A 57,671-nucleotide genomic window follows, 5' to 3' on the forward strand; every position below is an offset into this window, starting at 1 on the left:
ACCGCCTCCTTTCCCGCGATGGCGGCGGGCAGGAACAGAAACGCGACCGCCCACAGGACAAGGAGGCGCAGCACGGCGCTTCTTACCCACCCGCCCCGCCCATCTCCTTGCGGCCGCGGGCCGCCGGCCTCCCTGGCTCGATTCTGTTGCCGGCCAAAGTAGGCTATATTCGATTTGAACCCGATCTGTTTCTCCATTGCTCTCCGAAACCTCCTCGTTGGACGCTTTCGCCTCCGCCCAGACGGCGGCGGACAACTGGTTGCAGGCCGTGGCCGAGTGCGTCGCCCAGCTCTCCCCGCTCCCGCGGGGCGCGAACCTGGGCTTCGTCTACGCCACCGATGCGTTTTCCCCGGAACTGCGCAGCATCGTCCGCTATCTCAGGGACGCCCTGGGGGTTGGCCAGTGGGTGGGCTCCGTCGGGGTGGGCATCTGCGCGGTGGGCCGGGAATATTACGAGACCCCCGCCCTCTCCGTCATGGTAGGCGCCTTTCCCCCCGACTCGTTTCGGGTGTTCAACACGGTGAGCGAAGGCCTGGACCGGTTCATCGCCGAGAACGGGGAGTGGTTCATGGCCAAGCAGACCCGCTTCGGCGTGGTGCACGGCGACCCCCGCAACCGCCGGCTGCCTCAGCTCATCACGCGGCTCGCCGCCGCTGTGAACGACGGTTTCCTGGTGGGAGGGCTCACCTCCACCCGCTCCATCTACACCCAGGTCTCCGGAGACGTGACGGAGGGGGGGCTGTCGGGGGTGCTGTTCGCCCCGGAGGTGCCCGTGGCCACCACCCTCACCCAGAGCTGTGCCCCGTTCGGTGCCCCCCACGAGATCACCCAGTGCCAGGACAACATCATCATGACCCTGGACGGCCGCCCCGCCCTGGACGTCTTCTACGACGAGATCGGCGACATCCTGTCCCGGGACCTGAACAAGGCGGCCCGCTACATCGCCGCCGCGCTGCTGGTGCCGGGTTCCGACACCCGGGACTACCTGGTGCGCAATCTGGTGGGGGTCGATCCCCGGGCCAGGCTGCTGGCCATCGGCGAGATGGTGCAGCCAGGCCAGGTGCTGCAGTTTTGCCGCCGCGACCCGGCCAACGCGATGAAGGACATGCAGCGCATGCTGCGGGAGCTCAAGGAGCGCATTCCCAATGCGCCCCGGGGCGCCATCTACTACTCCTGCCTGGGTCGCGGGCGCTACATGTTTGGAGAAGACTCGGAGGAGCTCAAGGCGATCCAGCGGGAGTTCGGCGACGTACCGCTCACCGGCTTTTTCTGCAACGGCGAGATCTGCCATAACCGGCTCTACGGCTATACCGGCGTCCTCACCCTGTTCCTGTAGAGGGGAGTCAGAACAGCTCCCGCTGCTGCCCTTCCGAGCGCAGTCGAGGTGAACGCTCCGTCCGTTGCAGGAACTCCTCCGCCAGCGCCTTGTACAGGGGTTTGGGGCAGACCACCCGGGAGGCGCCGGTCCCGATCAGGGAGGCGGCCATCAGGGGCAGAACCATGGCGCTGTTGCCGGTCATTTCCAGGACGATTACGAACGCGGTGATGGGCGCCTGTACCACGCCGGCGAAATAGGCCACCATGCCCAGGAGCACCACCGCGCCCGGCGGCGCGTAGGGCATCAGTTCCGAGAGATTGAGCCCGATCCCCGCCCCCACTGCCAGGGACGGGGCGAAGATGCCCCCCGGAATGCCGCTCACGTACGACACCAGGGTGGCAAGGATCTTCAGCACGCCGTAGACGGCGGGCAGGTTCTCCGTGCCCTCCAGGATGCGCTTCGCCTCCTCGTACCCCGTGCCGTAGGTGGTCGCCCCCGACACGATGCCGATCGCCGCCAGCGCCAGTCCGCAGCCCGCGGCGAAGAGCACAGGCCTCGCCTTGCGCAACACCCCCAGGCGTCCCGGCAGCCCGCGGCTCGCGGCGATGAGCAGCCGGCTGAAGGCGCCGCCGAGCACTCCCCCGACCGCCCCGCACACCAACACCGCGATCCATCCTTGGCCCAGATCCAGATAGGCGGTGGTGCGGCCAAAATAGGTGTAATCCCCCAGCACCGCCAGAGACAGGAGGCCGGCGACGATCACTGCGGTGAGCACCGTGCCGCTGGTGCGGCTTTCGAAGGAACGGCTCATCTCCTCGATGGCGAACACCACCCCCGCCAGGGGCGTGTTGAACGCCGCCGCCACGCCGGCGGCGCCTCCCGCGAGGATCAGCCCCTGCTGCAGCTCGCGCCGGGGAAAGCGCACCATGCGCCCCAGGCTGTGCATGATGGAGGCGCCGATCTGCACCGTGGGCCCTTCGCGTCCCACTGACGCGCCGCCGAACAGGGCCAGGATGGTGAGCAAGATTTTGCCCGCGGCGATCCGCAAGGAGAGCACCTGGTCCCGCTCCGCCGCGTCCTCCATGCGCAGCGCGGCGATGGTCTGGGGAATGCCGCTGCCCTGGGACCCGGCGAAAAAGCGCCGGGTGAGCCAGGCGCACAAGGCCAGCGCCGCCGGGCACACCAGGAACGGCAGATAGGGCGAAACCTGGATCAGCCGGTGAAAAAAGCCGTTGGCCTGGTTGGCCCCCAAGGCGAAGAGGATGGCGGCGGCGCCCACCGCCAGGGCTCCCATCCAGAACAGCACCCGGCGCATCCACAGGCGGGGAGACAGCCAGGCATGGCGGGAGCGTCGCAGCAGGGCAGAGTTGACGAGTCTTTGCACGGGTCAGGCGCGTACCATCACCCCGTCGATTGTAAGGCACGCCGCCTCGGGGCCGAAGCGAAAGGACCTTTGCCGGCGAAGGGCGGCACCCCTTCGGGCAGTGAGAGGCAGCGAGAGGAAAGCCGCCAGGTGTTCTCGGGTCAAGCCTTTTCTGCCAAAATCCCGCCCAATCCGCCACGACGGCGGCCGGCTTTCCCCGCGGTAGCGCGGGGGCTCAAGCCCCTCCTCCTGGCGCAGCCCTGCACTCCCGAGAGCTCTGGCGATGGCCTTCATCGACTGGAAGCCCGAGTACGCCCTCGGCGTCGCCCTCCTCGACGAGCAGCACGCCCGGCTCGCGGACCGGGTGAACGGCGTGGCCGACGCCATAGAGCGGGGAGAGAACGCAGCGAAGATCGCCGCCTTGCTGGCGGAGCTGCTCGACGACACGGAACAGCATTTCCAGCTCGAGGAGCAGCTCATGTACCAGCACTTCTACGTCTCCCGGCTTCCCCACAAGGAGACCCACTTAAGCCTGCTCCTTCAGTTGAAAAAGCTGAAGGACGATTTCGCCGCCGCCAAGCCTTACGCGGCCTCGGGGACGCGGGAGCTACTGCGGCGCTGGCTCCTGGACCATCTCTTCCACGCCGACCGGGCCCTGGCCGCCCATCTGCGCGGCCGCGGCGTGCGATGAGCCGCCAAGATCAGGCGAGGGCGAACCGCGCCAGGGTGGCAATCCCGAGGCCGGCGAAGATCGCTCCCGCGACGTAGCGCACCGCCTGGAGCGGGATGCGGTGGGCGGCGGCGCTTCCCAGCCATACAGCGGGCGCGTTGGCGAGAAGCATGCCCAGGGTGGTGCCCGCCACCACCAGCGCCGTTTGCGGATACTTGAGCGCCAGGGCCACGGTCGCCACCTGGGTTTTGTCCCCGATCTCCACCAGGAAGAACGCGACCAGGGTGGTCAGAAACGCCCCGTACCGACCCTTCGGCCCGGCGCCCTCCTCTAGACGGTCCGGCACCAGAGTCCAGGCGGCGATGGCCAGGAAGGAGCCGCCGACGATCCAGCCCAGCATCTCGGGCGAGAGCCAGCCCGAGAGCCAGGCCCCGATCCAAGCGGCGGCGGTATGGTTGGCGAGGGTGGCGAACAGGATTCCCGCCGCGATGGGCCATGGCCTGCGAAAGCGGGCCGCGAGCACCAAGGCGAGGAGCTGGGTCTTGTCGCCGATCTCCGCCAAGGCGACGGCGACGGTGGAAACGAGGAAGGCTTCCAACGGGGTTCTCCGGGTCGGGCGCTCAACCGATGGCGCGAAGCGCCGGCCCGACCGGAAGCGGCGCTCCGAGCCAAAGGTCTCGCCAGGAAAGGGCGGTGCTCTCGGCGCCCGTGTCACCGTCTTTGGACGGCGAGAGGCACCCAGGTCGCCGAATTTCCCTCGTACCGGCCGCGCCATGGCCACGGAAAAGTCCCCAGGCCAAGCCTGTTGACGCGGCCCTCCGCCGGGGAGGCGGAGCGGCTACTCCCCAATGACAGGAGGCGAAGCTTACCGGAAAGCCGCACCCGGCGCAAAAGCAACGCCGCCCGCACGGCTTCATGCGCCCATGCGGGCCACGGGCTCGGGCCGCTGGCGGGTTGCCACCGCGTGGGGCATAGCTCGGGTCAGGTGGCCCACGCCCAGGTGGCCGTTGCGGTCCACGGCGATGAAGCCCGCGTCCGTGCCCAGGCAGGCGGACATTTCCTCCAGCACCTCCGTCACCGCTTCCGCGGCGCCGCGGCCCGCCCGCACCGCGTCGCACACCCCCTTGGCCGCGCACAGGCGCAGCATCAACTCCCCCCATCCAGTCGCCGACACCGCCGCGTAGGAGGTGGCGTAATTGCCCGCGCCGGGGATCGGGCTGTCGCCGATCCGTCCTGGGGACTTGAGGAAGGTCCCTCCCGTGGAAGTGGCCGCCGCCAGCTCCCCTGCGGCGTCAAGGGCGACGGCCCCCACGGTGCCGGGTGCCTCTCTTCCGGACCGGGCCCCGCCGCGAGCCCACCGCTCCCGCTGCTCGGGCGTGACCGGGTCGTAATCGGGAAACCCGCACCGGCGGGCGAAGGCGAGCGCCCCCTCCCCCGCCAGCAGCACGTGGCGGCCCTCCTCCAGCACCCGGCGGGCAACCAGCACAGGATTGCGCACCCGCCGGATGCAGGCCACGCCCCCGCAAGCGAGGCGGCTGCCCGTCATGACGGCTGCATCCATCTCCGCCTCCCCGGCCGCCGTGAGGGCGGAGCCCGTACCCGCGTTGAAAAGGGGGTTGTCTTCCAGGAGGCGCACCGCTTCCACCACCGCGTCCAGGGCCGAGCCGCCCCGGGCGAGGATGGCGGCACCGGCGCGGGCTGCCTCCTCCACGCCCGCCAGCACGGGCCCTTCCGACCCCCTGTCCCAGTCACCCGCGCCCCCGTGAACCGCGATGGCAAACATGGCCTTTAACTCCCGATTGACCCCAATTGCGCGCCCCGGGAGTATGGAGGGAGCGGGCACCGGCGACAAGCGGCTCGGCGCGCCGCTAGAGAGACGGGTCCGGCACGGGCGCGAGGGGTTTCTATGACAGAGCGGGGCAAATTCTCCGCCGGGGCGGTAGTGGTGCGGCGGTGGGACGATGGGTGGCGCTTCCTGGTGCTCCGGGCTTACCGCAACTGGGATTTTCCGAAGGGCTTGCCCCGGCCCGGGGAAGGACCGTTGCAGGCTGCGCTGCGCGAGGTGGAGGAAGAGACCTCCTTGAACGATCTGCGCTTTCCCTGGGGGGAGGACTACCGGGAAACCGAGCCCTACGCCGGGGGCAAGATCGCCCGCTTCTACCTGGCCGAGTCGCCGGGCGCTCCCGTGGCCCTTCCCGTCTCGCCGGAGCTGGGGCGCCCGGAGCACCACGAGTACCGCTGGACGCGCTTCGAGGAAGCCAGAAAGCTACTGCCTCCGCGGCTGCACCCGATCCTGGATTGGGCCCGGCAACGCATCGCCTCCGCTCCGATCCCCGAGGGGCGGCGGTCCTGAGGGCTGTAAAAAGCGGACGAGCCTCCGTGACCGACCAGGAGTGCGTCCAGTTCCTCCAGTGGGCCCTGCCCCAGTTGGGCTATCGCTGGGCCGGCTTCCGCAAGGTGCGCCGACAAGTGTGCCGGCGCCTGCGCGGCCGCATGGGCGAGTTGGGACTATCCGGCGCGGCTGCCTACATTCAGTATCTTGCCTCCCACCCTTCGGAGTGGGGGGTCCTGGACGGCTTCTGCCGCATCACCATCTCCCGGCTCTTCCGCAACCGGGCCGTGTTCAAGCTGCTCGCCGAGGTGGGTCTGCCACGGCTCGGCGAAGCCGTCTCCCGGGCGGGCCGAACCGAACTGCGGGCCTGGAGCGCAGGATGCGCGAGCGGAGAAGAGCCCTATTCCCTGGCGCTTCTCTGGCGCCTCCAAGTGCAGCCGCGCTTTCCGGACCTGGATCTTTCCATCCTCGCCACGGACGCAGACGAAGCGCTGCTGCAGCGCGCCGCCCAGGCCTGCTACGGCAGGAGTAGCCTCAGGGAGCTTCCTCCCGAATGGCTGGACTTGGGCTTCGAGCCCGCCGGAGCCCGCTATTGCCTGCGAGAGGAATACCGGCGGGGCGTCCGCTTCCAGCGCCAAGACATCCGCCGTGAGTGGCTGGAAGGGCCCTTCGATCTCATCCTCTGCCGCAATTTGGTCTTTACTTACTTCGACACCGCCCTTTGCGCCGCGGTGGGCCGGCAGATCGCAGAGCGCTTGAACGAGGGAGGGTTGCTCCTCGTCGGCTACCACGAGCAGCTTCCCCCCGGGATGCCGGAGCTGCGCCCTTGGCCGGGTCGGTACGGGCTCTACCAGAAGTGCGCCAACGGGACGCCCCTCGCCCGTTAAGGCCGATGCCGACTCTCCCCGCCGGCAATCCCGCTGGCGATGAGATGGGCGACCCGCAAGGGCTCGGGGAGCGTCCCGTGAATCGCGAGCCGGCGCAGCGCGCGTCCCGCCGCGTCCGCGTCGATGCCCGCCCGCTGCACGTACAGTCCCTCGATCCGCTCGACGGGGCCGGCCGCTTCGACGAGCGTCCACTTGCGCCGCCCTCCAGGAACGCGCTCGAGGAGCGCTCGGCGAACCCCATCGATATCGGGCCGGCGCCGGACCACGGCGATCACCGGAAGACCCAGGCGCCGATGCAGCGCGGGAAGATCGACCACGTTGAATCCGGCCACCGCGATGCCTTGCAGCAGCACGAGCTGGAGTTAGGGAAAGAACCGGGATCTGCGCACCAGATCGGCAATCACCCGCGTGGCGTTCGTCCCGTCCCGGCGCACCTTGGCGGAGAGCACGCCCACGAGCCTGGGCCCGTCGTAGACCGCCCCCACCAGCAACACATCGCCCCGGTGGCCCGGTTCGAAAGGCCCGTCGTCGAACCCCACCACATGGGAGTAGCCGTCGGCCATGGGCGCCTGCCCGGAGAATCCAAGAATGCGTGATAAAGTAAAAACGTAACTTCCAAACGATCAAGCCTCCCAGTGTCCTCCCTGCACGTGCAGCTTTCCCATCCCTGGGACCTAGCACCCCGGGACGCCATGCGCCTGCAGGAAGCCCTGCGGGAGCGGGTGGAACTGGGCGACCGGCTGGCGGAAGTGAGCGCGGTGGGCGGCGTCGACGTGGGCTTCGAGGACCAGGGCCGCACGGCGCGGGGCGCGGTGGTGGTCCTGGGCTACCCCGGCCTGGCGCCCCTAGACTACGCCGTGGCTCGGGCACCGGTCACCTTTCCCTACGTCCCGGGGCTCCTTTCTTTCCGGGAAATTCCCGTCGTGCTCCAGGCGCTCGAAAGGCTGGGGCGAACTCCCCAGCTCCTGCTGTGCGACGGCCAGGGTTACGCCCATCCCCGCCGCCTGGGCATCGCTTCCCACCTGGGAATCATCTGCGACCTGCCCACCATCGGGGTGGCGAAAACCCTCTTGATCGGCGAGCACGAGCCGGTGCCGGACGTGCGGGGTGCGTGGCGCCCGCTGATGGATCGGGGAGAAGTGGTGGGCGCGGCGCTGCGCACCCGCGCGGGCGTGGCGCCGATCTACGTGTCGGCGGGCCATCGAGTGAGCCTGGAGACGGCCCTGCGCTACGTGATGGGCTGCGTCACCCGCTATCGCCTGCCAGAGACCACCCGTTGGGCCCATCGGCTGGCCTCCCATCCCGAAAGGGGAGCGGGCGAGACCGCCTGGAAGCTCAGTTGAGCGCGCGTTCGATCGCTTCGGTGAGCCGGGGCGAGACGGGCTCGACCTGGCTTGGAAACGCCGCCAGCAAGCGGCCGTCCCGGCCGATGAGCAGCTTGTGGAAATTCCATCTGGGCACCGCTTCGGGATGGGCCCGGGCCGCCCAGCGATACAGGGAATGGGCGTCCGGTCCCCGCACCCGTTGCTTGGTGGTCATGGGGAAGGTGACACCGAAATTCACCTCGCAGAATTCCTTGATCTTAGCCTCGCTGCCCGGCTCCTGGTTGCCAAAATCGTTGGAGGGCACGCCCAGCACCACCAGGCCGCGGCTGCGATAGCGCTCCCAGAGCGCCTGCAACCCCTTGTATTGCGGGGTGTAGCCGCAGAAAGAGGCGGTGTTGACCAGCAGCACCACTTTGTCGGTGAAGGTCCCCTTCGGGAAAGGTTTTCCGTCGATGGCCACAAGCCCCAAGGCGTCCCAGTCCACGGGCTCTGCCGCCGCAGGCCCCACCGCTGACAACATCAAGGCAAACGCCGCAACCAGACAAGCGGAACGCACCGGTCCCCTCCCTTTTCCGTTCAATTCCCGTGCCGACAAGAGGTCACCATGACGAGATACAGCGCATTCATGCCCATCATCGCCAGCGGATCCTCGACGCCCGCTTCCTTCAACCAGGCAATCTGGGCGGAATAGGCCGGCTGCTCGAGATCGCGCCCAGGGCAGACGCCCGGCACGCCCATATGCAACCCGTCCTCGGCCTGCATATGGTGGACCAGCTCGTGCAGCAGCATGCTCACGTGGTAGACGTTGTCCTGAGACCAGTTGCGCGGCAGGTAAATGGTGCGGCTTCTGTGGTCGTAAGCGGCAACGGCGCCCTCCGTCTCGCTGCACTGCCTTTTTCCCGCGAACGCGAGCCTCTGGATCTCGCAGTGGGTGGCGAACGCCACCTCAGGAAGACGATCAGGTACGGGCAAACCGGTGTACGCCGCAATCCACGCCATCAACGCCAGGATCAATTCGCGCATCGAACGAAAGCGGACGCGGGGAAAAGAAACGCGGCAGATACCGCTGGATAAAAACGATATCCACCCTCCTCGCCGAGCCAGACGGCTCACGCTTCCATTTTAGACAAGCGTCAGGCGGACGTTCTCCCGCGAAGATTCGAGATTTCCGGACTTTCTTTTGCGCGAAAGCTCCGAGCCAAAAACAAGAGGCCGCGCACAGCGGCCCCCAAGTGCTTGATTCTTTGGCGCGCCCGGCAGGATTTGAACCCACGACCCCCTGGTTCGTAGCCAGGTACTCTATCCAACTGAGCTACGGGCGCGAGGCGTTGATTATAGCAAAGGGTGCTCGGCCGACGCATCCATCCACGCCCGCCAGAGCGGCAGGCTCCCCGAACTCTCCTGCCAGTGCCACGCCATGCCAAGGAAAACGCCTCGCGCAGGGGTTTTTCGATTTGCCAATCTGGCGGAGAGAGAGGGATTCGAACCCTCGATACGGGTTTAAGCCCGTATAACGCCTTAGCAGGGCGCCCCCTTCGGCCTCTCGGGCATCTCTCCGTGCAATCCAAAACTCGGCTGGTCTGCCTGCCCGATGCCCTCGCGGCCTCGGGGGCGCCTTGGCGCCCCGCCATCCACGAACGCCTTGCGGCGTTGGCCTCTCGGGCATCTCTCCGTGCAATCCAAAACTCGGCTGGTCTGCCTGCCCGATGCCCTCGCGGCCTCGGGGGCGCCTTGGCGCCCCGCCATCCACGAACGCCTTGCGGCGTTGGCCTCTCGGGCATCTCTCCGTGCAATCCAAAACTCGGCTGGTCTGCCTGCCCGATGCCCTCGCGGCCTCGGGGGCGCCTTGGCGCCCCGCCATCCACGAACGCCTTGCGGCGTTGGCCTCTCGGACATCTCCGCGAACCGGCATGCGTAGCATAGCGGTCCCGCGCCTTGCCGGTCAAACCGCGTTACTGGGGCTGGTCCAGATCGAACGCCTTGTGCAGCGCGCGCACCGCCAGCTCCATGTATTTGTCTTCCACCACCACCGAAATCTTGATCTCCGAGGTGGAAATCATCTGGATGTTGATTCCTTCCTCGGCCAGGGTGCGGAACATCTTGCTGGCGATGCCCACGTGGGAACGCATCCCGACCCCCACCACAGAGACCTTGGCGATCTTGTCGTCGCCGGTCACGCCGGCCGCGCCGATGTGGGGAGCCACTTGATCTCGCAGGATCTTCAGCGCCTTCTGGTATTCGTTGCGATGGACGGTGAAGGAAAGGTCCGTCATGCCGTCGTGCCCCACGTTCTGGACGATCATGTCCACGTCGATGTTGGCGTCGGCGATGGGCCCTAGGATCTGGTAGGCGATGCCCGGCCGGTCGGGAACGTTGAGCACGGTGATTTTGGCCTCGTCGCGGTTGAACGCGATGCCGGAAATGATTGCCTGTTCCATTTTCTCGTCTTCCTCGAACGTGATCAGCGTGCCTTCCCCGTCCTCTTCGAAGCTGGACAGCACGCGCAGCCGCACTTTGTACTTGCCGGCGAATTCGACCGAGCGGATCTGGAGCACCTTCGATCCGAGGCTCGCCATCTCCAGCATTTCTTCGAACGTGATGCATTTCAAGCGCCGGGCTTCCGGCACGATGCGCGGATCGGTGGTGTAGACCCCGTCCACGTCGGTGTAGATCTGGCACTCTTCCGCTTTCAGCGCCGCCGCCAGGGCGACGGCGGTAGTGTCCGAGCCGCCGCGGCCCAGGGTGGTGATGTTTCCCTCTTCGTCCACCCCTTGGAAGCCGGCCACCACGACGATCGCACCCGAGGCCAAATCGCGGCGGATCTTGTCCTCGTCGATTTTCACGATGCGCGCCTTGGTGAAGGCGCTGTCGGTGAGGATGCGCACCTGGGCGCCTGTGTAACTGCGGGCTTTGAGCCCCAGGTCCATGAGCGCCATGGAAAGTAGCGCGATGGTCACCTGCTCGCCGGTGGACACCATGACGTCCAGCTCCCGGGGATCGGGATGGGCCTGGACCTCCCGCGCCAGGGCGATGAGGCGGTTGGTCTCCCCCGCCATGGCGGACACCACCACCACGAGCTGATGCCCCTGGGCGTGGTACCTGGCAACCCGGCGGGCCACGTTTTTGATGCGTTCGGTGGTCCCGACGGAGGTCCCACCGTATTTCTGCACGATCAGAGCCACGGCTGCTATAGATGAAAAAGATGAAATTTTAATGGCTTTTGTCGCCGCTGAGGAGGATCAGCGTAATCCGATCGAAGACCTCCGCGCCTGTGCCGCCAGGCACCTTGATGTGTCGTCCGGAAACATTCCTCAAAAACCGAGAACTAATCGGAAACAAGCTTAGGATTATGTAAAACCAAGGCGGCGCACAAAGTCGAAACCAATGGCATAGGGAACAAAAAGCGCTCCCATCCTTTCTTTCCTAGTGCAATGGGCCGCGTAACCGGTTACACTATGCGAATGCGATAGCCCTTCCACTCGCACACAGGATTTGCATATGCCAGCGACAACCCGGCTCGACAATCCACGCCTCATCCGCCAGCGCCTCGGGATGAGCCAAACGGAGTTCTGGGGCAAGATCGGCGTCACCCAGAGCGGCGGATCCCGCTACGAAAGCGGGCGGCCCATGCCCCGGCCCGTGCGGGAGCTATTGCGGCTCGTGCACGTCGAGGGCCTCGATCTGGCCTCGGTGAACCGCCGCGACATGGAGATTATCCACTACCTGAAAAAAGCCCGTCCGGCGCTCTACCGCTCGCTGCTGAAGGCGGCCCGGGAACGGCCCCGCCGCTGAGCTCTCGGGACGCAGTCGGACTTTTTCCAAGGGCTCCAAGGCTCGAGAGCCGTTTCAGGGAGTCCACTCCACCGGCAACCCCAGGCGCCGGATGTCGTCCGCCAGGGCCCTTCCCCAGGCGTCGTCCACCGGGGCAAGCCGGGGCGCCTCGGGCTGCATGGACGGCCGGGCCAGGCTGTAGAGCAGCACCCCCTTGAGTGGCACACCGTCCCGCAAGGCGTCCGCCAGGAACGCCAGGTACGCCGCCCGTTCCCCATCGCTGGGGGACATGCCGTCTTCCAGGAACACGCAGGTCTGAATCCAAGTGGGGCATAGCCCCGCGGCGATCTCCAGATTCGCCCGCACTCGCTCGGGCCCCAAGCCCGCGTGGTTCACCCTGGCCAGTCCTTCCCGCGTCGCCCGATCCAGCTTGAACCACACCTCCCCGTTCAGCTCCCCCATCCGGGCGAGGCCCCGCTGGACCGCGGCGCGGTGCATGAGACTCCCGTTGGTGATCAGGATGAGCTTGGTTTGCGGCGGCACCGGGATTTCCTGCATGACCCGCCCTATCCGCTCCACCACCCGGTCGAACCCCCGGGCGCTGGTGGGCTCCCCGTTGCCCGAAAGGGCCACGTCGTTGAGTCGGCGCATCTCCGGAGGAGCAGCCTGTTCCAGGTAATTGCCGTGAATCACCTGGCTAAGGAACGCCCGCAGCTCCCGCTCCAGCCGCTCCAGGTCCACCGGGGGGGCGCTTCCGCGGATCAACCCGGGCACCTGGCAATAGATGCAGCGCCAGTTGCAGGCGTTGTTGGTATTGAGGTTCACCCCCACCGAAAGCCCCCGAGCGCGCCGGGACAACACCGGGTACACGTAGCGCAGCCCCGCCGCGTCCCGATCGTGGTCGGTGGTGGATAGCCGCTTGCCGCCGCGCTCTAGGGTCAAAAACGCCGTGCCTGCGCCCGGATCGCTGCGCGCTTCGATGCTATAATTTTGATTTTTCTCGTCTCTTTGCCCCATGCTGATCACTCGCCGCCTGGAATTCGACGCCGGTCACCGCATCCCCAGCCACGGCAGCCAATGCCGCCACCTGCACGGGCATCGCTACGCCTTGGAAGTGACCCTCTCCGGAGACATTATCACCAGGGAGGGGGCCCCGGAACAGGGGATGGTGATGGACTTCGCCGAAGTGCGGGCGATCGCCTGGCGCCACCTGGTGCAGGCCTGGGACCACGCCTTCCTCGTCTACGAAAAGGACGCGGCGGTGGTGAAGTTCCTTAATTCCCTGCCCGGTCACAAGACCGTGGTCCTCAGCGCCCCGCCCACGGCGGAGAACCTGGCGCTGGAAGCCTTTCGCATCCTGGACGCCGCCTACCGGGACACCTACGGCAACCACCTGCGGCTGGAGCGGGTGCGCCTTTATGAGACGCCCAACTGCTGGGCGGACGCGGTGCGCGAGCGGTTTTAGGCGCCATCCCCCTTTACCAAGGCTTCACAAGCTTTTACATTCTTCCCGCGGGCGATTGTCACGCCCGCGATACAATTTTCTTGCCATCGGAACGTCAACGTTCCAGGGAGGCCGCTCCATGATCATCCCGCCGCTTCGCCCCGTCCTCTTACCCATCGCGCTTTTGCTTCCCATGGTGTTGGCGGCCTGCGGCGGGGGCGGCGGAAGTTCTTCGGGGCTTGCCCCGAACTCCCCCACGTATAACGAGATCCTGTTCAGCTCTCCCGCCACCATCGACGGGACACTGCAGAACTACCGTCTGAACAGCAGCGCCATCACGCCCGCGAGCGGATCTGGCAACGACAACAAGATCGAAGGCACGGTAAGGGGTAGTAGCGGTACCCTCACCTCGATCGACATCACGGTAACGTTCGAAGGAAGCCAGCTGTTCACCGAGACTTTCGATAACTTCACCACAACGACCGAGACAGATAGTGAATTCGGGGTCGCCTACAAGTTTCAAAGTATCAACAGAGGAGCTGGCGGTGTTCGTAGAATGACCTTCTTCGAGCCTCAAGCCCTTGGCTTGAGGTATTCCGCGCTTGGTATCTGGGAATATGAAACCTTCCCCGGCGCGAATCCGTCCCAGGGGGGGTACTTCTCTATGGGTGCCATCACCCGCGGGAGTGATATTCCGATCTCGGGCAGCGCTACGTACAGCGGCAAGCTTATCGGGACTTACACCGACGGCACCGCGGTGTACGCAGTGGGTGCGAATGCCAGCGCGACAGCCGACTTCACCTTCACCTCGCCGAGCGTTTCCCTAAATACGACCAATACTGTAATCGTTAAAGAAGGAACGACCGTTCAAATTCCCGCCAATGAATTGAATCTCTCCGGGACATTAACCTATCCAGGCGGCACGAACAACCTCACCGGCATGCTGACAACCACTAACAATCTGACCGGCCCTGCTTCCGCCCGTTTCTATGGTCCCCAGGCCGCCGAGCTGGGCGGCACGTTCTTCGTGAAGAACGCCAGCAATACAGAGCAAATGGTCGGCGGCTTCGCTTTGAAGAAACAATGAAAAGCCACCGCCCGGCCGCCCTCTTCCCCCTTCTTACCACCCGCTGAATCCCCGTTTCCCCTCTCCATGCCCTGGCCCCGCTGGCTCTTGATCGCCTGGCTGTGGGCCGCGACGGGGAGCTGGGCCGCGAACATCACGCTAGAACTCTCCCATGAAGAGGCGAGCGCGCTGGCGGCCCAGTGGCTCGCGGAAGGCCGCACCGAGGACGCGGGGCGGCTGATCGAGCGCCTCGCGGCAACCCTTCCCGGCGATCCTCAGATCGTTTTCCTCCAGGGGCTCCACGCCCTCCAGACCGGCCGATACCGGCAGGCGGTGGAGCGCTTTCGTTCCCTCCTCACCCGGGACCCCCGCCTGATCCGCGTCCGCCTGGAGCTCGCCCGGGCCCTGTACTTCGCCGGGGATTTCGAAGCGGCCCGCTACCACTTCGAAGCGGCGCTGGGGGAAGACCTGCCGCCCGCGGCGCGGGAGAACGTGCTTCGCTTCCTGCGGGCGATCGAAGCCCAGACCACCTGGATCCGCTTCACCGCCACCCTGATCCGGGACACCAACCCCGCCAACGCCACCCGGGCGGAGAGAATCACCCTGTTCGGCCTGGAATTCGTCGTCGATCCGCAGTCCCGCCCCCGGGATTCCCTGGGCGTGGGGTTCAACGCCGACGCTCGCTACGCCTTCGGCTCGGAGAACCGCAGTTTCGTCCGGGGCGCGGTGGCCGCCCGGGAATACCCCGGGCGCTTCGCCGACTTCTACTACGCCCAGGCAACCCTCGGCCGCAACGCCTTTCTCGGCGACTCCGTCGTTAGCGCCGAGGCGGGTCCCGTCTACGCCCGGTATCAGGGCCGCGGGCTCTATGCCGGCGGCATCGCCCAGGCGAGCCACAGCCATCCCCTCGGCAGGCGGGTGTTGGCCCAGGAGAGCTTGACCTGGCGCCTGCTCGACTACGACCGCTTCGAAGACCTCTCCGGCCACCAGCCCTGGGCCGGCCTGCACCTTCGCTACGCCCTGGACGGCACCTCCGCCCTCGGCGCAAGCGTCCAGGTCGGGCGCCATTACGCCCGGGAAGAGGCGTTCAGCTACAAGGCGATGGAAGGGGTGTTGCGCTACAGCAAGGAGCTTCCCGCCCGGCTCAATTTCGAGGCGCGGCTCACCGCCAATCGCTTTCGCTATCTCGGCGAGCAGCCTTTGTTCGGGATCCTGCGCAAAGACCGGCTGTGGCGGCTCGACTTCGAGTTCCTGATCCGGGACTGGGCGGTGGCGGGCTTTGCCCCTTACGTGGCGGTGAGCTTCGAGCGCAACGATTCCACCATCCCGATCCACGAATACCGGCGCAACTTCGTGGCGGTGGGGGTTTCGCGGGCATTCTGAGCGCCTCGTCAAGCGGGGTGCACAGAAGTGGCAGCGAAACGCACCGTCATTCCCACGTCCTGCACACGGCTTATGATACTGGGGTGCTGGAGTCCGCCCGGCGCGCCCGCGGGGTGGCGGCGCCGGCCATGCCGGAGAACGTGGTGCCGCTCCACAAGGCGGGCTGACTCGCCACCCAGTGAGCGCTCCGCCGTCGTGGTCTGATTCCAGCCGTGCCCGCTCCTTGGGGGTGGGTGCATCTCCTCCCCCGGCCTTTGGGGGCCTTCCCCCGCTTGTCTTATGGTGCGTCATTGACGTATCATAAAACATCCCGTGGAAACAACAACCTTCACGAAGCTGCTGCCGCGCTACCTATCGGATGACGACTACCGCGGGTTGCAAGCCTACTTGATGGAGCACCCGGACGCCGATGCGGTGATGAAGGGCACGGGCGGGGTGCGGAAGGTACGCTGGAGCATCGAAGGCAAGGGCAAGTCGGGCGGCATGCGTGTGATCTACTTCTGGCGAAGGACGCACGAGCAAATTTTCATGCTGACCATCTATGGCAAGGGCGAGCGGGCCAATCTGAGCCAGGCCCAACGCAACGCCATCGCCCAATGGGTGAAACGGCTGACATGAACAAGCGAAACATCGGACGGGAGATCATCGAAGGGCTTGAGGAGCTGGCCGCCTGGACCCGGGGCAAGGCCGAGCTTGCCACGCATGAAGTGACGCTGCCCACGGCCGAGGACGTGCCGCACATCCGAAAGGAACTCAAGCTGTCGCAGGACGCCTTCGCCGGCCTGTTGGGCGTGAGCGTGGGAACGCTGCGCAACTGGGAGCAGCGGCGCCGCGAGCCCCAGGGGCCTGCGAGAAGCCTGCTCTACATCGTGTCGAAGGAGCCGGATGCGGTTCTTCGGGCCTTTCGGGACCCCAGCCCGGACCCCCGCGCAGGGATCGAGCACCTCGTCGCCGCGCAGCAAGCCAAGGCGGCGGCGTCAAGGAAAGCCGTCCCCGTGGTCAAGCGGGCGGCGGCAAAGAAATGCGCCCTGCGGAAAGGTCCATTGAAACGAGGGCGGCGATGACGAGATTCGCCACGCTCAAGTGAAGGTGGCTGAAGGACGCTGCCTTTCCGGCAGGAGTACGAGGCGCTGGAAGAGGAGTTTGCCGCGGAATTCCTGCGCGCGCACGGCCGCCGAGCTCGCCCAGGCTGTGCCCGAACGCGCCGGGTCTTGAGAGGCGGCGCGGGAAGTAGCTCTGCGCGTTGAAAGCGCCCCGCGCCATGCCCCGGTCGCCTGGGTCGACGCGGGTTCACTCGAGGACGCGTGCTAGGCGGCGGGGGGTATCGGCTTCGTCAGGGCGGGGCAAGGGCTCCCATACCGTCTATGCTCGAAGGGGGGAGCCGGTGATCTTGCACTTCCAGAAAGAACTGCAACGGCTGCTTTCCCCGTACCAAGCCCGCCAGTTGACCGAAATGCTCGACAATTACGAGGGCTGACCATGGCGCGTTGCCTCCGCGAAAGCCTCGGCCCTCGCTGCGCTCGTGACGTCCCAGCCAAGCGGTGCTCGGGTGGTCGAACCCTGCGGTTCGTCCACACACCCGCCCCTCTAGAACCAAAATGGCTACATTGAGGGGCCATTTTGATTCTGGCGGAAGGGGTGGGATTCGAACCCACGGCACCCTCGCGGGTGCGCCTGATTTCAAGTCAGGTGCATTCAACCGCTCTGCCACCCTTCCGCGGCGCAACTGCCGCACCGGAACGAAAGTTTACTCGGCGGCCCTTTGCCCGTCCAAGCCGCTCGGAGCCCGGCTAAGCCACGGCGTTCAAGACCTTGAGCGGCGGCTGCTCGGCGACCCGGCGCGTTCCCAGCCATCCGGCCAGCGTCACGCCCGCGGTGCCCGCCAGGATGCCGGCGATCCAGAGGGTCTTGTTCATCTGGAAGGGGACGTTCAGCACCCGGGTGGACACGGCCCAGCCTACGGCGGTGGCGCCGAACGCCGCCACCACGCCCGCGATCAGGCCGATCAGCGCGAATTCCACCAGGTGGATCGCCCGCAACTGGGCCGCCTGGGCGCCGAGGGTGCGCAGGATGGCCGCATCCGCCAGCCGTTCGTCCCGGGTCGCCGCGATGGCGGCGTAGAGCACCAGCACCCCCGCGGCCAGGGTGAACAGGAAAACGAACTCGATGGCCCGGATCACCTGATCCATGAGGGCCTGCACCTGGGCAAGGACCGCCGCCACGTCGATGACCAGCAGGTTGGGAAAGCGCTTGACCAGGGCGTCCATGACCTCGCTCCGTGCCCGGGGCAGATGAAAGCTCGCGACATCGCTCGTCGGGTAGCCGTCCAGGACGCCCGGCGGCATCACCACGAAGAAATTGACCCGGAAGGAATCCCAATCCACGCTGCGCAGGCTCGTGACCGGACCGGACAAGGTAGCCCCCGCGATGTCATAGGTGAGCGTATCCCCCAGCCGGATGCCCAGGGTCTCGGCGATCCCCTGCTCCACGGAGAAGGCGGCGTGTCCCCGGTCTTCGGGGGTCCACCAGCGTCCCGCCACGATGCGGTTATCCGTCTGCAGCGTCTCCGCCCAGGACAGGTTGAATTCCCGGTCGATGAGACGCTTGGCCCGCTCGTCGGCGTAATCGGCCGAGGAGACGGGCCGGCCGTTGATCGCCGCGAGCCGCGCCCGCACCATGGGATAGGTCTTGGGAGGGGGGATACCCTGCGCCTCGAAGAAGCGCCCCAAGGTTTGCCGCTGGTCCGGCTGGATGTTCACCAGGAACCGGTTAGGCGCATCCGGGGGCAAGCTGGATCGCCAGCTCTGGAGGAGATCGCCCCGCACCAGGGTGAGCAGGAGCATGGCCATCAGCCCCATCGCCACGGCGGCAGCCTGGACGGCGGTGGAAAACGGGCGGCGTCGGAGATTGGCAAGCCCCATGCGCCAGGCGCCCGTGCCGTTTCCGCTCAGGGCGGCGAGCCCCCGGACCAGGAGCCACGACAGGGCGCCCGCCGCGGCGAGCCCCGCCGCCGTGCCCAGGAGCACGACGCGCCCCAACTGCCAATCCCCCGCTTGCCGGAGGATGAGGGCGGCGATCGCCGCGATGCCAAAGGCATAACCCAGAATCCCGGCGCTCCTGGGCACTCCCAATTCCCGGCGCAGCACCCGCAAGGTCGGCACCCGGGCTAGCGCCGCCAGGGGCGGCATGGCGAAGCCGAACAGAAGCACGAATCCGGCAGCGTAACCTTCGAGAAGAGGCGCTAGCCCCGGCGGCGGCAGCCCGCCGCCCACCACCGGGGCGAGCAGCACGAGAAGGCCCCCATGGCCCGCCCAGCCCAGGAGCGCTCCCGCCGCACCCGCGGTCAATCCCAGGAACAGAAATTCCCCGCCGTAGATCCTCAGGATAGACCCCTGGCTCGCCCCCAGGCAGCGCAGCATGGCGCAGGCGTCGAAATGCCGCTGCAAGTACCGACGGGCGGCGAGGGCCACCGCCACCGCCGCCAGGATCACCGCGGCGAGGGAAGACAACGCCAGGAACCGCTCCGCCCGCTCGAGCCCCGAGCGGATCTCGGGCCGGGCGTCCCTGATGCTGTCCACCTTCTGGCCGGGTCCGGCGGCGCGAGCGGCGAAGCCGTGGAACCGCTCCACCGCCGACGGGGGGCCCGCCACCAGCAGGTGATAGCGAATGCGGCTGCCGGGCTGGATGAGCCCTGTGCCGGGCAGGTCTTCCAGGTTGAGGATCACTCGGGCCCCCAGGTTGAAAAAGCCCGCCACGCTCTCGGGTTCCTGCTCGATCACGCCCCCGATGGCGAAGGAGCGCTCCCCCAGCCAGAGCCGGTCACCCACCGTGACGCCCAGGCGAGAGAGCACCCGCGGGTCCGCCCACACGGTCCCGGGCGCCGGCGCGCTGCGCCGCGCCGGGCGCATCCCCACCGCGTCCGCTACCCGCAGCTCGCCCCGCAGGGGATAGCCCTGCTCCACGGCCCGCACATCCACCAGGAGGCTGCGCTCGTCGGCAAAGGCCATGCTGGGAAACTTGATGAGCGCCGCGGTGGCAAGCCCCAGGGCCTGGGCCTCTTTCCGGAAGCGCTCGGGAAGGGGTCGGTTCCCGGCCACCACCAGGTCGGCCCCCAACAGGCGGTTGGCCTGGGACACCAGAGCCGCGCGAACCCGGTCGTTGAAAAATCCCACCGTGGTCACGGCGGCCACCCCGATCGCGAGCGCCAGCGCGAGCACCCGCAGCTCCCCCGCCCGCAGGTCGCGTCCCAGGAAACGAAACGCGAGGAAGAGCTCCTGCGCCAGAGTCACGGACGATCCTCCCCGTTCAGAAGCCGCCCCCCGTGGAGCCGCAACTGGCGATGGCAGCGCTGCGAAACCGCCGGATCATGGGTGACCAGGACCAGGGTGGTGCCCCGCTCCCGATTCAGGTCGAACATGAGGGCGATGATCTCCTCGCCGGTCGCCGGGTCCAGGTTGCCTGTCGGCTCGTCGGCGAGGAGCAGCCGGGGCGTGGAAGCGAAGGCGCGGGCTAGGGCCACCCGTTGCTGCTCGCCCCCCGAAAGCTGCCGGGGATAGTGATGGAGGCGCTCCTCCAGGCCCACCCGCTCGAGCAGCCCCAGCGCCGCCCGGCGCGCGTCGCGCCTTCCCGCCAGCTCCAGGGGCAGCATCACGTTCTCCAGCGCCGTCATGGCCGGCAAGAGCTGGAACGACTGGAACACGAAGCCGATGGCGTCGCGCCGAAGCCGCGCCCGGGCATCCTCGTCCAGGGAAAACAGGTCGATCCCATCCAGGTACACCCGCCCCTCGGTGGGAACGTCCAGCCCCGCCAGCAGTCCCAGCAGGGTGGTTTTCCCGGACCCCGAGGCGCCCACCACCGCGACGGCCTCCCCCGGCTCGACCTCAAAGCTCACATCGCTCAAAATGGCGAGGGTGCGGCTGCCCACATTCACCCGCTTGCCCAAGCCGCAGGCGCGCAGCAATGCCTTGTCGTTCTGACCCATGTTGAAGAGACTGATCTTGTTGGTCTGGCTGGCGGCCTCTCCCGCCGCCTTCGCCGGGCCGGTCATCGTGGTACTCGGCGATAGCCTCTCTTCGGGCTACGGCCTCCCGGCGGGAAGCGGCTGGGTCGCGTTGCTCGAAGCGCGGCTGCACGCCCTGGGCTATCCCCACCAGGTGGTCAATGCCAGCGTAAGCGGTGAAACCACCCTGGGCGGGCGCAATCGCGTCGCGGGGCTCCTCGAGCGCCATCGGCCCGAAGTCCTCATTGTGGCCCTGGGAGGAAACGATGGCCTGCGGGGGCTCGCCCCGGAGACCACCCGGGACAATCTGGCGGCCATCATCGAAGCGGCGCAGGCTCGGGGGGCGCGCGTCGTTCTCGCCGGCATACGTTTGCCACCCAACTACGGCAGACCTTACATCGAAAAGTTCCACGCCCTCTTCCCCGCGCTCGCCCGGCGCTACGGGGTGCCCCTGGTGCCCTTCCTCCTGGAGGGCTTCGGCGAGCGCCTAGAGTTTTTCCAGGCCGACGGAATCCATCCCGGCGAGCCCGCCCAGGCGCTGATGCTCGATAACGTGTGGCCGGCCCTCAAACCCCTGCTCGACGCCCATTCCGGATCCCGCCGCACCAGCCGTAAGAGCATGTAAGGATCCCGACGCAAGGAGCGACCAAGTGGGCAAAACCCCGGCGCCGCCGGCTTCCCCGGCCCTCCGGATGCCTCCTTCGAGGAAACCGCTATGACCAAGGTGCGCCTGATCGTCCTGCTGGCCCTCGCGGGCCTGGTCGCGGCCTTTTTCGCTTTCGGCCTGGACCGCTATCTCACCCTGGAGCACTTCAGGGCCCAGCAGGCGGCCATCGTGGCCTATCACCACGCCCACCCCCTCGCGAGCGCCATGGGGTTTTTCGCGCTCTACGTGGCGGTCGCCGGCCTGTCGCTGCCCGGCGCGGCCCTCATGACCCTGGTGGCCGGCGCCATCTTCGGGCTGCTGTGGGGAACCGTGATCGTGTCCTTCGCCTCCAGCATCGGGGCGACGCTCGCCTTTCTCGCCAGCCGTTTCCTGTTCCGCGACGCCATCCAGAGCCGCTTCCGGGACAAGCTCCAGGCGATCAACGCGGGGATCGAGCGGGAAGGTGCATTCTACCTCTTCGCCCTGCGGCTGGTGCCGGTGTTCCCGTTCTTCATGATCAACCTGGCCATGGGGCTGACCTCCATGAAGACCTGGACCTTCTATTGGGTGAGCCAGGTGGGCATGTTCCCCGGAACGATCGTGTATGTGAACGCCGGCACCCAGCTCGCCCGCCTGGAAAGCCTGTCGGGCATCCTTTCGCCCACCCTGCTCGCCTCCTTCGCCCTGCTGGGGATCTTCCCCCTCATCGCGAAGAAGATCGTGGCGCTGATGCGCGTTCGGCGGGTCTACGCCCGCTGGCCCCGGCCCGCGAGGTTCGATCGCAATCTGGTGGTAATTGGGGCCGGCTCCGCGGGCCTGGTGGCCGCCTACATTGCCGCCGCGGTGCGCGCCAAGGTGACCCTCATCGAAAAAGACCGCATGGGCGGGGACTGCCTCAACACCGGCTGCGTGCCGTCCAAGGCGCTGCTGCGCACCGCCAAGCTCCTGGCCCAGGCCAGGCGCGCCCGGGAGTTCGGGCTGCGTTCCATCCAGGTGGAGTTCGATTTCGCCGAGGTGATGGAGCGGGTGCAGCGGGTGATCCGCACGGTCGCCCCCCACGATTCGGTGGAACGTTACACCCACCTGGGCGTCGAAGTGATTCAAGGCGAAGCCCGCATCGCCACCCCCTTCACGGTGGAAGTGAACGGGCGCACCCTTACCACCCGCAGCATCGTGATCGCCGCCGGCGCCCGCCCCCTGGTCCCTCCGATCCCGGGCATCGAGGACATGGGCTACCTCACTTCGGACACCGTGTGGGCCCTCCGGCGGCTTCCGCGACGGCTGCTGGTGCTGGGAGGCGGGCCCATCGGATGCGAGCTGGCCCAGGCCTTCGCCCGTTTCGGCTCCCGGGTGACCCAGGTGGAAATGCTGCCCCGGCTCCTGATCCGGGAAGATCCGGAAATCTCCGAAATGGTGCTTCAGCGCTTCCGTAAGGAGGGCATCGACGTGCGCATCGGCCACAAGGCCAAGCGTTTTCTCACGGAAAACGGCGAGAAAATTCTCGTCGCCGAGCGGGACGGAGCCGAGGCGCGCCTCCCCTTCGACGACCTGCTGGTGGCGGTGGGGCGCGTCCCCAACACCACCGGCTACGGGCTCGAGGAGCTGGGCATTCCGGTCAACCAGAGCCGCACCATCGAGGCCAACGAGTTCCTGCAGACGATCTACCCCAACATCTACGTGTGCGGCGATGTGGCCGGGCCGTTCCAGTTCACCCATACCGCCGCCCACCAGGCTTGGTACGCGACGGTGAACGCTCTGTTCGGCCAGTTCCACAAGTTCCGCGCCGATTACTCCGTGGTCCCCTGGGCCACCTTCACCGACCCCGAAGTGGCCCGGGTGGGGCTCAACGAGCAAGACGCCAAGGAACGGGGCATCGACTACGAGGTGACCACCTACGGCCTCGACGACCTGGACCGGGCCATCGCCGACGAAGCCGCCCACGGGCTGGTCAAAGTGCTGACGGTGCCGGGCAAAGACAAGATCCTCGGGGTCACCATCGTGGGAGAGCACGCGGGCGACCTGATCGCCGAATACGTGCTCGCCATAAGGCACGACATCGGGCTCAACAAGATCCTGGGCACGATCCACATCTACCCGACCCTGGCCGAGGCCAACAAGTACGCGGCGGGGGCGTGGAAGAAGGCCCACGCTCCCCGAAGGCTCCTCGAATGGGTGGGCCGCTATCACCGGTGGCGGCTTGCTTGACCCGATTCCGGCAACGCTGACGACATCCCTCGGACGCCCATGCACGCCACCCTTCCCTTGCTCCGACACTCGAGCTTCCCGGCCATCCGGCGCCGCAAGCTAGAAACCCTCCAGGTCAACCTGGGATACAAGTGCAACCAGGCCTGCGTCCATTGCCACGTGAACGCCGGCCCCACCCGGACCGAGATGATGGACGCCGAGACGGCAGACCAGGTACTCGCTTTCCTCGCCGCCGCCCAGGTGACCCGCCTGGACTTGACCGGAGGGGCCCCGGAGCTCAATCCCCAGTTCCGGCGCCTGGTGCGGGAGGCCCGGACCCTAGGGGTAGAGGTGATGGACCGCTGTAACCTGACCGTGCTGGAGCAGCCCGGGCAGGCGGACCTGGCCGAGTTTCTCGCGGAGCACCGGGTGGAGGTGGTCGCCTCTCTGCCTTGCTACCTGGAGGAAAACGTGGACCGCCAGCGGGGCAAGGGGGTCTTCGACGCCAGCATCCGGGCCTTGCAACGCTTGAACGCCTTGGGCTACGGCATGCCAGGGTCGTCCCTCGTCCTTAACCTGGTCTACAACCCCCAAGGACCTCAGCTTCCTCCCGCCCAGGACGTCCTGGAGCGGGCCTACCGGGAGCACCTGGGGGAACGCTTCGGCATCCGGTTCAACCGCCTGTTCGTCCTCGCCAACATGCCGATCCGGCGCTTCGGCTCCATGCTGGTGTCCAAGGGGCAGTTCGCCCAGTACATGGAACTCCTGCGGGGCGCCCATCAGGACGATAACCTGGAGCACGTCATGTGCCGCTCCCTCCTGAGCGTGGACTGGCGGGGCTTCGTCTACGACTGCGACTTCAACCAGATGCTGGGCTTGGGCCTTAAGCTGAACGGCCACGCCCGGGTCCATCTGCAGGACCTCATGGGCCGTGACCTGGACGGCAACCCCATCTTGGTGGCCGACCACTGCTTCGGCTGCACCGCCGGGCAAGGATCGAGCTGCGGCGGAGCGCTGCGAAACGGCTGAAAGGCGGTTCCGCCCTTCGAGGCGTAAGCGCCGCGTGCTATGATCGGCGGCGGTCCACGACAGCCCGCGCCCATGCCCTCTTCGGACAACCGTTCCCAGCCTCCCCCCGAATACGTCGGCAAGTACAAGGTCATTCGCGAGCTCGGCCGCGGCTCCACCTGCCGCGTGTACTTGGCCCAGGACCCGTTCACTAGCCGGGAAGTGGCGGTCAAGGTCGTTTGCCCTCAGCTCCAGAGGGGCGCCCGCGAAAGCAAGCGCTTCATGCGGGCGTTCATGAGCGAGGCCACCCTGGCGGGCCGGCTCAAGCACCCCCACATCGCCGCCATCTATGACGCCGCCATGGAGGAGGATTTCGGCTACCTGGTGATGGAGTACGTCCCGGGCGGCACCCTGCAGCAGTTTTGCGATCCCCAAAGGCTCCTGCCCGTGGACCGGGTGGTGGAAATCATCTTCAAGTGCTGCCGGGCCCTGGATTACGCCATGCGCCAGGGGGTCATCCACCGGGACGTGAAGCCGGGCAACATCCTGGTCACCCAGGGCACGGAGATCAAGATCACCGACTTCGGGACGGCGTTTCTCCAGGTCGCCGACCATACCCAGTTGACCGGCGTGGGCTCCCCCGCCTATATGTCCCCCGAGCAGATCCGGGAGCAGGATCTCACCCACCAGACGGACATCTATTCCCTGGGCGTGGTGATGTACCGGCTCTTGACCGGCCGGCTGCCCTACGATTCCCGGGAGACCGAGAAGCTCATGGAGGAGATCCTGCACGGAGAGCCCCTGCCCCCCAGCGCCCACCGGCCCGGCATCCCTCCCGCCCTCGACCGCATCGTGCTGCGGGCGATGGGCAAGGAGCTCCACGAGCGCTACCCCACCTGGCTCGAGTTCGCCCGGGACCTGGCCGCCGTGTTCGGTCAGCTCCAGGCCCCAGGACAGCCCGCCGCGGACACGGAAAAGTTCAGCGCCCTCAGGCGCTTGCCTTTTTTCGAGCGGTTCGAGGACTCCCAGATCTGGGAGGTGCTGGGGATGGCCACTTGGCGCCGGGTCCCCGAAGACAGCCTCATCGTCCAGGAAGGCACGGCGGGGGAATCCTGCTTTATCCTGGTGGACGGCACGGCCCAGGTCTCCCGCAACGGCGCCCCCCTGGAGCGGCTGGGGCCGGGAGACTGCTTCGGCCTCATGCTCTATTTCGAGGAAAGCTCCCGGGCGCGAACCACCTCGATCACCGCCCTGACCGATTGCTCCTTGATAGAGTTGCCCGCCGCCGCCCTCAATCGGGCATCGGATGCCTGCCAGGCCCAGTTCAACAAGGCGTTCCTGCGCCTGCTGGTCAACCGCCTGGACCGGCGGCACGCCCCGACCGAGTCCCCGGTCAATGGGTAACGCGCTTCGGGCTCAACCTTTTTAACAATTCGACGGCCGCATTCCTTCCCTGCCACCCCATGCCTGCCGCATAGGGAAAACCTCTGCCCGGCAGGTCGTTTCCCCGCGCCGCGTCCGATGACCGTGCCGCTCGTCCACGAAAACGCACCATCTGTCGGCCGCGACTGGCCTTTCTAAAGGCGGCTTTGCCACAATCTGAGCGCACTTTCCGGCTTCAGCTCGGGAGGAGGCCGCCCGCAAGGGCGAGGTCTCTCCCCATGGGGTGGGACATGACCCGGATAACAATCGAGGGCGCCCCCATGAAAACCGGTCCCGAGGCCTGGGAGCGAAGCCCGGCACCTTCGAATTGGGGGGAATCAGGTATGGGTAGCGGAGTCTGGAGGAAGCGCCTCGCCCGGGCGGATACCCGGCGGCGGGTGCGTGGATGTCAACTTAGCGGTATTGGAGGTTTGCATTCTCTCGCCTTCTGGACGCCCCTGCCCCGCTCCTCATCCCATGCAGGGCAGTTCGCGGAGAAGGCCGGATGAACTCCCCCAGTCTGACCGGCCTCAAGGTGATGGTGATCGACGACAGCAACACCATCCGCCGCAGCGCCGAACTGTTCCTCAGCCAGGCCGGGTGCCAGGTGATCGTCGCGGAAGACGGCTTTTCCGCGCTCGCCAAAATCGCCGAGCATCATCCCGACATCATTTTCATCGACATCATGATGCCCCGGCTCGACGGCTACCAGGCCTGCGCCCTGATCAAACGCAATCCCAAGTTCCGGTCCACCCCCGTCATCATGCTCTCCAGCAAGGACGGCGTGTTCGACCGGGCCCGGGGCCGCATGGTCGGTTCCGACGAATACCTGACCAAACCGTTCACCCGCGAGGACCTGGTCAACGCGGTCCAGGCCCACGCAAAGAAGACCGGCACAACCAAGGAGTTATCCCATGGCGATCAAAAAAGTTCTTGTGGTTGAGGATTCGGCGACCGACCGCCAAGCCCTGTCGGAGGTGCTCAAGAAGAACGGGTTCGAGGTGCACACGGCGGAAAGCGGCGAGGAAGCGGTCGCCAAGGCCGGCCAGCTCAAGCCGGACTTGATCCTGATGGACGTGATCATGCCGGGCACGAACGGGTTCCAGGCGACCCGCATCATCTCCCGCAACGACGACACCAAGCACATCCCCGTGATCATCGTCAGCAGCAAGGGCCAAGAGACGGACAAGATCTGGGGCATGCGCCAGGGAGCCCGGGACTACATCGTGAAACCCGTCCAGGAGGCCGACCTTCTGCGGAAGATCTCGGCCCTCGGCTGAAACCCTCGCGACCCGCGCAGACGCCAATGGAAACCCGGCCCAGGAGCTTGAAGGAGTACCAGGAAAGGCTGCTGGCGCGCATCCGCGACTCTGCAGCCAACGGTTCGGCGACCTCGTACCTGGGCATGATGGTGGCCGAGGAACGCTGGGTGGTGCAGCTCACCGACGTGAGCGAGGTCATTCCGCTGCCGCCCCTATACCCGATTCCCCTGACCCAGGATTGGCTTCTCGGCGTGGCCAACGTGCGCGGCGCTCTGCACACGGTCATCGACCTGGCGGCTTTCGCGGGCCGCGGAGCGACCGCCCTCGGCAGCGAGGCGCGCTTGGTGTTGATCCACCACAAGTTCCGGGTAAACGCCGGCTTCGTCATCGGTCGCACCCTGGGGCTGCGCAACCTGCAGCTCCAAAGACACCCGCCCGAAAAGGCGTTGCCTTGGCTCGTGGCCAGGTATCGCGACCCGGATGGGCGGGATTGGAAAGAGCTGGATATCCGCCGCCTGGTATCCGACCCCCGCTTCCTGGACGTGGGTCGTTCCGGGTCGCAGCTGCGGGATGCTTAGGCGTAACGAACGAGCTTAATTGGGGAGAAAGTCCATGGCATCGGTCGCATCGGATCTCGATATCCACCTGCCAGCCAGCGGCGCTGAACCGGCCGCACCTGCCCTGCAGGCTGCAGGGAAAGAGGGCGGGAAGATGAGCGCCTGGTTCAGCCTCGTCCACAGGCTGACCAGCCGGCCGGGCGGCGAACTACCCCAGGGCTTGCCGCTGCTGAGGGGCTTGAGCTTCCAGCGCCAGGTGGTGGTTCTGGGCACTCTGGTTCTCCTGTCCTTGGCGCTTACCGTAGTCACCTTCGGCTACGTCATCTGGGAGGGCCGCATCAACCGCGCCCAGACGGCGGTCTCGACCGAAATGCAAATGTGGTCTCAGCGCATGGCGATTCTCGCCGAGCAGGCCGCACGCGGCGACCCGGACGCCTTCGGGCAGTTGAAGCACGGCGCCGCCACCTTCTCCCGCGGTCTGACCGTTCTGCAATCCGGGGGCGAAGTCCATGGCACGACCCTGCCCGGAGCGTCCGCCGAGCTGATCCCGCTGATCGCCGAAGTCTCCGCCCGCTGGAGTCCGATTTCCGAGGACATCAATCTCATCCTCTCCCAGCAGCAGGGATTGGTGACGCTCAAGGAAAGCGAGGATTTCATCCGCAAGGCGGGTCCCAAGCTGAAGAGCCTCTCCCAGCAACTGGGGGTGATCGCCATGGAGCGGGGCGAAGACCCCAGATCGGTGGTGAGGGCGCGGCAGCTCTACTACGACGTCACCAACTTCGACCTGCTGGAGGCCAACAGCCAGATCTCCACGGACGATCCGGAGCCCCAAGTCGCACTCAACCTCATACGCAACGTCAAGGCCTTTGAAGAAATCGTCCAGGGTCTGGTCAATGGCAACGCCGAGCTGGGCATCGTGGCGCTGAAGGACCCCCTGTCGCAAAAGGCCGTCAAGCCGCTGCACGAGCTGACCAGGGAGTTCCGCAGCCACATCGCGAGCGTGGTCAACAACATGGACAAGCTTGCCGGGGCGAAGGAAGCGTACCGCAAGGTCTCCGCCCGCAGCGAGCCCCTGCTCGGTTCCCTCGGGAAACTCACCGAGACTTACAAGCAACAGGGCGCCGGCTACGGGGCGACCGGGGCCGGTCTGCTGTTCGCGCTGCTCACCCTGACTTTCCTCGGATTGATGGGAAAGGTTCACCTCGACGACGCCCGGCGGCGCGCTGTGGAGAACGAGCGGGCGAACAGCCGCAACGAGCAGGCGATTCTGCGCTTGCTGGACGACATGTCCCAGCTCGCCGAGGGCGATCTGACCCGTCACGCCCGGGTGACGGAAGACATGACCGGCGCCATCGCCGACGCCGTGAACTACGCCATCGACGAGCTGCGCGGCCTGGTCAACCAGATCAACCAGGCGGCGAGCCAGCTCACCGAATCCACTCGCCAGGGACGGGCCGTCTCCAGCCAGTTGCTGCAAGTGACCGAGAAGCAGGCCAAGGAGATCCAGGCCACCACCAGCTCGGTGCTGCAGATGGCCTCCTCCATGGACACGGTCTCGGCCAACGCCCAGCAGTGCGCCCAGGTGGCCGAGCAGTCCCTCGCCGCCTCAGAAAAAGGCGCCCACGCGGTGCACGAGTCCATCGCCAGCATGGACGCCCTGCGCGAGCAGATCCAGGAGACCTCCAAGCGGATCAAGCGCCTGGGAGAAAGCTCGCAAGAGATCGGCGAGATCGTGCAGTTGATCGCCGGCATCACCGAGCAGACCAACGTGCTGGCGCTCAACGCCGCGATCCAAGCCGCGGCCGCCGGCGAGGCCGGCCGGGGCTTCACGGTGGTAGCGGAGGAAGTGCAGCGCCTCGCCGAGCGCTCCGCCGAGGCGACCAAGCAGATCGGCGCCATCGTGCGCACGATTCAAAGCGACACCCACGACGCCGTGGTGGCCATGGAGAAGAGCACCATGGGCGTGGTCGAGGGAGCAAAGCTCACCGACGCCGCCGGCCAGGCCCTCCAGGAGATCAACGAGGTGTCCAAGCGCCTGGCGGACCTGGTGGCCCAGATCACCCGCGCCACCGAGGATCAATTGCAAGCCGCCCAGGGGGTGGCCAAGAACATGCGGGACATTCTCCACATCACCCAGCAGACCACCAAGGGCACCAAGTGGACGGCCGAATCCATGGGCCAGATCTACGAGCTGGCCCAGAAGCTCAAGGTCTCCGTGTCCGGCTTCAAGGTCTGACAGCCCTCCATCATGAGCGCGAACCTCTCCTTCCAAACCGGCCCGCTCACCTGGGTCAAGCCGGAAATCGATGTCGCCCTGGAACGGGTGGGCGCGTCCCTCGCGCGCTACTTTCCTTCACCGGAAGCCTCGGAGGAGCTGGCCACCGCCCGGGGCAGCCTGCGGGAGGCGATCGGCGCGCTCAGCATGATCGGCATGGAGGGGCTTGCACGTTTCATGACCGAGGTGGACAGCGTACTCGAGGACCTGGGCACCCGGCGCGTGGCCCCGACCGGGGCGATCCAGGCCCTCCTGGAACGGGCGGTGTCCACGGTGACCCAGTACCTGACCGACGTGGCCCGCGGCGAGCCGGATCAGCCCATGAGCCTGATGCCCACCCTGCGGGAACTCGCCCGCTCCCGCGGCCGCCGGGTGGAGGACAAGGAGCTGTTCTACCCCGACCTGAGCCTGCTGCCCCCGCCCCTGCCGGGCGGCCAGGCCACGTCCGGACCGGCCCTCATCGCCACAGTCAAGCTGCAACGGGCCGCCTACCAGCGGGGAATGCTCCAATGGCTGCGGGGATCCGTCGAAGGACTGGAAATCATGGTCCGGGCACTGCAGGAGGTGGAGCGGGCCCAGCCTCAACCCCACGATCGGCGCCTGTGGTGGCTCGCCGGCGGCCTGGTGGAGGTCTTGCTGCGGGAAGCCCTGCCCGCTGACGACGAGCTCAAGAAGCTCTGCGCCCGCATCGACCTGCAGATGGCGGCCTTCGCCGCGGGCAAGGACGCAGCGCCCGAAACCTTGCTGCGGGACATCCTTTATCACCTCGCTCGCTGCGAGCCGGTAACGCCCCGGCTAAAGGAGATCCAGAGCTTGTACCATCTGGAGCGCTACGCCGCTCCCCCCGGCATCGCCGGGTTGCTGGAACTGGATACGGAGCGGGTGGGGCCCCTGCTCAAGCAAGCCCACGAGGCGCTGGCGGAAGCCAAGGCGGCCTGGGCCAGCTACAGCGCGGGCGAACAGAAATCCCTGGCCGACTTCCGTACCTCCGCCGGCCGCTTCCGCGACCTGGCTGCGGACCTGGGCAACCACCCCTTGCTGGAGCTGGCGGAGCTGATCAAGCGGGTTTCCATGGTGCTCAAGGCCCAGAGCCGGGAGCGGCAAGCGTTGATCGCCATGGAGATGGCCACCGCCCTGCTCGCCGCCGAGCATGCCCTGGAGCGTTTCACTTCCCTCACGCCCCAGATCGAGGCGAAGGTGGAAGCCATCACCGGGCGCCTGCTTAACGCCCTCTCCGGACGCCCCAGCGAAGCCGCCGATCCGGCCCTGGCCGGGCTCGGGCAGCGCAACGACGAGGCCGAGCCGATCGCCCAGGTGGCGCGGGAGATGCGGGCCAACCTCCAGCACGTGGAGCAGGTGCTGGACGGCTATTTCCGCGGCACTGGGAACGAGTCTCAGCTCGGCGGGCTGGAGCCGTTCCTGCGCCACGTTATCGGGGCGCTGCGCATGCTGGGCTTAGAGCCGGCGGCGGAATTGCTGGAGCACTGCACCGCAGTGGTGGCCTTGCTGGCGGATCGCAGCCAAACGCCCAGCCAGGACGAGGTCACCCTGCTCGCCGATGGCTTGAGCAGCCTGGGGTTCTACGTTCAAGCCCTCCCCCACGATGGCGGCGAGGAGCTGAAGATGGTGGAGGCGGTACTGGCCCGATTCCGTTTTCGGTCGGTCCCATCGACCCAAGGCGCCGAAACCTCCTCGGTCCCGGAATCTTCCCCGGCCTCTTCTATTGCGGCGCTCGCAGCCGAGGGCTCCTTCGCCCCCGCCGAACTCGAGCCGGGAAGCGCCGGCGTTTCCGCGCCACTCCCGGCCCAAGCCCGGGCGACGGCCGCCCCATCCCCCTCGCCAGGGGATATCCCAAGCAGCCATGGCGACTTCACCGACAGCGCGGCTGCCGGAGACCGGGAGATCGTGGAAGTCTTCCTCGAAGAAGCGCGGGAGATCCTCACGGCCATCGCCGAAAACCTGGCCGCCTGCCGGGCGCGGCCGGAAGATCGGGAAGCGCTCACGGCGCTGCGCCGCAGCTTCCATACCCTCAAGGGAAGCGGTCGGATGGCCGGGCTTCCCCATCTGGGCGAGGCCGCCTGGACCGTCGAGAACATGATGAACCAGTGGCTCAAGCTGGAGCGGGAGGCGAGCGGGGAGCTGCTCGATTACCTGGCTGAAGCCCGTGCCGCCTTCGATGGCTGGATCGCCGAGCTGGCGGGCGAGGGCCGTGTCCGCGTCGACCGGACGAGGCTCGCGGAGGGGGCTTCCGCCCTGCTTCGGGCGGTGGAAGCGGGAGCCCCGCCCCGCCCCGCGGCGGCGGTCTCCGCTTCCCGGCCCGCCGCCAACCCGACGCCCAAAACGGCTGCGTCCGCCCGAACACCCGAGGAGATCGCCGTCGGCCAGATTTCAGGGACCCCCGGCCCGCCGGTAGAGGCCCTCGATCAGGCCCTGGAGGCCGTTGGCCAGAGCCAAGAGGCCCTTGGCCAGGTCCCGGAGGCCGTAAGCCATGGCAGCCCAGCCCCACAATCCGTCGGCGATGCACCAGATGAGCTGGATTTCCTCCGGCCCGCCGCTCCGGCCGTGGAGCCCCCGCCCGGGGAGGCGCCCGTCGTCATCGGCGAAATGACCCTGTCCCCGTCCCTGTACCAGGTGTACTTGCAGGAGGCGCGCCAATGGGTAGATGTCCTGAAAAGGGGGCTGGAGGATCTGGCCCGTCATCCCGGCGAGGCTCTGCCGGAAGCCCTCCTGCGGGGAGCCCATACCCTGGCCGGTTCTTCCCGCACCGCAGGGCTGGCGGCGATCGACGCCCTGGCCGCCGCCCTGGAACGAGCCTTGTCCGCCTGGCAAGCCCATCGAGTCGTCTGCGGGGAGCTGCCGACGGCCCTGCTCGCCCAGGCGGTGGAGACCCTGGACCAAGCCGTGACCCAAGTGGAAAGCCGAACCCTTCCACGGCCGGCCACCGCCCTGATCGACGCCCTCCACGCCTGGAACGAGGAAATCCAGGTCGCTGCCGCCGCCGCGGTCCCGGCCCCCACTGCGAGCTCCGCGCTTTCCCCAGCGTCCTCCGGCCAGGACCGCCGGCTGGTCAGGGACGACATCGACCCCCAGCTCCTGCCCATCTTCCTGGAGGAGGCCCACGAGCTGGTGCCCCTCTTGGGCGAGGATCTGCGCCATTTGCGCGCCGAGCCCGGCGACTTGCAGGCCTCCCAGTCGTTGCGGCGGGTCCTGCACACCCTCAAAGGCAGCGCCCGCATGGCCGGGGCCATGCGCCTCGCCGAGCTGGTGCACCTCATGGAGAGCGAGGTGGAGGCAGCGGCGGAGGACGCAGACTTCTCCCCCGCCCTCTTCGAGCGACTGGAGGGCGAGCTCGACCGGCTGGTCGCCGCCCTGGAGGGCTTGGAGCGCGGCAGCGCCGGAGCGCCCGAGCTCGCCCAAGAGAGCGCCGCCACGGCCGGGCCGGAGCCGACCCCGGCGCCTTCGGCGGATGCGAGCAAGGCGGCCACCGAACCGGCTCCGCCGTCCGTCCTGGAAGAGCTCTCGGCGGGAGCCGCCCAGATCCGGGTCGCCGCCGATACCGTTGATCACCTGGTGAACCAGGCCGGGGAGATCAGCATCACCCGCGCCCGCATCGAGGTGGAGGCGCGCAGCTTCAAGCAGATCCTGCTCGAGCTCACCGACAGCGTGGCTCGGCTCAAGGCTCAGTTGCGCGAGATCGAGATCCAGGCGGAATCCCGCCTGCAGGCGAGGCTGACCCTGGCCCAGGAGAAGGACGAGGGCTTCGACCCCCTCGAGTTCGACCGCTATACCCGCTTCCAGGAGTTGACCCGCCTCATGGCGGAGAGCGTGCACGACGTGAGCACCGTGCAGCAGAACCTGCTGGCCGGCCTAGACGAGATCAACGCGGCGCTTTCTGCCCAGTCCCGGCTCAACCGCCGGCTCCAGGACGACCTCATGCACCTGCGCACGGTACCGTTCCAGCGGGTGGCGGAGCGCCTCCACCGGGTGGTGCGCCAGAGCGCCCGCGAGCTGGGCAAGCGGGCCCAGCTCGAGATCTCCGGCGGCCAGGTGGAGATCGACCGGGGCGTGCTGGAGAAAATCGTGGCGCCCCTGGAGCACCTGCTGCGCAACGCCGTGGCCCACGGCGTCGAGCCCGGGAAGCTGCGCGCCGCCGCCGGCAAGCCGGAGACGGGGCGGATCCAGTTGGCGCTGCGCCAGGAAATCAATGACATCGTCATCCAAGTGAGCGACGACGGGGCGGGCCTAAACCTCCCGGCGATCCGGGACAAGGCGGCGAAGCTGGGGTTGATCGAGCCGCAGCGGGAGCTCTCCGACGCCGAGCTGGCCCAGCTCATCTTCCGGCCCGGGTTTTCCACCGCGGAGACGGTCACCGAAATCGCCGGGCGCGGCGTCGGCATGGACGTGGTGAGCAACGAGATCCAGGCCCTGGGCGGGCGCATCGACGTCGCCTCGGAACCCGGCCGAGGCGCGACCTTCACCCTGCGGGTGCCCCTCACCCTGGCGGTCACCCGGGTCCTGCTGGTCGCCGCCGCAGGACGCACCTGGGGCATCCTGGCCAACATGGTGGAGCAGGTGCAGGAGCACGGCCCAGACGCCGTGGAAAGCCTCTTCGCCGCAGGCTCGATCCAGTGGCTGGAGCACCGCTATCCCCTCCATTACCTGCCCCGGCTGCTGGGCAACGACGCCGCCCGGATCGAGCCCCAGGCCCGCAACTACGTGCTGCTGCTTCGCAGCGGCGAGGGCCGGGCGGCGGTGCTGGTGGACGGGCTCGGCGGCAGCCAGGACGTGGTGCTCAAGAAGATGGGCCCCCAGCTCTCCCGGGCTCCCGGCATCGCCGGGGCCACGGTGCTCCCGAACGGGGAAGTGGTCTTGCTGCTCAGCCCGGTGCGCCTCGCCGAGCGCCGGACCGGGGCCGCCGTCACGGCGGTGGAGGTGGCCGCCGGCCGCCAGGCGGAGGCTCCCCTCATCCTGGTGGTGGACGACTCCCTCACCGTGCGCAACGTGACGGGCCGCTTCCTGCAGCGGCACGGGTTCCGGGTGGTCACCGCCAAGGACGGCCTGGACGCGTTGCAGCGCCTGCAGGAGGCCGTACCCGACGTCATGCTGGTGGACATCGAGATGCCCCGGATGGACGGCTTCGAGCTGACCAAGCAGGTGCGCTCCGATCCCCGCACCGCCCCCGTGCCCATCATCATGATCACCTCGCGCCTGGCCGACAAGCACCGCCGGCACGCGCTGCAGCTCGGGGTGAACGTGTACCTGGGCAAGCCCTACCGGGAAGACGAGCTGCTCGGACACATCGCCAGGTTCACCCGGCCTGCCGCTTCCGTGCAATAACTCCGCCCCTTGACGGGCGGTCGGCGCGCCTGCAGCATGGCGCGGAAAGGAGCCGAGCCGACCGCCGATGCCCCACCCAGCGGATTTGAGCGCCACCGCCGCCGTCGCCGCCATCCGCAAAGGCCGGCTGACCAGCGAAGCGCTGGTGCGGGCGTGTCTCGAGCGCATCGCCGAGCGCGAGCCCGAGGTGCGCGCCTTCGTCGACCTGCAGGCCGATGTCGCCCTCGCCCGAGCGAGGGCGCTGGACGCTCGCGGACCCCGGGACGACGAGCCCTTGTTCGGCGTGCCCGTCGCCATCAAAGAGATCTTCGACGTGGCGGGTTATCGCTGCGCCTGGGGCACGCCGATCCATTCCTATCGCATTCCCTCCGCCGACGCGCCGGCGGTGGCGCGCCTCAAAAAAGCAGGCGCCGTCGTCCTGGGCACGGTGGTGTCCACCGAGTACGCTGTCGCCGCAGCAGGACCGACCACCAACCCCCACGATCCGTCCCGCTCCCCGGGAGGCTCATCCAGCGGATCGGCGGCAGCGGTGGCGGCCGGAATGGTCCCCCTCGCCCTGGGTTCCCAAAGCATCGGCTCCATCGTCAGGCCGTCCATCTACTGCGGGGTATTGGGGCTGAAACCCACCAAGGGCGCCATCAGCATCCAGGGCTGCATGCCCCTGGCGGAAGAGCTGGACCACGCGGGTCCCATCGCCCGCACCGCGGATGACATCGCGACTGCCTGCCGCGTGCTGTTCGGCCGCGAGCCCGGAGATCCCTACTCGCGTCCTATCGCTCCGCCCGACGACGCCACGGCGCCGCCCTCCCATGTGCTGGAGGCGATCGGACCGCTGCGCAGCCGCGTGGGGCGCGGGAGCGCCGCCGCCGTGCAACAAGCCGTGTCCTCGCTGCGCAAGGCCGGGCTTCCGGTGTCGCGGATCGAATTGCCCCCGGACTTCGACCGGATCGAGTGGGTTGCCCACACCCTGCTCTGCCGCGGCATTGCCCGGCATCATGGGACCGACCGGGATCTCCATGGCGAGCGCATGAGCGAGCCTATGCGGGCGCTGGTGGACCGTGGCCGAGCCGTAACCGATGGAGAGCACGCCCGGGCCCTCAGGCTAGCCCGGCAATTCGGCGAACAATTGGCCGCCATGCTGACCCCGGGCACGGTGATGGTTACCGCAGCGGTGGACGACGTGGCACCGCCGATCGAGGAAGGGACGGGCTCGCCCCTCCTCCAAGGCCTTGCCACCGTGACGGGGCTGCCCGCGCTGGCGGTTCCCTGCGCTCGCCATGACGGGCTGCCCGTGGGCGTCCAGCTTGTTGCCGGGCACGGCCAGGAAGGCCTCCTGCTCTCCGCCGCGCGCAAGATCCTGGCCGCCTCTTCTTGATTCTCCCTATCGGGGTGGCGGTACCCGGGCAGTGCCGTAGGCCCCCAGGGAAAGGCCGGCGATGGTCGGGTCCACCGGAGCGTAGCCCTCGAATTCCAGGGTGAAGAGTCCCCGTCCCTGGGTCGCCGAGCGCAGCTCGGTCACGTAACCGAACATCTCTGCCAGGGGCACCCGCCCGCCGATCGCCTCCATGCCGCCGGGATGGGGCTCCACCGAAGCGATCTCCGCCCGGCGGGCGGCGAGTTGGCCCAGCACGGCGCCGGTGTACTCGGCGGGCACCAGAACCTCGATGCGTCCGATGGGCTCCAGCAGGATGGGCTGCGCCTGGTGCAACGCTTCCCGGAAGGCGAGGCTCGCGGCGGTGCGGAAGGCAAGCTCGCTGGAATCCACCGGATGGCTCGAGCCGCCCTCCAGCGTCACCTCCACGTCGGTCACCTCAAAGCCGGCAAGAGCGCCGGAGCGCGCCGCGTCCCGGACCCCCTGCTCCACGGCGGGAAGGAACTGGCGGGGAACGGCGCCTCCGGCCGCCTGGTTCGCGAAGCGAATGCCGCTGCCGGGCTTGCCGGGCCGCAGCGCCAGGATCACATGGCCGTACTGGCCTCGGCCGCCCGTCTGCCGGACGAACCGTCCTTCGACGCCGAACACGGGACGAGAAATGGTCTCCTTGTACGCGACCCGCGGCCGTCCCATGCGCACCTCCACCCCGTGCTCCCGGCGCAGCCGCTCCACCAGCACTTCCAGTTGCAGCTCCCCCATGCCGCTCAGCACGACCTGGCCTGTGTCCTCGTCCAGGGTGAGCTGGAAGGTGGGGTCCTCGTCCGCCAGGCGCCGCAGCCCCTCCATCATGCGATCGTGGTCCGCCATGGTGCGGGGCTCCACCGTGGCCCGGATCACCGGCTGGGGGAAGCCGATGGGCTCCAGCACCACCGGCCGCTGCGGCGCGCACAGGGTATCCCCCGTGTAGGTGCGGTTGAGCCCCAGCACGGCGCCGATGTCGCCCGCCTTGAGGACGTCCACGTCTTCCCGCTGATTGGCGTACATGCGCAGCACCCGCCCGGCCCGCTCCTTTTGCCCCCGGGTGGCGTTGAGCAGCGCCATCCCGGGGCGCAGGGTGCCGGAATAGAGCCGCACGTAGGCCAGGTGCCCCATGTAGGGATCGTTCACGAGCTTGAAAGCCAGGGCCGCCAGAGGTGCGTCCTCGTCCGGTTCCAGGGCGATGGTCTTGCCGGTGGCGGGGTCGGTCCCGTGAACGGCGCCCAGGTCCAAGGGAGACGGCAGGAAGTCCACCACCGCGTCGAGCAGGGGCTCGATGCCCACGTTGCGCAGGGCCGAGCCGCAGAGCACGGGAAACAGGCGGTTCGCCAGGGTCGCCCGGCGCAGCGCCGCCCTCAGCGCTTCCGGGGCAAGGGCTTCGCCCGCCACGTACTGGGCGAGCAGGGCGTCGTCAGCCTCCGCCAGGCGCTCCACCAGTTCCGCGCGGGCCTCCTCGGCCGCCGCCAGGTACTCGGGGGGCGGCTCGCCGACCTCGGGCTTCCCGCCCGCGCTATCGGGCCAGGCCATGGCCCGCATCTCGATCAGGTCGATCACGCCGCGGAACGAAGCCTCCCGGCCCAGGGGCAGGTGCACGCGGGCGGGTTGCACTCCCAGGCGCTCGGCGATGCTCGCCACGGTGCGCTCGTAGCTCGCCCCGACCCGGTCCATCTTGTTCACGAAAGCGATGCGCGGCACCCGATAGCGGTCCGCCTGGCGCCACACCGTCTCGCTTTGCGGCTGCACCCCGTGCACGGCGTCGAACACCACCACGGCCCCGTCCAGCACCCGGAGCGACCGCTGCACCTCCGCCGTGAAGTCGATGTGGCCCGGGGTGTCGATCAGGTTGATGAGACGGTCCCGCCAGCGGGCGGTGACGGCGGCGGCCACGATGGTGATGCCCCGCTCCCGCTCCTGCTCCATCCAGTCCGTGACCGTGGTGCCGTCGTCCACGGAGCCCAGGCGATGGGTGCGGCCGGTGTAATACAGGATGCGGTCGGTGAGGGTGGTCTTGCCCGCGTCGATGTGGGCCACGATGCCGATGTTGCGGAGCTGGGCAGTGCGGGGGCCCATGGCGACGAATCTATTGCTCCATCGCGGCTCGCGGGCGTTGCCCGGCTTCACCCCTTCTTGCCTTCTCGCCGGACCCGCTCCAGGTATTTTCCGGTGGCTACCTCCACCCTCACGACGTCCCCTTCCTTGATGAATTGGGGCGCGAGCACCTCCAGGCCGTTTTCCAGCACCACGGTCTTGTAGGTGGCGGTTTCGTGCTCCCGCAGGCCCGGCGGCGCCAGAACCACCTTGAGCTCCACCGTCTCGGGGAACACCACCCGGATGGGCGCGCCTTCGAACAGCTCCACCGGGATACGCATGTTGGGCTGCAGGAACTTCTCGTAGGGCCCGATCGCCTCCTTCGAGAAGCTCAACTGTTCGAAGGTTTCGGGGTGCATGAAGTAGAACGCGTCCCCGTCGGTGTAGAGGTACTCCATCACCTGGCGCTCCAGGGCGACGTCCTCCAGCTTGTCATCCGGGTGGAAGCGCAACTCCCTTACGTGATTCGTCCTCAGGTTCTTCAGCCGGACGAACACCATGCCTCCGAACTGGCCGCCGCCGGCGTGGTATCCGGCGCTCAGGACGTTGTAGATCTCGCCGTCCAGTCTGACCGCGGTCCCTGCTTTGAGCTCGGCTGCCTCGATCATCTCGTCCGCCTCCGTCCAATCCCGCCAGGGGGCCGTTCTCCCGTGTCCTTTTTTCCTCTCCCACTCTAACGGCTTCTCCCTCCCGCGGGAACCCTCAGGGGTCGCCCGGCGCCGCAGCCATAAGCCGGTCGACGGCGAACCGCTGGGGCGCGAGGGCCTGCACCAGATCCCGCTCCAGGGGAAGCGGCTCGCCGCTCGCCTGGCTGGCCACGAGCTCCCCCGCCAGGGCGGACCAGGCGAGACCCCGGGCGCCCAGCCCCGTACACACGTAGAGGTCCTCGCCCAGGGCGCCGACGATGGGCAGCCGGTCGGCGCTCACCGGGCGGAAACCCACCCATCCCTTGAGGTCGGCCGGATTCCAGCCCGACCCGTAGCCAGGCAGCATCCGTTCCAGGCGCCGCAGGTTGTCGGCATGATCTTCGACCCGGATACTGGGGTCGGGATCGTCTTCTCCGAAGGTGGCGCCCAGGCAGTGGAAACCGTCATGGGCGGGGGTGATGCAGCCTTCCCGGCACACCACGGCCCGGAGCGGCCGGTCCGGCCGCTCCGGCAGCAGGGTGGATTGCCCCCGCACCGGCCGCAGGGGCAGCCTGGAAGCGGGGAAAAACCCGCGCGCCTGGAAGCCATTGGCCAGCACGGCCATCGCCGCCTGGGCGATGAGGCGCCCGTCCGCGGACCAGGCCTGCCAGCACCCGTCCCGGCGGACCAGGTGCACCGCCTCCTGGCCGAACACGGACAGCACCCGCTCGCCCGCGGCGGCCAGCCGCGCTTCGCACACGCTCGCCCCTCTGGCCCAGCCGGCCCAGGAGTACCAGACCCCTTCCCCGTTCACCGCGGCGCCCACGAGACGGGCGCCTTCCTCCCCATCCACGAGCCGGGCAAAGTCCGCGGGCAACCGTTCGACCGCATCGCGCAACTGGGCGAGATGCCGCGGGCCCCTGGGAAGCTGCAGCGCGCCGGTAGCCGCCCAGGCGGGCCGCGGATGCGCCTCCGCCAGATCCTCCAACTGGGCCCAGGCGTAGCCGCTGGCGGCGCAGGTGAACCGAGCCAGAGGGTTCCAGCGGGGCGAAACGGCGGGGCGCAACACGCCGGCGGGGTTGGCCGACGCCTCCCGGGCCGTCGCCGGATGGCGTTCCACCAGGCTCACGCGGAAACCCCGGGCCGCCAGCCGCTCGGCACAACCCGTACCGGCAAGGCCCGCGCCGATGACCAGGGCCTCCCGGGTCACCGCCTGGGGGGACGCCGCACCGCTCGCAAAACGCGCCGCCAGCATCTCCCGCTTGCGCCCGAATCCCGGGCGCTTGTGCCCTTCGAAGCCCGCGGCGGCGAGACCCCGCCTCACTTCCCCCGCCACCGTGTAGGTGGCGGCGGTGGCCCCCGGGGCGGCGAGCCGGGTGAGCTCGCGGAACACCGCCTCGCTCCACATCCGGGGGTTCTTGGCCGGCGCGAAGCCGTCCAAGTAGAAGGCATCCGCCCGGGCCTCCAGCGAGGAGAGCATGGTGGCGGCCTCCCCGAAGCAGAGGGTGAGCGTCACCCGCCCGTCCTCGAAGGCGCGCCGGTGGAAGCCGGGAAGGAGGGGCGGATAGCGGGCAATAAGCGCCCGCGCCAGGGCGGCAAGCTCGGGGAAGCGGCGGTGGGCCGCCTCCAGGTCCCTCGGAGTGAGGGGATGTTTTTCCACCGACACGAAGTGCAGCCGGGCGCCTGCGGGCGCGCTCGCCCGCCAGGCGTCCCAGGTGGCGAGGAAGTTGAGGCCGGTGCCGAAACCGGTCTCCACGATGGTGAACGTCCCGGCGCCGCGGAACCGCGCCGGCAGCCCGTTGCCCTGGAGAAAGACGTGCACCGTCTCGGCGAGCCCCCCGCTCGCGGAGTAATAGACGTCTTCGTAGTCCAGGGAAAAGGGCGCGCCGTCCTCGCCGAAACGCACCCGGGCGGGAACCACGGGCGTCGGTTCGGGTGACCACAGGTTAGATGACGATATCATAACGGTATCAGGCTTCCACCGCCCGCGGGCGCTCCGCCGGCGCTTCGCCTGCGCCCCGCTCGGCGAGGAAGCCGGCGAGGATGCGGGCGGTGTGGGAGCGGCGCTTGCCCCGGGCGAGGGCCTCCGGCGGTCCCTCGGCCACCACGCGGCCTCCCGCCTCGCCCCCCTCCGGTCCCAGGTCGATCACCCAGTCGGCTTCGGCGATCACGTCTAGGTTGTGCTCGATCACCACGGCGGTGTTTCCCGCGTCCACCAGCCGGTGCAGCACGCCCACGAGCTTTTCCACGTCGGCCATGTGTAGCCCCACCGTGGGCTCGTCCAGGACGTAAAGGGTGTCCCCGTTCCCCCCCGCCGTCGGGGCGCGCCGCCGGCCCGTTTCCGGCCTGGTCGGCGATCTGGCTTTGGCCAGCTCGGTCACCAGCTTGATGCGCTGGGCCTCGCCCCCGGAGAGGGTGGGACTCGGCTGGCCGAGGCGCAGGTAGCCAAGCCCCACCTCCTGCAGTAGCCGCAGGGGATGGTGGATGGCCGGGTGGGCGGCGAAGAACTCCACCGCCTCGTCCACGCTCATGGCGAGCACCTCTCCCGCGTTTTTTCCCTTGAAGCGTACGGCCAGGGTTTCCGGCGTGAAGCGGGCCCCGTTGCAGGCGTCGCACATCACCTTGACGTCGGGCAGGAAACTCATCTCGATGGTCTTCATGCCTTGCCCTTCGCACGCCTCGCAGCGGCCGCCCGCCACGTTGAAGGAAAAGCGCCCCGGCCCGTACCCGCGCATGCGCGCCTCGGGCATCTGAGCGAAGAGGCGCCGGATGCCGTCCCAGATGCCCACGTAGGTGGCGGGGCAGGAGCGGGGCGTCTTGCCGATGGGGGTCTGGTCCACTTCCAGCACCCGGCTCACCCGCTCCCAGCCCCGCAGCGCCTCGCACGGAAGCTTGGCCTGGTTCCGGCGGCGATTCGAGAGCAGCGTCTTGAGACTCGCGTAAAGCACGTCCCGCACCAGGGTGCTCTTGCCGCTGCCGGACACGCCGGTGACCGCCACCAGCCGGGCTAGGGGAATTTTCACTCGCACGGATTTGAGATTGTGCAACCGCGCCCCCACGATCTCCAGCACCGGCGTCTCGCGCCCGGTGAGGCGCACAGGGCGCCGCGCTCCCCGCAGAGGATGGATCAGGGGCCGGGCAAGGCAGCGCCCCGTCACCGACCGGGGGTTGCCCATGAGGTCCGCCACCGTGCCCTCCACCACCACGCGGCCCCCCTGCTCCCCCGCTCCCGGCCCAAGGTCCACCACGTGCTCCGCGAGGCGGATGGTCTCCTCGTCGTGCTCCACCACCACCACCGTGTTACCCTTACCCTTGAGCTCGGCCAGGGTGTCCAGCAGCCGCCGGTTGTCCCGCACGTGGAGCCCGATGGTGGGCTCGTCCAGCACGTAGCACACGCCCCGTAGGTTGGAGCCGAGCTGGGCCGCCAGCCGGATGCGCTGGGCCTCGCCCCCTGAGAGGGTGGGCGCCGAACGGTCCAGGGAGAGATAGGCGAGGCCCACCTGGTTCAGGAACGCGAGCCGCGAGCCGATCTCCGGCAGGATGTCCCGGGCCACTTGGGCGGCCCGGCCCCCGAGCTTCAGGCGCTGGAAGTAACGCTGGGCCTCGCCGATGGAGAGGGCCGTCAGCTCGGCGATGTTTCTCTCCTGGAACCGTACCGCCAGGGCCACGGGATTGAGGCGGCGCCCCTGGCACTCCGGGCAGGGACGGGTTTCCCCTTCCCACCACTCGTTCCACCAGATCTCCTCGCCGGTCTGGGCCTCGTCGAACCCGGGAAGGGTAAGCCCCGTGCCGTAGCAGCGAGGGCACCAGCCGTGCTTAGAGTTGAAGGAGAACAGCCGCGGATCCGGCTCGGGGAAGCTCTGGCCGCAGCGGGGGCATGCGCGGCGCACCGAGAAATGGGCCTCTGGGGGCTCGCCCCCCTTGAGGGCCCTGGAGTGCTCCACGGGCGCCACCTTGACCGTGCCTTTGCCCAGCGCCAGCGCCCGGGCCAGGGCTTCCCGCAACGGCCCCTCGGTCCTGAGCGAGACCAGCACTTCGGCCACTGGCAGCTCGATGTCGTGCTCCCGGTAGCGGTCGAGCCGCGGCCAGGGAGAGGTCGGGGTGAGGACCCCGTCCACCCGCAGGTGCCGGTAGCCCTTGCGTGCCGCCCATTGGGCTAGGTCGGTGTAATAGCCCTTGCGCGCCACCACCAGGGGCGCCAAGAGCGCGATCCGGCTGCCCCGATAGTCCCGCAGGAGCCGGGCGGCGATGGCCTCCGGGGATTGGGGCTCGATGGGAACGTCGCACCCGGGACAGTGCTGGACGCCCAGCTTCCCGTAGAGCAGGCGCAGGAAATGGTAGATCTCGGTGAGGGTGGCCACCGTGCTCTTGCGCCCGCCCCGGCTCGTGCGCTGCTCGATGGCGACAGTGGGGGGAATGCCGAAGATGGCGTCCACGTCGGGCCGCGCTGCCGGCTGCACGAACTGGCGCGCGTAGGCGTTCAGGGACTCGAGATAGCGGCGCTGGCCTTCGGCGAACAGGATGTCGAAGGCCAAGGTGGACTTGCCCGAGCCGGAGATGCCGGTGATCACCGTGAGGCGCTCCCATGGGACGCGCACGTCCACGTTCTTGAGGTTGTGCTCCCGGGCGTGGTGGATGTGAATCGCTGAATCGACCCGCGCCAGCCACGGGCGCTGCGCCCTTTCCTGGGCTGGGAGCGCCGGCTGCCGCCCCCGGGCCAGCGCCGCCTGGCGCCTGGCGAGGGCCGCGCCGGTGCGGCTTTCCGGCTCCCGGGCGACCTGCTCCGGCGTTCCCGCGCACACCACCCGGCCGCCGGCTTCCCCGCCCTCCGGCCCCAGGTCGATGATCCAGTCCGCCGCGGCGATGACGTCCAGGTTGTGCTCGATCACCAGCACGCTGTGGCCTTCCGCCAGCAACCGGTCGAAGGCCTGGAGCAGGACGGCGATGTCGGCGAAATGCAGGCCCGTGGTGGGCTCGTCGAACAAGAACAGGGTGCCGCCGGGGGCCTGCGCCACGCCCCGGCGTCCGGCGCCTTGACGGGCGCGGGCCAGGTGCCCGGCGAGCTTCAACCGCTGGGCCTCGCCCCCGGAGAGGGTGGGCACCGGCTGCCCCAGCTTGACGTAGCCGAGCCCCACCGCCTGCAGAGGCGCGAGGGCTTGGAGCACTTCCGGCTGCGTCGAGAAAAACCCCGCCGCCTCCGTCACCGTCATCTCGAGCACGTCGGCGATGGAGCAGGGCGCCCGCCATTCCTCCCCGGCCGGCGGCAGCAGCTTGACCTCCAGCACCTCGGGCCGGAAGCGGCGCCCATCGCAGTCGGGACAGCGGAGATACACGTCGGAGAGGAACTGCATTTCCACGTGCTCGAAGCCGCTGCCGCCGCAGGTGGAGCAGCGGCCGTCACCCGCGTTGAAGCTGAAAGTGCCGGCGGTGTAACCCCGCTCTTTCGCCAGGGGGTCTTGCGCGAAGAGCTTGCGGATGGCGTCGAACGCCCCCACGTAGCTCGCCGGGTTGGAGCGGGCAGTCTTGCCGATGGGCGACTGGTCCACCAGCACCACCTCGTCCAGGGCCTCGTGCCCGCGCAGGCCCGCGTGGGCGCCGGGGGCCTCCACCGCCCGCCCCTTCAGCTTAGCGAGGGCCGGATAAAGCACGTCCTGCACCAGGGTCGACTTGCCCGAGCCCGAGACGCCGGTCACGCACACAAGCCGGTTCAAGGGAATGGACACATCGATGCCCTTGAGGTTGTGCTCGGCCGCCCCCAGCACCTCGAGCCAGGCTCCGGGCGGTTCCCCGTTGGGAACCCGGTTGGAGACCCGCTTCTCCCCCCGCAGGTACTGCCCAGTCAAGGAACGGGGGTCCCGCTGTAATTCTTCCGGCGTGCCGAAAAACACCACCTGGCCACCCCGCTCGCCCGGACCCGGCCCCAGGTCCAGGATGCGGTCCGCGGCCCCCATGACGGCGGGATCGTGCTCCACCACCACTAGAGTGTTGCCCGCGTCCCGCAGCCGGACGAGCACGCCCACCACCCGGTCGATGTCCCGGGGATGCAGGCCGATGGACGGCTCGTCCAGCACGAACAGGGTGTTCACCAGGGAAGTGCCCAGGGCGGTGGTAAGGTTGATGCGCTGGACCTCGCCGCCGGAAAGGGTGCGGGACTGGCGGTCCAGGGTGAGATAACCCAGGCCCACGTCCACCAGGTACTGGAGCCGGGAGCGGATCTCCGAGAGGAGCAGCTCAGCGGCTTCGTCCAGGGCCGGCTCGGGGAGCCGCAGGTGGCGGAAGAAGTCCAGGCAGCGCTCGATGGGAAGCAGGGCCACATCGTGCAGGGTGAGGCCCGGTAGCGCATGGAACGCCTCGTCGGAGAACCGGGTCTCCGGGGGTCGCAGCCGCCGGGCGCGCTCGATCACCCGGTCGGCTGCCTCCTGGGTCCCGAGACGCCATAGGAGCGCCTCGGGCTTGAGCCGCGCGCCGCCGCAGGCGGGGCATGGCGTATAGGCCCGGTACTTGGAGAGTAGCACCCGGATGTGCATCTTGTAGCTCTTGGTCTCGAGCCAGTCGAAGAAGCGCCGCACCCCGTACCAGGCCCGGGGCCAGGAGGCTTCCCAGCTCACCCAGCCGGGATCCCCCTCTAGGACCCAGCGCCGGTGGGCCTCCCCCATCTCCCGCCAGGGGACGTCCACGGGCACGCCCCGCTTGCGGGCGAAGCGCAGGAGATCGTCCTGGCACTCCCGGTAGCTCTGGGTCTGCCAGGGCTTGATGGCTCCCTGGGCGAGGGACTTGGAAGCATCGGGAATGACGAGATCCAGATCGATGCCGATCACCCGGCCGAAGCCGCGGCAGGTGTCGCAGGCGCCGAGGGGGGAATTGAAGGAAAAGAAGCTGGGCGTTGGCTCCCGGTAATGGATATCGCAATCGGCGCAATGCAGGTCCGCGGAGAAGCGCCAGGTGGCGATGGGTTCCGCCCCCTCCCCATGAACGTGGACCGTGACCCGCCCCTGGCCCACCCGCAGCGCCGCCTCCAGGGCCTCGATCACCCGGTCGCGGCCGGCAGCGCCCAGGCGAAAGCGGTCCTGCACCACTTCCAGGGTGTTGTCTTTCTGCGGCTCGATGCGGGTGTATCCCTGCCGCTCCAGAAGCTCGCGCACCTCCCGCTCCGAGAAATTGGCGGGCACCGTGACCGGAAAGGCGATGGTGAGCCGAGGATCGCCGGCTGCGCGGGCGCGCTTGGCCAGGGTCTCGTGGATGCTCTGGGGCGTGTCCCGGCGCACCCGCTGGCCGCAGCCCCGGCAGTAAAGCTCGGCGGCGCGGGCGAAAAGCAGCTTCAGGTGGTCGGCGAGCTCGGTCATGGTGCCCACGGTGGAACGGGAGGTCCGCACCGGGTTTACCTGGTCGATGGCGATGGCGGGCGGTATGCCGTCGATGCGGTCCACCCGGGGGCGGTCCTGGCGGTCGAGGAACTGGCGGGCGTAGGGCGAGAAGGTCTCCACGTAGCGGCGCTGTCCCTCGGCGTAGAGGGTGTCGAAGGCGAGGGACGATTTGCCGGAGCCGGAAACGCCGGTGACGACGATCAGCTCGTTCAAGGGAAGCCGGAGGCTCAAACCCTTCAGGTTGTTCTGGCGGGCTCCTTCGAGGGTGATGTATTCGCTGGACACGGAGGCTTCAGTGACAACGTGAATTCGTGTAAAGCACGGCCGGGAATTGACGAAGTTTTACATGCGCCTTTCCAGGCGCAATCATACTGGAAGCACCTGGCGGCGAACTCCCATCGCCAGCCCGTGATCGACCACTCCTTTCACGGCCCGGGTCGGCGATCGGAGCCCGCCAGGACCTCCGTCAGCTTCCCGACGGGGCTGCCGGGTCCTGGGACATCCGCCCCTTTCCCGCCCCGGCAAGCCTTCCCCCCTTCCGTTGCAACCCTTTGAATTGTCGTGCTGGCTCGACACCCCTGGACCGGACCTGGGCTCAGCGGGCGTGGTACGGATCCTGCCAGTCCCTCCATAAGCGCGGCCAACGCCATCAAGCCGACGCGATTGGGGGTAGACGCCATGAACCGTAACCTTCCGGGGCCCGCCTGGCCCCTTCTCGACCTCAGATGGATGAACGACACCCATCCGGCGCTCGTCATCCTCACCTGGGCCGCCATCATGAAAGCGGCCGGCTTCTTGAGGGGCGTGGAAATCGATCAGGAATCCTTTCTCGAGGCCTCCCGCAGCATCGCGGAACCGGTCCGGGGCGCCCTCATCCGCTCCATGGACGATCTCATCGAGCTGGCGGAGCGCACCGGCCGGGTGCTGGTCTTCTGGGCCCCCCGGTTCGCCTTGCTGCCGGAAGAGGCGGCCCTTAATACCATCGGCGCCCCCTACTGAATCTCCAATTCAGGAAGCGCGCAGGCTGACCATCACCCGGTCGCGGCCGCTGCTCTTCGCCCGGTACAGGGCCGCGTCGGCGGCGGCGAGCAGAGTCTCCGCCGATACCCCGTGGTCCGGGTAGATGGCCACCCCGAAGGAAACGCTCACCGGATCCAGGTAGCGACCCTCCCGGTGGATGCGGATCCGGCGCGCCTCGTCCCGGATCCTCTCCGCCCGCTCCTGGGCCGTCTCCAGAGTCGCTTCCGGCAACAGCACGACGAACTCTTCCCCGCCGAAGCGGCAGGCGATGTCCCCCTCCCGCACGCTTTGGCGCAACAGGCGGCCGAGGGCCCGCAGGACGGCGTCGCCCGCCTCGTGGCCGTAGGAGTCGTTGAACCGCTTGAAATGGTCCACGTCCAGCATGAGGAGCGCCAGCGGCCGGCCGGTGCGCTCGGCCCGGGCCACTTCCCGCTGGAGCGACTCCTCCAGATAACGCCGGTTGAACAGGCCCGTGAGGGGATCGCGGATCGATTGGCGGTGCAGCGTCTCCCGCAAGCGGATGTTGGAAATGGCCAGCGCGATCTGGTCCGCCAGGGCCTTGGCCATGTCACGCTTATACTCCCGAGAGGTGGCGGAAGCCTCCGCGCCGACTTCCGGGGGCGAAAAGGACAGATGCAGTATGCCCAGGGTGTCGCCGCCGGCCGCCATGGGCAGGCATAGATAGGGGCGCCGCGGGTCGCCGCAGGCCCGCACGTGCTCGCACAAGGGCGAAGCGGCCGGGTCCTCCACCTGATGCGCGTGGCCGCGCCGCAGCGCCAGGCACGCCTGCGGGCCAAAGCTTCCCGCGCGCTCCCGGGAGGTTCCTCCCCACGCGGCCAGGCATTCCAGCCTCTCGTGGGTGGGGCTGAGAAAGTAGAGCGCCCCTTCTTCCAGGGGAAACAGCCGGGCGGCGTACAAGTCGATCACGTCGAAGGCTTCCCGGTCGCTGCGGCAGGTGTGCAGCAGGCTGCTCATCTCGTTGAACAGCATCATTTCCCGGTTTCTCATGCGCACTTCTTCCAGGGCCGAGGCCAGCTCCCAGGCGCTCCTGGCCACCTGCTGCTCCAGGCTCCTGGTTTCCGCCTGGGCTGCCTGCAAGATCTTGTCCTGGATGGCCACGCGCCCGCGCAAGCTGTCCACTTCCCGCTGCAGGGTCCTCGTCTGCTCCAGGTGCTGGTCCCGGGCCCGCTTCAGGGAGGCCGCCATTTCATTTAGCACCTCCGCCAGCCGCCCCAGGGCGGGCGTTTCCGTTTCGGCGATGCGGGCGCTCAAGTCCCCCAGCTCGACGCGGCGGGCGAAATCCACCGACGCTTCGATGGCACGCATGACGTTGCGGCGCAGGGCGAGCACCATCCAGCCAGCGGCGAGGAGGGTGATCAACCCCACGATGCCGGCGGTATAGCCGATGGCGTCGCTCAACGAGACGCTGTAGTAGGCCAGCACGCGGGCGCTGCGCATTCGGGACAGTACCCGGTCGAGCCCGGGCTCCGCCTCTGCCACCGCCTTGACCAGGGAGGCGCGCCGGGCGGACGCCTCCTCCACCATCTCCGCGTAGCGGTCGAACATCAGGCGGTACTGGTCCAGGGCCGCGCTGAGCAGGGAACGGGCGGGCTCGACCAGAGGGCCTGCGGCGATCTCCCGGGCCAGCACCTGGCTCGAGGCGCGCACGGCGTCCGCCTCGGCCGGGCGGTGGCGGGCGAAGTAATCGATGCGCGCGAAGCGCAGCGCCTTGAGGCGCTCCAGGGCGCTCGCCGGGCCTCGCTGGGAGATCGCCGCCTCGAGCTGCTCCTCCTGATCCCGGATCTGGGCCTCCAGCCCGCCAGCGGCGGAACCCATGCGGCGATGGAGGTCCACCAGGGCCGCGTACTCGGTACCGTACAGCTCCACGGCATGCTGGATTCCGCGGATTTCCCGCAGGATTCCCGGGTCCTGGACGATCCCCCGGAGGCGCTCGAGATCCTGGCGTACGCCCGCGAGCAGCCCTTCCACCGGCTGCCAGTACCTGGCATTGAACGCCTCGGGCGGCGTCTGGCGATAGCTTAAGGCGAGGTCGTGATCGTGGCGGCGTGCTTCCAGAAGCGCCGTGCGGATCCGATGCACCCGCTCCGATACCCGGGCTTCTTCCTCCAGGTGGCTTTTGAGGATCTCGATGGCGCTTTCCTGGGCCGCCCGCAGAACGGCCCCCGCCAGCACCACCAGGACGGCCACCGCCGTAAGCCCCAGGGTGATCCGGGTGCCCAGCCCGAAGCGACGGCGCGCGAAACCCTTCTTTTCCCCGGGCAGCTCCAAGGAATCACCCACAAGGCGCAGGATTCAGGACGGGAAGAGCTTCATTATGCCCCAACCGCGCGCTTTTCCTTCACCGGCCCCGGGAAATTCACTTTTGTTCCCCTTCACACCTGAACCGGCATCCGGCTCGCCCGGCGATTTGACCGATTGTCAAAATGTGTTAAAAAGAAATCAGCCCGGGTGCTTCCACTACCCGGGCCCGATTGCTTGTGTTTCCTGGAGCCGAGGATCCCGTTTGAGGGGGGGAGGCTCATCCGGTCCTTTCCTCGGTACTATTGTTTTACTAGCGGCCACTCTTTCTTCACACCGGCGCAACTTGCCGGATATAACGTGGCGACATGCGACATGGAGGAACCGGATGGAAACCCGTTACGAAGACTACGAGATCGTGCGCGTGGTGAGCGACACCCGCCTCATCGACTCGGAGTCCTACGAGCGCATCTATTGGCGGCCCGACGGCAAACCCCTCGCGCCCGGCTTTTACCTGGTGGCATGGCCCCGTGGGGCGGATCCGACCCGCTACGACGAGCGGGCCGAGTTCATGGGACCCTATCGTTGGGTGGAAGGAGCCCTCGTCGCCCTGGCCCAATTGAAGAGCGGGCAACGCAGGACAGCCCCGCCGCGGCCCGCCGCCCCTTCGGACGAGCCGGCGACTGCACCGCTGGCGGAACTCCGGAACCTTCCGGGAGAGTGCCCCGCACCGCAGCAAAACCGCTGAACTCGGACCGGTCGGGGAAAGGAGAGGCGGCGCTGCAGGCGCAGGGGAGGGAAATCCTCGCCGGTGTGCTGGACAGCATCCGCTCAGCTTTCTCCCCGACCTCTTCGATCCGCTAAATGGAGATGAAGCGGCCCGGCGGCTTCGGCCGAAAGGCGAACCGGGCAGGAAAACAAAAGCCGCCCGAAGAGGCGGCTTTCACGAACCTGCTCGTTCCCGCTATTCGGCTGCGAACTGGCTCAGCCAGGCTTCATCGTAGTCGGTGGGATAAGCGGTCGTGGCCGGGACCTCCGGCGCCATGAACTCCACCTTGACCAGATCGTTGTCCACCTCGGGGTATTCGAGCTGAATTTCCGCAAGCGAAAACTTCATGATCCCCTCCTTTTTATCGGCCTCGTCCCGCATCGAGACCCAGGGGCATTCTGACCCTGCGGCGAAGCGGGGATCAATCGATTTATCTGATGCGTACGATAAGGAGGGGCCGGCTCGCGCCGGACAGCATCAGCCGGCCGCGAGCCGTAACCCGGCCCCCGGACGGGTGTAGCCGCCGATCGCCTCGATGGGCTTGGGCACGTGCACGGCGAAACCCTGCACGTAATCCACGCCGATGGTCCTGAGCATCCCCAGGGTCACCTCGTTCTCCACCCACTCGGCGATGGTGCGGATGCCCATGACGTGGCCGATGTCGTTGATCGCCCTGACCATGGCGCAGTCGATGGGATCGTTGGCCATGTCCTTGACGAAAGCGCCGTCGATCTTCAGGTAGTCCACCGGCAGGTTCTTCAGGTAGGCGAAGGAGGACAGACCGCTGCCGAAATCGTCCAGAGAAAAACGGCAGCCCAGCTCCTTGAGCTCGCGGATCACCTTGCTCGCCCGCGTCAGGTTGGCAATGGCGGCCGTCTCGGTGATCTCGAAGCAGATGGCCCGCGGCAGCACCTGGTGGCGCTTGAACTGCTCGTGGATGAAGGCGAGGATGTGGTCATCGGAAATGGAGGCGCCCGAAAGGTTGATGGAAAGCATGGGCAAGCGGAGGCACGAGGCCGCCAGTGCCCGCCACCGGCTGAAGGCGAGGGTCATCACGCACTGGTCGATGGCGTGCATGAGGCTGTAGCGCTCCGCCGCGGGGATGAAGGACATGGGCGGCACCAGCTCTCCCCCCTCGTCCACCATGCGCACCAGCACCTCGTAGTGCTCCTCGTCGGCGCCGTCGGGCCGAAGACCCGCGATGCGCTGGCAGTAGAGGCGGAAACGGTTTTCTTCGAACGCCCGGGTGATGCGGGACACCCACTGCATTTCGCCGCGGCGCTGGGCCAGCTCGTTGTCGCCGGGCCGGTACGCCTGCACCCGGTTCCTGCCCTTGTCCTTGGCCGAGTAGCAGGCGGCGTCCGCCGCGCCGAGGAGGCTCGCGGCGCTCTCCCCGTCCCCGGTGATCGCCACCAGCCCGATGCTGATGCTGCTGGCGAAGGTCTTGTCCTGCCAGGCGAAGCGGAAGTTGGCCAGCGCCCGCCGCAACTTCTCCGCCACTTGCAGCGCCTGGGCGAGATCGCAGCCCTGGAGCAGCACCCCGAACTCGTCTCCGCCCAAGCGCGCCAGCGTGTCGGATTCGCGGATTTCGGCTTCCAGGATCGACGCCACCTGGCGCAGCAGCTCGTCCCCGGCCACGTGGCCGCAGGTGTCGTTCACCACCTTGAACTGGTCCAGGTCGAGGTAGAGCAGCGCGTGGCTCCGACCCTGGGTCTGGGCGTCCTCCACCAGGGCGGTCAAACGGCGGTCGAACTCGAGCCGGTTGACGAGCCCGGTGAGGGCGTCGTGGCTCGCCTGCCACGAGAGCTGGTGGGCGAGCTTGCGGGACTCCCCCACGTCGCGGAACACCAGCACCACGCCGATGATCTCCCCCTCCCGGTTGCGGATGGGGGCCGCGGTGTGCTCGATGGGCCAGCGGCCTCCGTCCCGGGAGATCAGCACCGCGTGGGTCTCGGGCTCGGTGGCGTGCCCTTTTCTCAGCACCGCCGCGACGGGATCTTCGATCCTCTCCCCCGACATCTCCCGCAGCACGTAGAAAATCCGGGAAAGGGGCGCGCCGCGGGCTTCCTCCGTGCTCCAGCCGGTCAGCTTTTCCGCCATGGGATTGAGATAGTCCACCGCTCCCTGGGTATTGGTGGTCACCACGGCGTCGGCGATGGAGGCGAGGGTCACCTGGGCCCTTTCCTTCTCGGCGAACAGGATCTCCCGCGCTTGCTTGCGCTCGGCCATGTCGCGAGCGATGGACTCGGCCATGCGGTTGAAGGCGTGGATGGTGGCGAGCACCTCCGGGGGGCCGTCGGGCTCGATGCGCACCGAGTAGTCGCCCTGGCCGAAGCGCGCGGCGGAGGAGGCCAGGGCGTACAGGGGCCGCAGGCCGTTGTTGGCGATGGCCAGCGTCACGCCGAAGAAGATCCCCAGGAGAAACAGCAGCAACTGGAACATTTCCATGGACTGCTGCCAGAGATGATTGAGGGTGGCCGTGGGGTCGGTGCGGATGAGCACCCGTCCGTAGCGCTCGCCGCCCACCACGATCTGAACGGATTCCTCCTGGGCCCGGATGTCCGCCCAGCGGACGAACCAGGCGGGAGCGATGTTTTCTTCCCCGGGGCTCGCGGCGCTCAAGGGGTTGCCCATGTTGTCGATCCAGCTCACCAGGGCGATGTCTCGCTGGCCGACCCGCGCATCGAGGATCTGCTGGATCAGGGCGTAGTCCCCGATGACCGCCTGCTCGGTCACGGCGGGGATCAGGGATTCCACCTCGTATTTGACTTTCTCGCTCAGCTCGGCCCGGTTGCGCTCCACCTCGTTCAAGATGACGCTATAGAGCAGCACCGCGCCGGAAAGGGCCAGCGCCACCCCGGAGCCCAGCATGAGGCGGGCGGAAAGGCTTAGATTCCGCCACAGATGCTCGAGACCCAGGTGGCCCATGGTCACTCCCCCCTCACCAGACTGGTGCGATAGAAGCGGCGCACGTTGTCGAACTCCGCGTCCTCCGCCGCCACGAAACCATACGGGGGTTTCTGCTTCACCAGTTCGGCGCTGGCGGCGAGGATCCGGGCACCTTCGGGATCGGCCGCCATATGGATCAGGGCCTGGCGCACCTTGGCCACTTTTTCCTTGGGCACTGAAGGATGGACCGAGATGGGGATGTTCAGGTATTTCTCCGAGCTCCACAGCACCCGGTACTCCACCTGCTCCCGGTTGGCGAAATCCCGCATGATCTGGGAATTCACCCCCGCGGCCACCACCCGGCCCGCTTTGAGCTGGCCCATGGCGCCCTCCTGGTTGCCGGCGAACAGGGGCTTCACGGAAATGCCGGCGCGCAGCAGGGCGTCCATGGGTACGTAGTAGCCCACGAACGCCACCTGGGAGGGAAACACCACCTCCTTGCCCTCCAGTTCCCGCAGGGATTGGATGCCCGAGGACGCCAGCACCACGATCTGGCCCTGGATGGCCTCCTCCTGGGGCCGGGCGATGACGCGGTAGCCGACCACGTCGTTGTCGGCTTTGAAGTTGTGGTTGGAGTAAATGAAGTCGAATTCGCCCCGGCCGATCATAGCCGAGTGCTCGGGACCGGTCTTGGCGAGCTTGAGGACCAGGGGCACGCCGCTTTTTTCGCTGACGTAGCGCAGGATGGGGTTCCAGTACTGGGCCGTGAGGATCGGGCTGCGTTGCGTGATGACGCCAAAGGAATACACCTTCTCTTGCGCCGAGGCGCCCCCGGCCCACGATCCCAGGACGGCGAGCAGCGCCGCGATTCCCCACGCTCTGCGTTTCATTTTTGTCTCCTGTCCTCGGCGCCCTTCCACGGCTGGAATTGCCCGTTTCGGGCAGGTCCCCTAGTGCCCGCGCCCGGAAAGGGTCAGCCGCGCCCCACCTCCTTTCCCGCGGGCGCGCCGCCAGCGCCAGGCCCGCGATTCGGGAGGAGTTTCGCTATCCGGTCCGGGCCTCTGGGCACCCCGCGGCGCCCTGAATCCCGGTCGGAAAGCAATGTAACCGCTCTCATGTCATGCAAGACCTATGCCACGGTGTTGACCAGGGACCCGATCCCGGCGATGCGGATCTCCACCGTGTCCCCGATCTGGATCGGATCCGCTCCCAGAGAGGTGCCGCAGGCGATCACGTCGCCGGGCTCTAGGGTCATGGTCTGGGAGATGGAGGCCACGATCTCGAAGGGGTTCAACACCAGGTCTTCCACCGGGTAGTCCTGGTGCTTGACCCCGTTGATGAAGGATTCGACAGTAAGTGTCATGGGATCGACATCGGTGTCGATCACCGGCCCGAAAATGCTGAAAGTGTCGAAGCCCTTGGCCCGGGTGTACTGGGGAAAGGTCGAGTCGCGCTTTACCACGTCCTGGGCGGTCACGTCGTTCACCACGGTGTAGCCGAAAATTGCCCCGCGGGCTTCCTCGGGGTTGACCCCCCGCGTCCGGCGGCCGATGACGATGCCCAGCTCCCCCTCCAGCACCACCCGCTCGCTCAGGCCCCGAGGGTAGAGGATGGGGTCGCCGTGGGTGGCGAAGCTTGATCGGGGCTTGAGAAAGTAGAGCGCTTCCCGCGGGGTCTCGCGCTTTAGCTTGGCGATCTGGGAGCGCGAGTTGTTCCACAGGGCGATCATGGCGGAGGCGTCGGACGGAGGCAGGAGCTTGACGCGGTCCACCGCCAGGCTCAATCCGCTCGGTCGGGGACGGTGGAACATGTCGCCCTCATAGACGCGTACTTCTCCTTCCTCCGAAAGCACGCCGAAGCCCGTCCTGCCCTCCGCTTGGAACCGAACGAATTTCATGGAAACCCCCCCTTTCAGGCCAATACCTTGAAGATCAACGATATGCCCGTCCCGACGAGAAACACGCCCACCACGCGAATCAGCGCTTCCCTGGAGATATTGAGGTGCACCCGGTTGCCCAGGTACAAGCCCAACAGCATGGGAATGAGCCCGAGGGCGATGGCCCACAGGGTTTCCTGGCGAAGGAGCAATCCGGTCGCCACGAAAAGGGCCAGCCGGAACCCCCCGTCCAGCACGAACAGCCAGGAAAAGGTGGCGCGGACTTCGGTCTTGTCTTCCAGCCGATGGGTGAGGTAGATGATGTAGGGCGGCGCGCTGGTGCCGAAAAGCGCCCCGGCCCCGCTACCCACTAGGCCCGTGGGCAACGCCCAGAGGGCCGAAATCTGCCCTTCCGGCTTGATGCCTAGTGCGTTGCGCGCGCCGAAAAACACCGTGAACAGGCCGAGGGAGGCCAGCACCAGGGCTGAGGGGAACTGGGTGAGGGCATAGATCCCAGCCATGGCCCCGATCAACCCGAAGGGCAGCAGTCGCTTGATCTCGGCCCAGTTGGTCTGCTTCGAGTTGATCCCGCCGAGAATGAAGGAGGCGATGAAGTCCAGGGTCATCACCAGCGGCACGACGAACTGGAGGGGTTTCCCCATGGCGATCAGGGGGACCGCGATAAGCCCCGAGCCGAAGCCTGTCAGACCGCGAACGAAGTAAGCGCCCAGCAAGATCGCGAAAACCCACAGCGACTCCCCTGTCATGGCCGTCCCCCTCCCCTACACCCCGAGCCTTCCTGGCGAGGCTTTTGCATGGCCGCTTTGGTGCGGCACATGGTAGCAGACTCGGATCGATTCCGGTCAGGCCGTTTTACTCAAAAAATGCCAACTCGTTCACGGGTCGGCGCGGGCGTCCGGCATCGACGGCTCAAACCAACTTACCGGGGTTCATGAGATGATGGGGGTCCAGGGTGTGCTTGATCGCCCGCATCAGCTCCAGCTCCAGCGGGCTCTTGTAGCGCTGGATCTCTTCCCGCTTGAGCTGCCCCAATCCGTGCTCGGCGCTGATGGAGCCCCCCAGCCGGGCCACGCAGTCATACACGATGCGGTTGACCGGCGCTGGGTCCTCGATCAGGCGGGCGTTCAAAGCCGGGTCCGCCATGGACACGTTGTAATGGATGTTGCCGTCGCCGATGTGGCCGAAGGCGACGATGCGCACGCCGGGAAACGCCTCTTCCAGGGCCCGGCTCGCCTGGTCGATGAAACGCGGCACCCGCGACACGGGCACCGAGACGTCGTGCTTAATGCTGACCCCCTCTTCCTTCTGCGCCTCCGCCATGGCGTCGCGCACGCGCCACAGGGCCTCCGCCTGGGCCTCGCTCTGGGCCAGCACGGCGTCCAGCACCCTCCCCTGCTGGAGCGCCTCCTCCAGCGCTTCCAGGAAGCGCGCGCTCAGGGCTTCCGCGCTGCCGCTGTCGGAGAGCTCCACCAGGAGATACCAGGGATAGGGCGCCGAGAGGGGGTCGGAGGTGCCGGGAATGTGCTTGAGCACCAGCGCCAGGGAGACGCGAGACATGAGCTCGAAGCTGGTGATCCGGTCGCCCAGCGCGGCGCGCAGTTCCGAGAGGAGCTCGACCGCCTTCTGGGGGCTCTCCATCCCCAGGAACGCGGTCGCGGTGGCCGTCGGCCACGGAAAGAGCTTGAGCACGGCGGCGGTGATCACGCCCAGGGTGCCCTCGGCGCCGATGAAAAGCTGCTTCAGATCGTAGCCGGTATTGTCCTTGCGCAGGCCCCGCAGCCCGTCCCACACGCGTCCGTCGGGCAGCACCACCTCCAGCCCCAGCACCAGATCCCGGGCGTTGCCGTAGCGCAGCACCGCCTCGCCGCCGGCGTTGGTGGAGAGGTTGCCCCCGATCTGGCAGCTTCCCTCGGCGCCCAGGCTCAAGGGAAACAGGCGCTGGGCATTTCGCGCCGCTTCCTGGATCGACGCCAGCACGCAGCCCGCCTCCACGGTGATGGTGTTGTTGGCCGCGTCGAGCTCCCGGATGCGGTTCATGCGGGCGAGCGACAGCACGATCTGGCGCCCTGGATAGGCGCTCTCGGCAAGGGGCACCGAGCCGC

The 57,671-nt window shown here is 67.8% G+C and carries 44 protein-coding genes, 3 tRNA genes, 2 pseudogenes and 1 riboswitch (2 of these 50 only partly in view); of the genes and pseudogenes, 24 read left to right on the forward strand and 25 right to left on the reverse strand.

Going from position 1 to position 57,671, the window contains the following annotated elements:
- Positions 1–74: the 5' portion of a gamma-glutamyltransferase gene (gene ggt / locus ACUVYZ_RS13110; protein WP_439934887.1), read on the reverse strand. It extends 1,585 nt beyond the left edge of the window; the window shows 74 of its 1,659 coding nt (coding positions 1–74); the start codon lies at positions 72–74; the stop codon falls past the left edge of the window.
- A gap of 143 nt (positions 75–217) precedes the next feature.
- On the opposite strand from ggt, the gene ACUVYZ_RS13115 reads away from it, so the two are divergent.
- Positions 218–1,336, forward strand: coding sequence for an FIST signal transduction protein (locus tag ACUVYZ_RS13115; RefSeq protein ID WP_439934886.1), 1,119 nt, complete (start codon positions 218–220; stop codon positions 1,334–1,336).
- Positions 1,337–1,343: 7 nt separating this feature from the next.
- Here ACUVYZ_RS13115 and ACUVYZ_RS13120 read toward each other — a convergent pair whose 3' ends face one another.
- Complete coding sequence (locus ACUVYZ_RS13120; RefSeq protein WP_439934940.1) at positions 1,344–2,633, reverse strand: chloride channel protein; 1,290 nt, start codon at positions 2,631–2,633, stop codon at positions 1,344–1,346.
- 331 nt (positions 2,634–2,964) lie between these two features.
- On the opposite strand from ACUVYZ_RS13120, the gene ACUVYZ_RS13125 reads away from it, so the two are divergent.
- Positions 2,965–3,372, forward strand: coding sequence for a bacteriohemerythrin (locus tag ACUVYZ_RS13125; protein WP_439934885.1), 408 nt, complete (start codon positions 2,965–2,967; stop codon positions 3,370–3,372).
- A 10-nt stretch (positions 3,373–3,382) separates the two neighbouring features.
- Here the strand turns inward: ACUVYZ_RS13125 and ACUVYZ_RS13130 are convergent, their stop codons facing one another.
- On the reverse strand, positions 3,383–3,949 hold the full coding sequence (locus ACUVYZ_RS13130) for a TMEM165/GDT1 family protein (protein WP_439934884.1): 567 nt from the start codon (positions 3,947–3,949) through the stop codon (positions 3,383–3,385).
- A 134-nt stretch (positions 3,950–4,083) separates the two neighbouring features.
- Positions 4,084–4,210, reverse strand: a riboswitch (yybP-ykoY riboswitch).
- A gap of 54 nt (positions 4,211–4,264) precedes the next feature.
- Complete coding sequence (locus ACUVYZ_RS13135) at positions 4,265–5,134, reverse strand: isoaspartyl peptidase/L-asparaginase family protein (protein WP_439934883.1); 870 nt, start codon at positions 5,132–5,134, stop codon at positions 4,265–4,267.
- Positions 5,135–5,257: 123 nt separating this feature from the next.
- Between ACUVYZ_RS13135 and ACUVYZ_RS13140 the strand changes: the two genes are divergently transcribed.
- Together ACUVYZ_RS13140 and ACUVYZ_RS13145 are read left to right on the forward strand one after the other, a co-directional pair.
- Positions 5,258–5,704 (forward strand): NUDIX domain-containing protein, encoded by a 447-nt coding sequence (locus tag ACUVYZ_RS13140; RefSeq protein ID WP_439934882.1) that lies wholly within the window; start codon positions 5,258–5,260, stop codon positions 5,702–5,704.
- Between the two features lie 26 nt (positions 5,705–5,730).
- The gene (locus ACUVYZ_RS13145; protein ID WP_439934881.1) at positions 5,731–6,570 is read left to right on the forward strand and encodes a CheR family methyltransferase; all 840 of its coding nucleotides are present in this window, start codon (positions 5,731–5,733) and stop codon (positions 6,568–6,570) included.
- On the opposite strand, the pseudogene ACUVYZ_RS13150 reads toward ACUVYZ_RS13145, so the two are convergent.
- Positions 6,567–7,133: pseudogene (locus ACUVYZ_RS13150) on the reverse strand (endonuclease dU). The gene ACUVYZ_RS13145 and the pseudogene ACUVYZ_RS13150 sit on opposite strands and share 4 nt — an antisense overlap.
- A gap of 81 nt (positions 7,134–7,214) precedes the next feature.
- Here ACUVYZ_RS13150 and nfi point away from each other — a divergent pair.
- Positions 7,215–7,913, forward strand: a complete 699-nt coding sequence (gene nfi, locus ACUVYZ_RS13155; protein ID WP_439934939.1) for a deoxyribonuclease V — start codon at positions 7,215–7,217, stop codon at positions 7,911–7,913.
- Here nfi and ACUVYZ_RS13160 read toward each other — a convergent pair.
- The 5 genes from ACUVYZ_RS13160 to ACUVYZ_RS13180 all read right to left on the reverse strand — a co-directional run bounded on the left by ACUVYZ_RS13160 (position 7,906) and on the right by ACUVYZ_RS13180 (position 11,077).
- Entirely contained in the window at positions 7,906–8,451 is a 546-nt protein-coding gene (locus tag ACUVYZ_RS13160) for a glutathione peroxidase (RefSeq protein WP_439934880.1), read from the reverse strand. The two genes, nfi and ACUVYZ_RS13160, sit on opposite strands and share 8 nt — an antisense overlap.
- A 20-nt stretch (positions 8,452–8,471) precedes the next feature.
- A complete protein-coding gene (locus ACUVYZ_RS13165) occupies positions 8,472–8,918 on the reverse strand; it encodes a DUF6647 family protein (RefSeq protein WP_439934879.1) in 447 nt (148 codons plus the stop codon).
- Positions 8,919–9,140: 222 nt separating this feature from the next.
- Positions 9,141–9,217 (reverse strand) — tRNA-Arg (locus ACUVYZ_RS13170).
- 141 nt (positions 9,218–9,358) lie between these two features.
- Positions 9,359–9,452, reverse strand: a tRNA-Ser gene (locus ACUVYZ_RS13175).
- 395 nt (positions 9,453–9,847) lie between these two features.
- Positions 9,848–11,077 carry an aspartate kinase gene (locus ACUVYZ_RS13180; protein ID WP_439934878.1) on the reverse strand — a complete coding sequence of 410 codons (1,230 nt, stop codon included), beginning with the start codon at positions 11,075–11,077 and terminating at the stop codon, positions 9,848–9,850.
- Positions 11,078–11,393: 316 nt separating this feature from the next.
- On the opposite strand from ACUVYZ_RS13180, the gene ACUVYZ_RS13185 reads away from it, so the two are divergent.
- Positions 11,394–11,687 (forward strand): helix-turn-helix domain-containing protein, encoded by a 294-nt coding sequence (locus ACUVYZ_RS13185; RefSeq protein ID WP_439934877.1) that lies wholly within the window; start codon positions 11,394–11,396, stop codon positions 11,685–11,687.
- Between the two features lie 54 nt (positions 11,688–11,741).
- Here the strand turns inward: ACUVYZ_RS13185 and ACUVYZ_RS13190 are convergent, their stop codons facing one another.
- Positions 11,742–12,683 (reverse strand): radical SAM protein, encoded by a 942-nt coding sequence (locus ACUVYZ_RS13190; RefSeq protein ID WP_439934876.1) that lies wholly within the window; start codon positions 12,681–12,683, stop codon positions 11,742–11,744.
- Here ACUVYZ_RS13190 and ACUVYZ_RS13195 point away from each other — a divergent pair.
- The 6 genes from ACUVYZ_RS13195 (at position 12,682) to ACUVYZ_RS13220 (ending at position 16,623) form a co-directional block, all read left to right on the forward strand.
- The gene (locus ACUVYZ_RS13195) at positions 12,682–13,131 is read left to right on the forward strand and encodes a 6-pyruvoyl trahydropterin synthase family protein (protein ID WP_439934875.1); all 450 of its coding nucleotides are present in this window, start codon (positions 12,682–12,684) and stop codon (positions 13,129–13,131) included. The genes ACUVYZ_RS13190 and ACUVYZ_RS13195 overlap by 2 nt on opposite strands.
- 118 nt (positions 13,132–13,249) lie before the next feature.
- Positions 13,250–14,197, forward strand: a complete 948-nt coding sequence (locus ACUVYZ_RS13200; RefSeq protein WP_439934874.1) for a transferrin-binding protein-like solute binding protein — start codon at positions 13,250–13,252, stop codon at positions 14,195–14,197.
- A gap of 66 nt (positions 14,198–14,263) precedes the next feature.
- A complete protein-coding gene (locus tag ACUVYZ_RS13205; RefSeq protein ID WP_439934873.1) occupies positions 14,264–15,559 on the forward strand; it encodes a surface lipoprotein assembly modifier in 1,296 nt (431 codons plus the stop codon).
- A 17-nt stretch (positions 15,560–15,576) separates the two neighbouring features.
- The gene (locus tag ACUVYZ_RS13210) at positions 15,577–15,726 is read left to right on the forward strand and encodes a hypothetical protein (protein WP_439934872.1); all 150 of its coding nucleotides are present in this window, start codon (positions 15,577–15,579) and stop codon (positions 15,724–15,726) included.
- A gap of 145 nt (positions 15,727–15,871) precedes the next feature.
- Complete coding sequence (locus tag ACUVYZ_RS13215) at positions 15,872–16,177, forward strand: type II toxin-antitoxin system RelE/ParE family toxin (RefSeq protein ID WP_439934871.1); 306 nt, start codon at positions 15,872–15,874, stop codon at positions 16,175–16,177.
- Complete coding sequence (locus tag ACUVYZ_RS13220) at positions 16,174–16,623, forward strand: helix-turn-helix domain-containing protein (RefSeq protein WP_439934870.1); 450 nt, start codon at positions 16,174–16,176, stop codon at positions 16,621–16,623. The genes ACUVYZ_RS13215 and ACUVYZ_RS13220 overlap by 4 nt, the downstream gene beginning before the upstream one ends.
- Positions 16,624–17,186: 563 nt before the next feature.
- Here the strand turns inward: ACUVYZ_RS13220 and ACUVYZ_RS13225 are convergent.
- The 3 genes and pseudogenes from ACUVYZ_RS13225 to ACUVYZ_RS13235 all read right to left on the reverse strand — a co-directional run.
- A tRNA-Ser gene (locus tag ACUVYZ_RS13225) sits at positions 17,187–17,276 on the reverse strand.
- A gap of 73 nt (positions 17,277–17,349) precedes the next feature.
- On the reverse strand, positions 17,350–19,848 hold the full coding sequence (locus tag ACUVYZ_RS13230; RefSeq protein ID WP_439934869.1) for an ABC transporter permease: 2,499 nt from the start codon (positions 19,846–19,848) through the stop codon (positions 17,350–17,352).
- Positions 19,845–20,474 (reverse strand): annotated as a pseudogene (locus ACUVYZ_RS13235) (ABC transporter ATP-binding protein); the annotation flags it as partial. The pseudogene ACUVYZ_RS13235 and the gene ACUVYZ_RS13230, both read right to left, overlap by 4 nt.
- A gap of 82 nt (positions 20,475–20,556) precedes the next feature.
- On the opposite strand from ACUVYZ_RS13235, the gene ACUVYZ_RS13240 reads away from it, so the two are divergent.
- From ACUVYZ_RS13240 to ACUVYZ_RS13285, 10 genes are all read left to right on the forward strand, one after another.
- Complete coding sequence (locus tag ACUVYZ_RS13240; RefSeq protein ID WP_439934868.1) at positions 20,557–21,183, forward strand: arylesterase; 627 nt, start codon at positions 20,557–20,559, stop codon at positions 21,181–21,183.
- A 90-nt stretch (positions 21,184–21,273) separates the two neighbouring features.
- On the forward strand, positions 21,274–23,409 hold the full coding sequence (locus tag ACUVYZ_RS13245; RefSeq protein ID WP_439934867.1) for an FAD-dependent oxidoreductase: 2,136 nt from the start codon (positions 21,274–21,276) through the stop codon (positions 23,407–23,409).
- Positions 23,410–23,448: 39 nt separating this feature from the next.
- Complete coding sequence (gene arsS, locus ACUVYZ_RS13250) at positions 23,449–24,417, forward strand: arsenosugar biosynthesis radical SAM (seleno)protein ArsS (protein WP_439934866.1); 969 nt, start codon at positions 23,449–23,451, stop codon at positions 24,415–24,417.
- 72 nt (positions 24,418–24,489) lie between these two features.
- The gene (locus tag ACUVYZ_RS13255; RefSeq protein ID WP_439934865.1) at positions 24,490–25,800 is read left to right on the forward strand and encodes a serine/threonine-protein kinase; all 1,311 of its coding nucleotides are present in this window, start codon (positions 24,490–24,492) and stop codon (positions 25,798–25,800) included.
- A gap of 523 nt (positions 25,801–26,323) precedes the next feature.
- Entirely contained in the window at positions 26,324–26,761 is a 438-nt protein-coding gene (locus ACUVYZ_RS13260; RefSeq protein WP_446033074.1) for a response regulator, read from the forward strand.
- Positions 26,733–27,098, forward strand: a complete 366-nt coding sequence (locus ACUVYZ_RS13265; RefSeq protein ID WP_439934863.1) for a response regulator — start codon at positions 26,733–26,735, stop codon at positions 27,096–27,098. Before ACUVYZ_RS13260 ends, ACUVYZ_RS13265 begins: the two co-directional genes overlap by 29 nt.
- A gap of 26 nt (positions 27,099–27,124) precedes the next feature.
- Positions 27,125–27,658 carry a chemotaxis protein CheW gene (locus ACUVYZ_RS13270; RefSeq protein WP_439934862.1) on the forward strand — a complete coding sequence of 178 codons (534 nt, stop codon included), beginning with the start codon at positions 27,125–27,127 and terminating at the stop codon, positions 27,656–27,658.
- Between the two features lie 34 nt (positions 27,659–27,692).
- Positions 27,693–29,873: a methyl-accepting chemotaxis protein gene (locus tag ACUVYZ_RS13275; protein ID WP_439934861.1), complete on the forward strand. Its 2,181-nt coding sequence runs from the start codon at positions 27,693–27,695 to the stop codon at positions 29,871–29,873.
- 12 nt (positions 29,874–29,885) lie between these two features.
- Positions 29,886–35,249: a hybrid sensor histidine kinase/response regulator gene (locus ACUVYZ_RS13280; protein ID WP_439934860.1), complete on the forward strand. Its 5,364-nt coding sequence runs from the start codon at positions 29,886–29,888 to the stop codon at positions 35,247–35,249.
- 67 nt (positions 35,250–35,316) lie between these two features.
- Positions 35,317–36,624: an amidase gene (locus ACUVYZ_RS13285; protein WP_439934859.1), complete on the forward strand. Its 1,308-nt coding sequence runs from the start codon at positions 35,317–35,319 to the stop codon at positions 36,622–36,624.
- Between the two features lie 6 nt (positions 36,625–36,630).
- Here the strand turns inward: ACUVYZ_RS13285 and fusA are convergent, their stop codons facing one another.
- The 4 genes from fusA to uvrA form a co-directional block, all read right to left on the reverse strand.
- The gene (fusA, locus tag ACUVYZ_RS13290; protein WP_439934858.1) at positions 36,631–38,727 is read right to left on the reverse strand and encodes an elongation factor G; all 2,097 of its coding nucleotides are present in this window, start codon (positions 38,725–38,727) and stop codon (positions 36,631–36,633) included.
- A gap of 47 nt (positions 38,728–38,774) precedes the next feature.
- Positions 38,775–39,353 (reverse strand): elongation factor P, encoded by a 579-nt coding sequence (locus tag ACUVYZ_RS13295; RefSeq protein WP_439934857.1) that lies wholly within the window; start codon positions 39,351–39,353, stop codon positions 38,775–38,777.
- A gap of 94 nt (positions 39,354–39,447) precedes the next feature.
- Positions 39,448–41,334: a bifunctional tRNA (5-methylaminomethyl-2-thiouridine)(34)-methyltransferase MnmD/FAD-dependent 5-carboxymethylaminomethyl-2-thiouridine(34) oxidoreductase MnmC gene (gene mnmC, locus ACUVYZ_RS13300; protein ID WP_446033075.1), complete on the reverse strand. Its 1,887-nt coding sequence runs from the start codon at positions 41,332–41,334 to the stop codon at positions 39,448–39,450.
- A 7-nt stretch (positions 41,335–41,341) separates the two neighbouring features.
- Entirely contained in the window at positions 41,342–47,020 is a 5,679-nt protein-coding gene (uvrA, locus tag ACUVYZ_RS13305; protein ID WP_439934855.1) for an excinuclease ABC subunit UvrA, read from the reverse strand.
- A 393-nt stretch (positions 47,021–47,413) separates the two neighbouring features.
- Here uvrA and ACUVYZ_RS13310 point away from each other — a divergent pair, with 393 nt between their 5' ends.
- Positions 47,414–47,734, forward strand: a complete 321-nt coding sequence (locus ACUVYZ_RS13310) for a hypothetical protein (RefSeq protein ID WP_439934854.1) — start codon at positions 47,414–47,416, stop codon at positions 47,732–47,734.
- A gap of 9 nt (positions 47,735–47,743) precedes the next feature.
- On the opposite strand, the gene ACUVYZ_RS13315 is transcribed toward ACUVYZ_RS13310, so the two are convergent.
- Positions 47,744–50,056, reverse strand: coding sequence for a diguanylate cyclase (locus ACUVYZ_RS13315; RefSeq protein WP_439934853.1), 2,313 nt, complete (start codon positions 50,054–50,056; stop codon positions 47,744–47,746).
- Positions 50,057–50,402: 346 nt separating this feature from the next.
- Between ACUVYZ_RS13315 and ACUVYZ_RS13320 the strand changes: the two genes are divergently transcribed.
- A complete protein-coding gene (locus ACUVYZ_RS13320) occupies positions 50,403–50,762 on the forward strand; it encodes a hypothetical protein (protein ID WP_439934852.1) in 360 nt (119 codons plus the stop codon).
- Positions 50,763–50,978: 216 nt separating this feature from the next.
- On the opposite strand, the gene ACUVYZ_RS13325 is transcribed toward ACUVYZ_RS13320, so the two are convergent.
- The 6 genes from ACUVYZ_RS13325 to ACUVYZ_RS13350 all read right to left on the reverse strand — a co-directional run.
- Positions 50,979–51,131: a hypothetical protein gene (locus ACUVYZ_RS13325; protein ID WP_439934851.1), complete on the reverse strand. Its 153-nt coding sequence runs from the start codon at positions 51,129–51,131 to the stop codon at positions 50,979–50,981.
- A 129-nt stretch (positions 51,132–51,260) separates the two neighbouring features.
- Positions 51,261–53,711: an EAL domain-containing protein gene (locus ACUVYZ_RS13330; protein ID WP_439934850.1), complete on the reverse strand. Its 2,451-nt coding sequence runs from the start codon at positions 53,709–53,711 to the stop codon at positions 51,261–51,263.
- A gap of 2 nt (positions 53,712–53,713) precedes the next feature.
- Positions 53,714–54,562, reverse strand: coding sequence for a phosphate/phosphite/phosphonate ABC transporter substrate-binding protein (locus ACUVYZ_RS13335; RefSeq protein WP_439934849.1), 849 nt, complete (start codon positions 54,560–54,562; stop codon positions 53,714–53,716).
- 239 nt (positions 54,563–54,801) lie between these two features.
- Positions 54,802–55,569: a fumarylacetoacetate hydrolase family protein gene (locus ACUVYZ_RS13340; protein WP_439934848.1), complete on the reverse strand. Its 768-nt coding sequence runs from the start codon at positions 55,567–55,569 to the stop codon at positions 54,802–54,804.
- Between the two features lie 14 nt (positions 55,570–55,583).
- Positions 55,584–56,315 (reverse strand): sulfite exporter TauE/SafE family protein, encoded by a 732-nt coding sequence (locus tag ACUVYZ_RS13345; protein ID WP_439934847.1) that lies wholly within the window; start codon positions 56,313–56,315, stop codon positions 55,584–55,586.
- A 163-nt stretch (positions 56,316–56,478) separates the two neighbouring features.
- Positions 56,479–57,671, reverse strand: partial view of an FAD-binding oxidoreductase gene (locus ACUVYZ_RS13350; protein ID WP_439934846.1) — the 3' portion only. Its footprint extends 253 nt past the window's final position; the window shows 1,193 of its 1,446 coding nt (coding positions 254–1,446); its start codon lies off the right edge, out of view; it ends in the stop codon at positions 56,479–56,481.

The organism is Pelomicrobium sp. P1, from assembly GCF_052805615.1.

Bases quoted from the DNA above. Each gene is read 5' to 3' on its own strand.
- ACUVYZ_RS13265 (WP_439934863.1), top strand. From the start codon at position 26,733: ATGGCGATCAAAAAAGTTCTTGTGGTTGAGGATTCGGCGACCGACCGC.
- ACUVYZ_RS13120 (WP_439934940.1), bottom strand. From the start codon at position 2,633: ATGCGCCGGGTGCTGTTCTGGATGGGAGCCCTGGCGGTGGGCGCCGCC.
- ACUVYZ_RS13270 (WP_439934862.1), top strand. From the start codon at position 27,125: ATGGAAACCCGGCCCAGGAGCTTGAAGGAGTACCAGGAAAGGCTGCTG.
- ACUVYZ_RS13190 (WP_439934876.1), bottom strand. From the start codon at position 12,683: ATGGGGCAAAGAGACGAGAAAAATCAAAATTATAGCATCGAAGCGCGC.
- ACUVYZ_RS13140 (WP_439934882.1), top strand. From the start codon at position 5,258: ATGACAGAGCGGGGCAAATTCTCCGCCGGGGCGGTAGTGGTGCGGCGG.
- ACUVYZ_RS13285 (WP_439934859.1), top strand. From the start codon at position 35,317: ATGCCCCACCCAGCGGATTTGAGCGCCACCGCCGCCGTCGCCGCCATC.
- ACUVYZ_RS13255 (WP_439934865.1), top strand. From the start codon at position 24,490: ATGCCCTCTTCGGACAACCGTTCCCAGCCTCCCCCCGAATACGTCGGC.
- ACUVYZ_RS13275 (WP_439934861.1), top strand. From the start codon at position 27,693: ATGGCATCGGTCGCATCGGATCTCGATATCCACCTGCCAGCCAGCGGC.
- ACUVYZ_RS13325 (WP_439934851.1), bottom strand. From the start codon at position 51,131: ATGAAGTTTTCGCTTGCGGAAATTCAGCTCGAATACCCCGAGGTGGAC.
- ACUVYZ_RS13260 (WP_446033074.1), top strand. From the start codon at position 26,324: ATGAACTCCCCCAGTCTGACCGGCCTCAAGGTGATGGTGATCGACGAC.
- arsS (WP_439934866.1), top strand. From the start codon at position 23,449: ATGCACGCCACCCTTCCCTTGCTCCGACACTCGAGCTTCCCGGCCATC.
- ACUVYZ_RS13220 (WP_439934870.1), top strand. From the start codon at position 16,174: ATGAACAAGCGAAACATCGGACGGGAGATCATCGAAGGGCTTGAGGAG.
- ACUVYZ_RS13280 (WP_439934860.1), top strand. From the start codon at position 29,886: ATGAGCGCGAACCTCTCCTTCCAAACCGGCCCGCTCACCTGGGTCAAG.
- ACUVYZ_RS13135 (WP_439934883.1), bottom strand. From the start codon at position 5,134: ATGTTTGCCATCGCGGTTCACGGGGGCGCGGGTGACTGGGACAGGGGG.
- fusA (WP_439934858.1), bottom strand. From the start codon at position 38,727: ATGGGCCCCCGCACTGCCCAGCTCCGCAACATCGGCATCGTGGCCCAC.
- mnmC (WP_446033075.1), bottom strand. From the start codon at position 41,334: ATGATATCGTCATCTAACCTGTGGTCACCCGAACCGACGCCCGTGGTT.
- ACUVYZ_RS13330 (WP_439934850.1), bottom strand. From the start codon at position 53,711: ATGGGCCACCTGGGTCTCGAGCATCTGTGGCGGAATCTAAGCCTTTCC.
- ACUVYZ_RS13295 (WP_439934857.1), bottom strand. From the start codon at position 39,353: ATGATCGAGGCAGCCGAGCTCAAAGCAGGGACCGCGGTCAGACTGGAC.
- ACUVYZ_RS13205 (WP_439934873.1), top strand. From the start codon at position 14,264: ATGCCCTGGCCCCGCTGGCTCTTGATCGCCTGGCTGTGGGCCGCGACG.
- ACUVYZ_RS13340 (WP_439934848.1), bottom strand. From the start codon at position 55,569: ATGAAATTCGTTCGGTTCCAAGCGGAGGGCAGGACGGGCTTCGGCGTG.
- ACUVYZ_RS13185 (WP_439934877.1), top strand. From the start codon at position 11,394: ATGCCAGCGACAACCCGGCTCGACAATCCACGCCTCATCCGCCAGCGC.
- ACUVYZ_RS13125 (WP_439934885.1), top strand. From the start codon at position 2,965: ATGGCCTTCATCGACTGGAAGCCCGAGTACGCCCTCGGCGTCGCCCTC.
- ACUVYZ_RS13345 (WP_439934847.1), bottom strand. From the start codon at position 56,315: ATGACAGGGGAGTCGCTGTGGGTTTTCGCGATCTTGCTGGGCGCTTAC.
- ACUVYZ_RS13200 (WP_439934874.1), top strand. From the start codon at position 13,250: ATGATCATCCCGCCGCTTCGCCCCGTCCTCTTACCCATCGCGCTTTTG.
- ACUVYZ_RS13245 (WP_439934867.1), top strand. From the start codon at position 21,274: ATGACCAAGGTGCGCCTGATCGTCCTGCTGGCCCTCGCGGGCCTGGTC.
- ACUVYZ_RS13195 (WP_439934875.1), top strand. From the start codon at position 12,682: ATGCTGATCACTCGCCGCCTGGAATTCGACGCCGGTCACCGCATCCCC.
- ACUVYZ_RS13165 (WP_439934879.1), bottom strand. From the start codon at position 8,918: ATGCGCGAATTGATCCTGGCGTTGATGGCGTGGATTGCGGCGTACACC.
- ACUVYZ_RS13320 (WP_439934852.1), top strand. From the start codon at position 50,403: ATGGAAACCCGTTACGAAGACTACGAGATCGTGCGCGTGGTGAGCGAC.
- ACUVYZ_RS13310 (WP_439934854.1), top strand. From the start codon at position 47,414: ATGAACCGTAACCTTCCGGGGCCCGCCTGGCCCCTTCTCGACCTCAGA.
- ACUVYZ_RS13335 (WP_439934849.1), bottom strand. From the start codon at position 54,562: ATGAAACGCAGAGCGTGGGGAATCGCGGCGCTGCTCGCCGTCCTGGGA.